Raw genomic sequence first — 56,219 nt, forward strand, 5'->3', positions numbered from 1 at the left:
TGGGTACTAAATACCCACAATCCCCCCCGCGCCCGGCCGGTTGGGGCGGCCCCAACCCCGGCCCGGAACGGGGCCCCGGCGGTCGCCGGGGGGCCTCGTCGTCCGTGCTGTTTAGCGGTACGACCCGAAGTCGAAGTCGTCCAGCGGAACCGCCTGGCCGCTGGCCGGCCCGAAGCCGTAGTCGGTCTCGGGGTAGCCGGTCATCGAGTAGACCTTGGCCTTCGCCTCCTCGGTCGGCTCGACCCGGACGTTGCGGTACTTGCTGATGCCCGTACCGGCCGGGATGAGCTTACCGATGATCACGTTCTCCTTGAGGCCGACGAGCGAGTCGCTGCGCGAGTTGATCGCCGCGTCGGTCAGCACCCGGGTGGTCTCCTGGAAGGAGGCCGCCGAGAGCCAGGAGTCGGTGGCCAGCGAGGCCTTGGTGATACCCATCAGCACCGGGCGCCCGGCGGCGGGCTCGCCGCCCTCGGAGACGAGTCGGCGGTTCTCCGACTCGAACAGCGCCCGGTCGACCAGCACGCCCGGCAGGAACTCGGTCGAGCCGGAGTCGATGACCGTCACCCGCTTGAGCATCTGGCGGATGATGATCTCGATGTGCTTGTCGTGGATGAGCACACCCTGCGAGCGGTAGACCTCCTGGACCTCCTGGGTCAGGTGGACCTGGACCGCGCGCGGGCCGAGGATGCGCAGCAGCTCGTGCGGGTCGATGGTGCCCTCGGTGAGCTTCTCGCCGACCTCGACGTGGTCGCCGTCGTGGGTCCGCAGCCGGACCCGCTTGGAGATCTTGTCGTAGACGATCTCGTCGCTGCCGTCGTCCGGCACCACGATGATCTTCCGCGACCGCTCGCCGTCCTCGATCCGGATCCGACCCGGGGTGTCGGCGATGGGCGCCTTGCCCTTCGGGACCCGGGCCTCGAAGATCTCCTGGACACGGGGCAGACCCTGGGTGATGTCCTCACCCGCGACACCACCGGTGTGGAAGGTACGCATCGTCAGCTGCGTACCCGGCTCACCGATCGACTGGGCGGCGATGATGCCGACCGCCTCGCCGACGTCCACGGTCTTGCCGGTCGGCAGCGAGCGGCCGTAGCACGCGCCGCAGACGCCCAGCTTCGACTCGCAGGTGAGCACGCTGCGAACCCGGACCGTCTCCACCCCGGCGGCGACGATCTTGTCGACCAGGATCGAGTTGATGTCCTGGCCCCGCTCGGCGACGACGGTGCCGTCCGGCCCCTTGATGTCGTCGGCCAGCGTCCGGGCGTGCACGCTGGTCTCGGCGTGCTCGTGCACGACCAGCTTGCCGTCGATCCGCTCGCCGATCTGCATCGGGATGGCGCGGTCGGTGCCGCAGTCCTCCTCGCGGATGATCACGTCCTGCGAGACGTCCACCAGACGACGGGTCAGGTAACCCGAGTCGGCGGTACGCAGGGCGGTGTCCGCGAGACCCTTCCGGGCACCGTGCGTGGAGATGAAGTACTCCAGCACGGAGAGACCCTCCCGGTAGCTGGCCTTGATGGGCCGCGGGATGATCTCACCCTTCGGGTTGGCCACCAGACCACGGATCGCCGCGATCTGCCGGAGCTGGAGGAGGTTACCGCGGGCACCCGAGTTGATCATCTTCCACAGCGGGTTCTCCTGCGGCAGCGCGGTGTCCATCTCCTTGGCGACCTCGTTGGTCGCCTTGGTCCAGATCTCGATGAGCTCGCCGCGGCGCTCCTCGGCGGTCATCAGACCACGCTGGTACTGCTTGTCGATCCGGTCGGCTTCCTTCTCGTACCGCTCCAGGATCTCCCGCTTGCGCGGCGGAGCGATGACGTCCTCCATGCCGATCGTCACGCCGGACCAGGTGGCCCAGTGGAAACCGGCCTCCTTGAGCCCGTCCAGGGTGGCGGCCAGCGCCACCTTGGGGAAGCGCTCGGCGAGGTCGTTGACGATCGCGGAGAGCTGACCCTTGCGGATCTCGTAGTTCACGAAGCGGTAGCCCTGCGGCAGCGTCTCGTTGAACAGCACCCGGCCGAGGGTGGTCTCCACGGTCAGCGGGTCTCCCTCGACCCAGCCCTCCGGGGCGGTCCACGGCTCGGCGCCGGCGCCGTTGTCGACCCCGACCACGCCGCGCAGCCGGATCTTCACCGGAGCCTGCAGGTGCAGCTCGCCGTTGTCGAAGGCCATCCGGGCCTCGGCGTCCGAGCTGAACGCCCGGCCCTCGCCCCGCTCACCGGCGGTGAGGTGGGTGAGATGGTAGAGGCCGATGACCATGTCCTGGGTGGGCATGGTGACCGGCTTGCCGTCGGCCGGCTTGAGGATGTTGTTCGACGACAGCATCAGGATCCGCGCCTCGGCCTGGGCCTCGGCGGACAGCGGCACGTGCACCGCCATCTGGTCACCGTCGAAGTCGGCGTTGAACGCGGTGCAGACCAGCGGGTGGATCTGGATGGCCTTGCCCTCGACCAGCTGCGGCTCGAAGGCCTGGATACCCAGCCGGTGCAGGGTCGGCGCCCGGTTCAGCAGGACGGGGTGCTCGCCGATGACCTCTTCCAGCACGTCCCACACGACCGGCCGCTGCCGCTCGACCATCCGCTTGGCGGACTTGATGTTCTGCGCGTGGTTGAGGTCCACCAGCCGCTTCATCACGAACGGCTTGAACAGCTCCAGCGCCATCTGCTTGGGCAGGCCGCACTGGTGCAGCTTGAGCTTCGGGCCGACCACGATGACCGAACGGCCGGAGTAGTCGACGCGCTTGCCCAGCAGGTTCTGGCGGAACCGGCCCTGCTTGCCCTTGAGCATGTCGGACAGCGACTTGAGCGGGCGGTTACCCGGGCCGGTGACCGGCCGGCCGCGACGGCCGTTGTCGAACAGCGCGTCGACGGCCTCCTGGAGCATCCGCTTCTCGTTGTTGACGATGATCTCGGGCGCGCCGAGGTCGATCAGCCGCTTGAGGCGGTTGTTCCGGTTGATCACGCGGCGGTACAGGTCGTTCAGGTCGGAGGTCGCGAAGCGGCCACCGTCGAGCTGCACCATCGGGCGCAGGTCCGGCGGGATGACCGGGACGCAGTCCAGCACCATGCCGAGCGGCGAGTTGCGGGTGTTCAGGAACGCCGCGACGACCTTGAGCCGCTTGAGCGCCCGGATCTTCCGCTGCCCCTTGCCGGAGCGGATGGTCTCGCGCAGGCTCTCGGCCTCGGCGTCGAGGTCCATGTTCTGGACCAGCGCCTTGATGGCCTCGGCGCCCATGCCGCCGGTGAAGTACTCGCCGAACCGGTCCCGCAGCTCGCGGTAGAGCAGCTCGTCGGTGACCAGCTGCTTCGGCTCCAGCTTGCGGAAGGTGTCGAGCACCTCGTCCAGGCGGTCGATCTCGCGCTGGGCCCGGTCGCGGATCTGGCGCATCTCGCGCTCTCCGCCCTCCTTGACCTTGCGCCGGACGTCCGCCTTGGCACCCTCGGCCTCCAGCTCGGCCAGGTCGGCCTCGAGCTTGGCGGCCCGCTTCTCGATCTCCGAGTCGCGGCTGTTCTCGGCCTGCCGCTTCTCGGCCAGGATCTCGTTCTCGATCGTCGAGAGGTCGCGGTGACGCGCCTCGGCGTCCACGCTCGTCACGACGTACGAGGCGAAGTAGATGATCTTCTCGAGGTCCTTGGGGGCGAGGTCCAGCAGGTAGCCCAGCCGGCTCGGCACGCCCTTGAAGTACCAGATATGGGTCACCGGAGCGGCGAGCTCGATGTGGCCCATGCGCTCACGGCGGACCTTCGACCGGGTCACCTCGACGCCGCAGCGCTCGCAGATGATGCCCTTGAAGCGGACCCGCTTGTACTTACCGCAGTAGCACTCCCAATCCCGCTGCGGACCGAAGATCTTCTCGCAGAAGAGCCCGTCCTTTTCCGGCTTCAGGGTGCGGTAGTTGATCGTTTCAGGCTTCTTGACCTCGCCGTGCGACCACTGACGGATGTCGTCGGCGGTGGCGAGGCCAATGCGCAGCTCGTCGAAGAAGTTGACGTCGAGCACTATGTCCCCTATGTCGTCGTCTGTACTGCTAGCTAGTGGGTGGGGTCGGGCGCCGGCGAGCCGGCCCCCGACCGCTCACCTCAGACCTCTTCGACCGAGCTCGGCTCGCGCCGGGACAGGTCGATGCCCAGCTCCTCCGCGGCCCGGAACACCTCGTCGTCGGTCTCGCGCATCTCGAGGGCCACACCGTCGCTGGAGAGCACCTCGACGTTGAGGCACAGCGACTGCAGCTCCTTGAGCAGCACCTTGAACGACTCGGGGATGCCCGGCTCGGGGATGTTCTCGCCCTTGACGATCGCCTCGTAGACCTTGACCCGGCCGAGGACGTCGTCGGACTTGATCGTCAGCAGTTCCTGCAGGGCGTACGCGGCGCCGTACGCCTGCATCGCCCAGCACTCCATCTCGCCGAAGCGCTGGCCACCGAACTGCGCCTTACCACCCAGCGGCTGCTGCGTGATCATCGAGTACGGGCCGGTCGACCGGGCGTGGATCTTGTCGTCGACCAGGTGGTTGAGCTTCAGGATGTAGATGTAGCCGACCGCGATCGGGTCCGGCAGCGGCTCGCCGGAGCGGCCGTCGAACAACTGCGCCTTGCCGGTGGATCCGATCAGCTGCTTGCCGTCCCGGTTGGGCAGGGTCGACGCGAGCAGACCGGAGATCTCCTCCTCGCGGGCACCGTCGAAGACCGGGGTGGCCACGTTCGTGTCCGGCTCGGACTCGTGCGCCTCGATCGAGCGGAGCTGGCGCTTCCACTCAACGTCGTCGCCCTCGACCTTCCAACCGGTCTTGGCCACCCAGCCGAGGTGGGTCTCCAGCACCTGGCCGATGTTCATCCGGCTCGGCACACCCAGCGGGTTGAGCACGATGTCGACCGGCGTGCCGTCCTCCAGGAACGGCATGTCCTCGATCGGCAGGATCTTGGAGATGACGCCCTTGTTGCCGTGGCGGCCCGCGAGCTTGTCACCGTCCTGGATCTTCCGCTTCTGGGCGACGTAGACCCGGACCAGCTCGTTGACGCCCGGCGGCAGCTCGTCGCCGTCCTCGCGGGAGAAGGTACGCACGCCGATGACCGTGCCGGTCTCGCCGTGCGGCACCTTCAGCGAGGTGTCGCGGACCTCGCGCGCCTTCTCGCCGAAGATCGCGCGGAGCAGCCGCTCCTCCGGGGTCAGCTCGGTCTCGCCCTTGGGCGTGACCTTGCCGACCAGGATGTCACCGGGGACGACCTCGGCGCCGATCCGGATGATGCCGCGCTCGTCGAGGTCGGCGAGCATCTCCTCGCTGACATTCGGGATGTCGCGGGTGATCTCCTCCGGGCCCAGCTTGGTGTCCCGGGCGTCGACCTCGTGCTCCTCGATGTGGATCGAGGTGAGCACGTCCTGCTGCACGAGGCGCTGCGACAGGATGATCGCGTCCTCGTAGTTGTGGCCCTCCCAGCACATGAACGCCACGAGCAGGTTGCGCCCGAGCGCCATCTCGCCCTCGTCGGTGCAGGGACCGTCGGCGATGACCTGGCCGGCCTCGACGCGGTCGCCCTCGAAGACGACCGGCTTCTGGTTGACGCAGGAGCCGGCGTTGGAGCGGCGGAACTTGTGCAGCAGGTACGTGCGGCGGTGGCCGTCGTCCTGGTGGATGGTGATGTAGTCGGCGCAGAGGTCCTCGATGACGCCGCCGACCTCGGCGACGACCACGTCACCGGCGTCGACCGCGGCACGGTATTCCATGCCGGTGCCGACCAGCGGCGACTCGGCCTTGACCAGCGGCACCGCCTGGCGCTGCATGTTCGCGCCCATGAGCGCCCGGTTGGCGTCGTCGTGCTCGAGGAACGGAATCATCGCGGTCGCGACCGAGGTCATCTGCCGCGGCGACACGTCCATGTAATCCACGGCCGCCGGCGGGACGTCCTCGGTCTCGCCGCCCTTACGGCGGACCAGGACGCGGTCCTCGGCGAACGCCCCGTCGGCCGTCAGCGGCGCGTTGGCCTGCGCCTTGACGAACCGGTCCTCCTCGTCCGCGGTCAGGTAGTCGATCTGGTCGGTGACCCGACCGTCGACGACCTTCCGGTACGGCGTCTCGATGAAGCCGAACGGGTTGACCCGGGCGAAGGTGGACAGCGCGCCGATGAGGCCGATGTTCGGGCCTTCCGGCGTCTCGATCGGGCACATCCGGCCGTAGTGGGACGGGTGCACGTCGCGGACCTCGAAGCCGGCCCGCTCCCGGGACAGACCACCCGGGCCGAGCGCGCTCAGCCGGCGCCGGTGGGTCAGGCCCGCCAGCGGGTTCGTCTGGTCCATGAACTGGGACAGCTGCGAGGTGCCGAAGAACTCCTTGATCGCCGCCACGACCGGGCGGATGTTGATCAGGGTCTGCGGCGTGATCGCCTCGACGTCCTGGGTGGTCATCCGCTCGCGGACGACCCGCTCCATCCGGGACAGCCCGACCCGGACCTGGTTCTGGATCAGCTCGCCCACCGTACGCAGGCGCCGGTTGCCGAAGTGGTCGATGTCGTCGGCCTCGTAGCCCTCCTCACCGGCGTGCAGCCGGCAGAGGTACTCCACGGTGGCGACGATGTCGTCCTCGGTCAGCGTGCCGGTGGTGATCGGCACGTCCAGCTCGAGCTTCTTGTTGAACTTGTAACGACCGACCTTGGCGACGTCGTACCGCTTCGGGTTGAAGAAGAGGTTGTCGAGCAGGGTCTGGGCGTTCTCGCGGGTCGGCGGCTCGCCAGGGCGGAGCTTCCGGTAGATGTCGAGGAGCGCCTCGTCCTGGCCGGCGATGTGGTCCTTCTCGAGCGTGGTCATCATCAGCTCGGACCAGCCGAACCGCTCGCGGATCCGCTCGGCCGACCACCCGATGGCCTTGAGCAGCACCGTGACGGCCTGCCGGCGCTTGCGGTCGATGCGAACGCCGACCGTCTCGCGCTTGTCGATGTCGAACTCCAGCCAGGCACCCCGGCTGGGGATGACCTTGACGCTGGAGAGGTCGCGGTCGGAGGTCTTGTCCGGCTGCTTGTCGAAGTAGACGCCCGGGGACCGGACGAGCTGGCTGACCACGACGCGCTCGGTGCCGTTGATGATGAAGGTGCCCTTCGGCGTCATCATCGGGAAGTCACCCATGAACACCGTCTGGCTCTTGATCTCGCCGGTGGTGTTGTTGGTGAACTCCGCGGTCACGAACAGCGGGGCGCAGTAGGTCAGGTCCTTCTCCTTGCACTCCTCGATCGAGGCCTTGACCTCGTCGAAGCGCGGAGCCGAGAAGGAGAGCGACATGGTGCCGGAGAAGTCCTCAATGGGACTGATCTCGTCGAGGATCTCCGCGAGACCCGAGCGTGCGTGCGGGTCGTCCGCCGACCGGCCCTGCCAAGCCTCGTTGCCGACGAGCCAGTCGAAGGACTCGTTCTGGATGGCGAGGAGGTTGGGGACCTCGAGGTGTTCGGTGATCCTGCCGAATGAGACTCGGCGGGGAGCGAATGCGCTCGACGTACGACTGGTCTTCGCAGGGCGGGAAGCTGCCAAGATGCGTCCTTCCGAGGACCGGTGCTGCAGAACGGCTGGTACGCGTGCACTCCAATGACCCCGCCAGAATTATCCGTAAACGGACATTTCCGAGCAGGGGTCAAGTCGGAAGGCAGCGCAAACTAGCAGTGTAGCCGAGAGGCTAACCGCTGTCCAGCCCACCCCGCAGGTCGTCGCGGAACGCGCCTCGGGACCCCTGGAACCGGGTCTCACCGGGCCGCTCGGAACGCGACGTTCCTGCCGGGCCGCTCGGGTGTCGCGGCCGATGGTGCTGCCGCTGCCATTACCCAAGTGGTGGCCGTTGCAAGCGCGGAAGGTCTTGCTGGTGTCAGCGTGCCTGTCAGCCCGGGGCCGCGTCAAGGGCCGGCATCCGGGTCGCCCCGTCTTTCCCACCCAGGGGCTACCGCCACACACCGCGTACGCGGCGACGCCAGGCGTGGACGCCCTGCTCACCGCGCTGCGACCCGGCCACCAAGACGGCGGGCGGCGATCCACTGTCGGATCACCGCCCGCCGTGACGCGGTGTGCCCCGGCTCACGTGAGCCGGACGCGCGCCTGGTCGACCTCAGGTCACTTGAGGGTGACCTTGGCGCCCTCGCCCTCGAGCTTGGCCTTGGCCTTGTCGGCGGTCTCCTTGTTGGCCTTCTCCAGGACGGCCTTCGGAGCGGCCTCGACCAGGTCCTTGGCCTCCTTGAGGCCCAGGCCGGTCAGCTCGCGCACGACCTTGATGACCTGGATCTTCTTGCCGCCGTCAGCCTCGAGGATGACGTCGAACTCGTCCTTCTCCTCCTCGACCGGGGCGGCCGGGCCGGCCGGGCCGGCCACGCCGGCGACGGCGACCGGAGCCGCGGCGGTGACCTCGAAGGTCTCCTCGAACTGCTTCACGAACTCGGAGAGCTCGATCAGCGTCATCTCCTTGAACGCGTCGAGCAGCTCTTCGGTGCTGAGCTTCGCCATGTCTGGCGTCCTTTCCTGAATCTGTTAGGTAAGAACTGGGTGCGCCGCGGGGCCTCAGGCCGCCTCGGCGCCCTCCTTCTCGCGCTTGTCCGCCAGGGCGGCCGCCGCACGGGCGGCCTTGGAGAGCGGGGCCTGGAACAGGGCCGCGGCCTTGCTCAGGTTGCCCTTCATCGCGCCGGCCAGCTTGGCCAGCAGCACCTCACGGGACTCCAGGTCGGCGAGCTTCGTGACCTCGGCCGCGGAAATGGCCTTGCCCTCGAAGACACCGCCCTTGATGACGAGCTTCGGGTTGGCCTTCGCGAAGTCGCGAAGGCCCTTCGCCGCCTCGACGACGTCGCCCGAAACGAAAGTCAGCGCGGTAGGACCGGTGAACAGCTCGTCGAGGCCGGAGATGCCAGCGTCGGACGCGGCACGCTTCGCGAGCGTGTTCTTCGCGACCGTGTAGCTGGTCTCCTTGCCGAGCGAGCGCCGCAGCTGGGTGAGCTGGGAAACCGTCAGACCGCGGTACTCGGTCAGCACCGTGGCACCTGCGTTACGGAAGCTCTCGGTCAGCTCAGCGACGGCCGTGGCCTTGTCGGCCCGGATCGGCTTGTCCGCCATGTCCCTCCTCTCTCGTTGCTCGAGGCTGGTCACCGTCGTCGGCCGGAGCGTTCGACGGGAGCGGAGGCATCACGAGAACGAGAAAGCCCCGGCGCAGGGCGCACGGGGCGAGGGCCGGGCCACGGGCACAGTCGGCGGACCGTGCTCAGCACCGATTTTCGCTTACCGCCCTGCGCGGGTCGCCCGTCGTCGCGGGACCTTCGACCGTGCCGGGGCACGGTGACCAGCGGTCTCTGGGTGGAACTTCGCGCCAAGGTTACGCGAAGAGTGCCCGGACCACCAAATCGCCCCCGGGTGCACCGCGTCACCCCTCCGGTGGGCCCCGGGAGCGGGCCGCCGGTCAGGGCCGGGTGCGACGCCGCCACAGGTAGGCCGCCCCGGCGGCCGCGCTCCACGCCACGGCCCAGCCGGTCAGCAGCGCCACGGTCGACGCGGCCAGGTCGCCGGCGGCAGCCCGCGCGGTCGCCATCACCGGCGGCGCCAGCCACGGCGCCACCGAGCCGCTCAGGCCGAGGGCCACCGCGCCGACCCCGCCGAGCGCCAGCACCGCGACGCCGTAGCCGGCGCTGCCCGCGCAGGCGCGGCTGGCCAGCGCCCCGAGCGCCACCGCCGCGGGTACGGCCAGCAGGTGCGCCCACAGGCCGACGGCGAGGCCGAGGGGCACCGAGCGGTCGTCCGGCCCCACGGGGCCGGCGACTCCGCCGACCAGCCAGGGGAAGACCAGCGCGACGACCACCGTGCCGAGCCCGGCCACGCCGGCGGCGAGCAGGCCGGCCAGCCGCTCCCGGCGCACCCCGACCAGCGCCTGGGCCAACCGGCGCTGCACGTCGGGCTCCACGTCCAGCAGCACCTTGGTCTGCCAGGCCAGCACCGGGAAGAGCACCACCGCCGAGACGCCGTACGCCTCTCCCGGCTGGGCCCGGCCGCCGCCGTAGAGGACGCCGAGGGCCACCAGGCCCGCGAGCAGCGGCGCCAGGGCCCGCCCCGTCCGCAGGAAGCCGGCCAGCCGCAGCCGGAGCAGGGCGGTCACCCCGCTCCCCCGGTGGCCGGACCGGTCGGCTCCGCCACACCGGCCTCCGCCGCCCCCTCGGCGACCGCGACCCCGTCCGGCGTGCCGGACGGGATCGGCGCCCCGGGGCGTACGCGCAGGACGTGATGGCCCTCGGCGCGCAACCGGGCGACGGTGCCGGCGACCCGCGCGGCCGGCACCGCGACCTCGACCACCGCCATCGCCGCGTCGGCCGGCGGCGCGCCCTCGGTGACCGTGCCGTCGGCCACCGTCCAGCGGCGGGCGCCGGGCAGTCGGGCGATCTCGCCGCGGTGGTCGCTGACCAGCACCGACCCGCCCGTTGCCAACACCTCGGCGATCACCGCGGGCACCAGTTCCCGGGTGGCGGCGTCGAGGCCCTCCCACGGCTCGTCGAGCACCAGCAGGCCGGGGGTACGCAGCATCGCCTGGGCCAGGCCGACCTTCTGGGCGGTGCCCTTGGACAGCTCCGGCAGCCGGATTCGGCGGAACCGGGCCAGGCCCAGCCGGTCGGTCCAGTGGTCGACCGCCCGGCCCGTCGCCGCCGGATCGAGGCCGGCGACCCGACCCATGGCGGTCAGGTAGCGCTCGACGGTGAAGGGCTGGTCGGCCGGGAAACGCTCCGGGACCCACCCGACGTGTCGGGGCCGGTCGACCACGCGCCCCCGGCTCGGCCGCAGCACCCCGGCCGCCACCTGGAGCAGGGTCGACTTGCCCACGCCGTTGCGGCCGAGCACGACCACGACCTCACCGGAACCGACCCGCACATCCGTCTCCCGCAGCACCCACGGCCCGCGCCGCCGGTACCGCAGCCAGACGTTCTCCAGTCGCACCCGGCCGAGCATGCCACAGCGGAAAGGAAACGGGGCGCCGCCACGATGTGGCGACGCCCCGTCACGGGTGCTGCGGGTGCTCAGCCCTCGGCCGGGGCCTCCTGCAGGTTCTTCACCAGGTTCGGGTCGACCGGGACGCCCGGGCCCATGGTGGTGGTGAGGGTGACCTTCTTGAGGTACTTGCCCTTCGCGGCGGACGGCTTGGCCCGCAGGACCTCGTCGAGGACCGCCGCGTAGTTGTCGATCAGCTGGGTCTCGGAGAACGAGGCCTTGCCGATGATCAGGTGCAGGTTGGAGTGCTTGTCCACCCGGAAGGTGATCTTGCCGCCCTTGATGTCCGAGACGGCCTTGGTGACGTCCATGGTCACCGTGCCGGTCTTCGGGTTCGGCATGAGACCGCGCGGGCCCAGGATCCGCGCGATCCGGCCGATCTTGGCCATCTGGTCCGGCGTGGCGATCGCCGCGTCGAAGTCGAGCCAACCACCCTGGATCCGGGCGACCAGCTCGTCGGTGCCCACCTCGTCCGCACCGGCGGCGGCGGCCTCCTCGGCCTTCGCGCCGGCGGCGAAGACGATCACGCGGGCGGTCTTACCGGTGCCGTGCGGCAGGTTGACCGTGCCACGGACCATCTGGTCCGCCTTGCGGGGGTCGACGCCGAGGCGCATCGCGACCTCGACCGTGGCGTCGAACTTGACGTTGGTGGTCTCCTTGGCCAGCTTCACGGCCTCGGCGGGGGTGTAGAGCTTGGACCGGTCGACGACCTCGGCGGCCTTGCGGTAGCTCTTGCTGCGCTGCATGTTCTGGTAACTCCTGTGGTCTATGGCGGGCCGCGGCGTCCGCGCGCCCTCCCACGAACTGGATCTGGCGGTGACCGGGGTCAGTCGGTGACGTTGAGGCCCATCGACCGGGCGGTGCCGGCGATGATCTTCTCAGCCTGGTCGACGTCGTTGGCGTTGAGGTCGGCCATCTTCTTCTCGGCGATCTCGCGTACCTGGGCGCGGGTGACCGAGCCGACCTTCTCCTTGTGCGGGACGCCCGAGCCCTTCTGCACGCCGGCGGCCTTGATCAGCAGCCGGGCGGCGGGCGGGGTCTTCAGCACGAACGTGAAGCTGCGGTCCTCGTAGACGCTGATCTCGGCGGGGACGATGTCGCCCCGCTGGGACTCGGTCTGCGCGTTGTAGGACTTGCAGAACTCCATGATGTTCACGCCGTGCTGGCCGAGCGCGGGGCCGACCGGCGGCGCCGGGGTGGCCTGGCCCGCCGGCAGCTGAAGCGTGAAAGTCTTGACGAGCTTCTTCTTCGGAGGCATGTCTCTTCCTGGGGCTTGAAACTGGGAAAGGTGCCGGCCGCGGGCGCGCACGGTCAGCGCGATGCGACAGCGGCGACGTTCTAGGGTAGCGCAGCGTCCCGCCGCCCCTCCCGCCGAGGTCGCACGGGCGGGTGGAACGAGTACGCCGACGGCGGGCTGCTGCCCACCGCCGGCGACCGGGACCTCAGATCTTGGCGACCTGGTTGAAGTTGAGCTCCACCGGCGTCTCGCGGCCGAAGATCGACACGAGCACCTTGAGCTTCTGCTGGTCGGCGTTGATCTCGCTGATCGTCGCCGGCAGCGAGGCGAAGGCACCGTCGGTGACGGTGACCGAGTCGCCGACCTCGAAGTCGAGGACCTTGATCTCGGGCTTGGCCTTCTTCTGCTCGGTCTCGACGGCCGGCGCCAGCCACTTCAGCACCTCGTCGAGGGAGAGCGGGGCCGGGCGGTCGGCCCGGTCCGTCGCGCCCACGAAGCCGGTCACGCCCGGCGTGTTGCGCACGCAGGAGTAGGACTCCGCGGTCAGCTCCATCCGGACCAGGATGTAGCCCGGGAAGACCTTGGCCTGCACCTGCGACCGCTTCCCGTTCTTGACCTCGACCTCTTCCCGGGTCGGCACCTCGACCTGGTAGATGTAGTCCTCCATGTCGAGGCTCGTGATCCGGGTCTCGAGGTTGGTCTTGACCTTGTTCTCGTAGCCGGCGTACGAGTGCACCACGTACCAGTCGCCCGGCGCGTAACGCAGCTTCTGCCGCAGCTCGGCGACCGGGTCGTAGTCCTCGTCCGGGGCGGGCTCGGTGGTGGGGAACTCCGGCTCGCTGGCGGCCTCGACCGACTCGTCACCAGCCGCCGTCGCCACCGTGGACTGCTCGTCCGTGGTCTCGGCGGTCTCGTCGTACTCAGGCACGCTCGCTCACTTCCGTCACTATCGGCTCAGTCGGCCGGTCAGCTGGGGTTGCCGAAGACCCACAGCACGCCCTTCGCGAAGGCGAAGTCCAGGCCGGCCACGATCGTCAGCATCACCGTGACGAAGGCGACCACCACGGCCGTGTAGGTCAGCAGCTCCTTGCGGGTCGGCCAGATGACCTTACGCAGCTCGGCCACGACCTCGCGGATGAATCGGGCGATGCGACCGAACAGACCGACGCGATCGGTGTCCGTCTTGGTCTTGGGCCGGCTGTCGGCCGACTCGGCCTTCGCCCGCGACCGCGTCGCGGTGCCGCCCCGGGAGACCGGCTCCTCGGCGTCGGTGGCGTCGTCGTCGGCCACGTCGTCGACGACCTCGTCGTGCAGACGGTCGTCGCCGGCGTCCTCGCCGCGCCGCTTCTTGTCGGCCACTTCGCCCTCCGTCGCGGGATGTCGGGTCGCACGCGGTGGGCGTGCGCAGCGCTTGGTCACGCCGGCCGGACCAACCGTCCCGCGACGGGCCGCGGCCGGTGGACCGGCCGGACGGACCCGAATGCCTCGGAACCACCCCGCCGATGCCACCACCACGGGCCGGACGCCGCCCTACGGCGGCGCGACCCACGGGAACGGTCAGGCCTGAGGCGCAGGGGTGACAGGACTTGAACCTGCAGCCTGCGGTTTTGGAGACCGCTGCTCTGCCAATTGAGCTACACCCCTGTGCGGCAACGCTCACCCCGCCCGGTCAAAGGACCGTGCAGGGGTCACTTGCCCCACGGCGGACCAGTGTACGGGTAGTCGCACGACTTTCCCAACCGGTCTGCCCATCGCGCGTCGCGCGCCTGGTCAGCGGGCCGTCCGGACGGTCGCCCGGGCCTGCGAGAGCACCTTCTCCCCCCGGCAGGTCGCGGTCACGTCGAGCCTGGTCAGGCCCTCCTCGGTGACCTCACGAACGACCGCCGTGACCTCGATCTCGGTGCCCTCGTCGTCGTCGGGGACGACCACCGGCCGGGTGAAGCGGACGTTGTAGTCGACCACCGCGTCCGGCCTGCCGGCCCACTCCGTCAGCGCGCGGCCGACCAGCGCCATGGTGAACATGCCGTGGGCGATCACGCCGGGCAGACCCACCTTGGTGGCGAACCGGTCGCTCCAGTGGATCGGGTTGAAGTCCCCCGAGGCGCCGGCGTAGCGGACCAGGTCCGCGCGCGTCACCCGGAACGTCTTGGCTGGCAGCTCCATCTCAGCCCTCCCCGCGTACGACGAGCTTCGACCAGACGGTCACCACCGGCTCCCCGGCCGACGTGCCGACCTCGGTGCGGGTGGTCAGGAAGTCGTGCCCGCCGCGGCTGCTGACGTCCTCGACGACGCAGACGCAGACCAGCTCGTCCCCCGCCACCACCGGACGGGTGTAGGCGAAGCGCTGGTCGCCGTGGACGACCCGGCTGTAGTCCACACCGAGGGCCGGGTCGTCGATGATCTGCTGGCTGGCGGCCATGCTGACCACCACGGGGAAGGTCGGCGGGGCGACCACGTCCGGGTGGCCGAGCGCGCGGGCGGCCTCCGGGTCGTGGTGGGCCGGGTCGGCGGCGCCGATCGCCGTCGCGAACTCACGGATCTTTTCTCGGCCCACCTGGTAGGGGGCGGTCGGCGGGTACGTCCGGCCGACGAAGGACGGGTCCAGGGACATGCCGCGAACCTACACGCAAAACAAGATCGCCGATCCGTACGGGGCGACGGCGGCCGGAGCCGCGCCGTCCTGACGGACCGGCGATCGGGAAGTGCGGGGACCGGGCCGGCGGAGCCGGCCGCGGGTCAGCGGGTCTCGCGGTGGACCGTGTGCTTGCCGTCCCGCGGGCAGAACTTCTTCAGCTCGATGCGGTCCGGGTCGTTACGACGGTTCTTGCGCGTGATGTAGTTGCGCTCCTTGCACTCCACACACGCCAAAGTGATCTTCGGCCGGACATCGGTCGCCTTCGCCACGGCGGAGTGCCTTCCTCGCTACGGGTAACAACTACGGCGCATCAGCCTACGCGCTGACCACGCGGACATGCAAAGTGGGCGCCTGTGGCGCCCATCCCACCGGCCACCGGGAGTGAGCCCGGTGAACGAGAGTAGCGGTGGCCGGACTTGAACCGGCGACACAGCGATTATGAGCCGCTTGCTCTGCCATCTGAGCTACACCGCCGTGGCGGGTCCAGCCGGACCCTCTGAGCCCCCTTACGGAATCGAACCGTAGACCTTCTCCTTACCATGGAGACGCTCTGCCGACTGAGCTAAGGGGGCCTGCGCGATCTCCCCGGGGGGTGACGCGCAGGGGATACATTACACGGCCGTGCGGCGGAGATGAAATCGGATCCCCCAGAGCCGCGTTTCCACAGCTCAGGGCACGACGCGCAGCCGGGGCAGCTCCCCGGCGGAGATCGTCTCCGGATCCACCTGGGCGCCGAACCAGGCCTCCAGCCGCTCGTACGGCAGCGGCCGGCTGAACAGGAAGCCCTGGCCGATCTCGCAGCCGATGTCCTGGAGCAGCTCCAGGGTCAGCTCGCTCTCCACACCCTCGGCGACCACGGCCAGGCCGAACTGCTGGGAGAGGGTGACCACGGCGTTCACGATCGCCAGGTCGCCCGGATCCGTCGCCATGCCCTGCACGAAGGAGCGGTCGACCTTCACCTCGTGCACGGGCAGCCGGCGCAGGTGCGCCAGGGACGAATCCCCCGTGCCGAAGTCGTCCACCGACAGCCGTACGCCGAGGTCCCGCAGCCGCCGCAGGGTCGGGATGGGCCGGTCGGTGCCGTCCAGCACCCCGGCCTCCTTGATCTCCAGCGTGAGCCGTTGCGGCGGTACGTCGTACTCGTCGAGCAACTCCTGCACGCGGGCCGGGAAGTGCTGGTCGGTGAGCGTACGGGCGGAGAGGTTGACCGCGACGGAGAGCGGCTGGCCGGCGTGCGACCAGTCCCGGCTGCGCCGCAACCCCTCGCGGAGCACGAACTCGGTGAACCGGCCGAGCTGGCCGGTGTGCTCGGCCACCGCGACGAAGTCCTCCGGGGCGACCGACCCGTGGGCCGGATGCTCCCACCGCGCCAGGCACTCCACGCCGACCAGCCGGCGGTCCCGCAGCGTCACCTTCGGCTGGAAGTAGACCTTCAGCTCGCCGTCGTCCAGCGCCCGCCGCAGGTCGCCGGCGAGCCCCAGCCGCCGCAGCGACCGGGACTCCAGCGCCGGACTGAACAGCTGCACGCTGCCCGGCACGGACTTGGCCGCCGTCGCCGCCAGGTCCACCCGTTGCAGCAGGGAGGCGGCGTCGCTGCCGTGGTCCGGGTGTACGGCGACGCCGACCGCCGTGTCCACGTCCAGGGTGAGCGCGTCGAAGACCATCTCGTCGCGGATCTGCTCGCGCAACTGCGCGGCCAGCTCCACCGCCGCCTCGGCGCTCTCCAGCCGCAGCGTGACCAGGAACTCGTCCCCGCCGGCCCGGCCGACCAGGGCCGACGACGGGGCGCAGGCGCGCAGCCGGTCGGCGACTTCGGCGAGGATCTTGTCGCCGGCCGCGTGCCCCAGGGACTCGTTGACCTGTCGCAGCCGGTCGACGTCGAACAGCAGCAGCGCCACCACCTCACCGGGCGCCCGGATCTTGACCGCCTCGTCCAGGGCGCCGGTGATCCGCCGCCGGTTGGGCAGCTTGGTCAACGCGTCGTGGTAAGCGTCGTGCCGCAGCCGGTCGACCAGCCGGGAATTCTCCAACGCCACCGCCGCGTGCGCCGCCACCGTCTCGAACAGGGGCACGTCGGTGCGGACGAAGTGATTGCTGTCACCGAGGCGGTTGGCGACCTCCAGCGTCCCGATGACCGCCTGGCCGGACCGCAACGGGATGACGATCACGTCCTTGACGCGCTCCGCCGACAGCGCCGGGCGCAGGTCGGCGTCGGTCATCAGGCCCCGCCCGACGGCCACCGTACGGCCCTCGTCGCGGGCGCGTTCGCGCAGCGCGGCCGGCGTCTTGGCGAAGTCGAGCAGGCCCGGGTCGTCGTTGCGCGCGGTGAGCAGCACCTCCGGGTGCCGCCCCTGGGCGGGCAACCAGAGGGTGGCGTACTCGGCCTGCATCAGGGCCCGCACCCGACCGAGGAGGGCGTCGGGCAGGGTGCCGTACTGACCGCTCTCGCTCACCGCGCGGCTCAGTTCGTACATGTCGGCGAGCGTGCGGTGCTGCCGGAAGAACTGGGCGTACGCCCGGTAGACGAGCGCCAGCGCGGCGACCAGGACCGCCAGCAGCAGCAACGACCACCAGGTGGCGGCGATGAGGATCAGGACGATCATCCCGCAGGCGATGTTGATCGCCGCGGCCAGCAGTCCCGGCGGGGACTTCCGGAAGACCTCGCGCCCGGCCTGCCAGCCCTGGAGCAGCGTGTGCACCCCGGCGATCGCGGTGAGGCTCACCAGGTTCACCATGCTCGCCGCGACGAACAGGGTCAGCCAGGTGGCCGGACCCACGCCCTGCACCGGTGGGAACGCCTGGAGCACCAGGACGGCCAGCGAGGAGCCGGCGGCGGCCCGGGCCACGTTGAACCAGAACTTCGTTGCGGTGGAGGGGTGCCGCAGGTGGGTGATGATCGCCGAGAGTGTGTAGATCGCGACGACCGTGAGCGGCCGGACGAGGAAGAACGCCAGGACGAGCGGGATCTCGTTGAGCGTCATCCCGATGGACTGCCGCCGGACCGTGAAGTTCAGCACCGGCATGCCGGCAGCCACCATGGCCACCAGCAGCAGCACTGCCAGTGGCCATTCGCCGAACGGCTCCGGGGCGACCAGGCCGACGACCGTGGCGCAGACGACGGCGAGCATCGCCAACGGCCCGGTGATCAGCCAGGCGTACTCCGTCGAGCGGGGACCGGTGCGGCCTCGACCCGCCATGCCGCTCCCCTCACCGGCCGCGCCGGCTCACATCATCGACGTCGTGTTTCGTCAGAGCTTGGGCATGTTCCAGACGAAATCCAACAACTGGGCGTCGCCGACGTTCGAGGCGTCACCGACGAAGACGCCACCAGCCACAGCGGCGAGTACGAAAAACGAGCCAAGCAGCCGGCCCAGCCTTCGACCAGACATGTTTGCTCCTGTCAGGGAAGTGTCACGGGGATGGTGGAGGTTCCACGATCGTGCCACAAGGCAGGTACCCAGAAAAGCCGTGCGCCTGCTGGCGGCCCGTGCGTCGGTGACGTTCCGCCGTTCGGACCACCACCCTCGTCGCAGCAGACCAGATCACGAGCCTGCGACGGCCACCACCCACTTCGTACAGTGCCGAATACGACCTTCGGCGCATTCCGCTCGGTGACCGGGCGGACAGGGGCCGGCCGATCGTACGGCTACCACCCATCAGTCGCCCGGGAAGCCGCACCACCCATCCGGACACGCGCCCGGGCATCGACCACCATACCCGGTCTGCGCCATCGCACCAGTGTCGAGACACCATGCGTCCGATCGGTGGAGGGCAATGCGACCGGAGCGGCGGATCCGGACAATCCAGTCACGAAACGAGGCTGCGGGAGCGGGTGCCTCCCGGCCGGCGCCGCACGGGGCCTCACCGGTTGTCCGGTTGTGCATCGTCTCCCCGCCGACGCGGTTGGCGTAGACCCGAAGCGGCACGGCGACGCCGTGGCCCGGACGCCGGGCAACCTCCGTCGGCGGGACGCCGGCATCCGGCCAGAGCGAGGCCGCCGCATGACGTAGGTCGGCCTAGTGCGCCGGAGAGGGCGCCTCGGGGGGACGGCCGGCGGCGTGGCGGGCGTCGGCGAGGGCGACGGCGAGCAGCACGAGCGCGGCCACGACCGCAGCGACCAGTGGTGGGGCGAAATACAGGGGGACGGCGACGACCGCCAGGGCGGCGATGGCGACGACGCGGCGGAGGGAAAGTCGGTCGAACACGATGCGTTCCAGACGGATACGGCCGTAGAGGAACAGTGCCGGGCCGCCGAGGATCGCGACGAGCCACACCGGCTCGGGCCGGCCGTCCGGGTGTTTCAGCACGATCTCGAAGCCGACGGCCGCGGTGACGATGCCGAGCACCATGACGACGTGGGCGGTGCCGGTGGCGCGGCCGGCGGCGTACCGGTCCCCCGCCGCGGCGACGGCTTCGGCGAGGATCTGGCCGGAGCGGTAGAAGTAGATCCGCCACAGCAGCACCGTCGACAGGAACGCCACCACGAGCCCCGCGGCGGCCATCACGGTGACCGGCTCGTTGGTCAGCGTGATGCCGACGGCGAGCACGGTCTCCCCGAGGGCGATCATCAGGAACTGCTGGTAGCGCTCGGGCAGGTGATGACGGCTGTCCATGGCCCACGCACTGACCTGCGCCGGCCGGGCCATCCCCGGCACCGGCCAGCGCAGCTGCCCGGCGACGATGTCAATGGTGACGGCGACCCCCCACAGGGTGGCCCGGCTGCCGCCAGTGACGACCGCGCCGGCGAGCCAGATCACCGCCGTGGCCGCGTACCACAGCACTGACCGGAGGTAGAGCTGCCGAAGGGGGTGCCCGCGCAGCGCGGGCATCAGGAGGAGCGGCCGGCCGCACTGCAGGATCACGTACGGCAGCGCGAACGCCCACCCGCGGCCCACGAACGCGTACGGCAACGAGGTCGACATGACCAGCAGCCCGAAGGCACTGGCCAGCACAATCCACTGGATCTTGCGGCGGCGGGGGTCGAACCAGCTGGTGATGTGCGCGGTCGTGATCCACAACCAGATCAGCGGCAGCGACAGCACCAGCAGGAAGGCCATCGACCGCCACCGGACGACAGCGTCTTCGCTGAAGATGTCCCGGGCGACGCGGCTGACCACCCCGGCCAGGGCGAACACCAACACCAGGTCGACGAACAGTTCCAGGAAGTTGGCCTGCCGCACGTTCTCGCGACGTTGCAACAGGTCCTGACCCTGTCCACCGCCTTCCGGATGTCCCATACCGCCCATACTCACCGCCGCCCGCCCGGCTCACCGGGGGTTGGACGTCGTACACCCGGAGGGAAGCCGCACACCGGTGACCGGCAACGGCTCCTGGCCCGGGCCGGATGTCGTACGAAATCTTGGGCCCACTCCCCGACGCCAGGTCCGGTCCCACCAGATGCAGTAGTCCAAGGGCCTCAGCAACTCGATGCAGGGCGCGACGACCCCAGGTCCGCGACGCCGACCACGATGCACCCGAAGCCTCTGACCAGCATGAACGCCGACAAACAGGGGTACGGCGGCACAGGGGCCGCCAATTAGGATCCGGTAACCACACCGGAGGGGGCCAGATGGAGACATGGCGTGTCCTGGCGGCTGTCATCATCGGCCCGGCTGTGAGCCTCGTAGGCGTCGCCCTGGCCACCAACTTTCGCGGCGTGACGGAGTGGCACGTGCGGCGGTCGATGTCCACCGCGGGGGTGCTGCGGCGAGTTCCGCCATGGCGCTGGCTACCAGACGTCCCGCACGAGGAGCGCCTGGCGCGCTTCATCCTGTTGGAACGGGTGATCGGCGTAGTTTTCGCAGTCGGCGGCGCCATGATCTTGATTACTGTCGGCTACAGCATCTTGACCGGCCAGCCGATGCGTACGGTGAAGTAGACGAGCTGATCGCAATCGCCGGCTGATGCAGGTCCGAGATCTTGATCCTCCGCGCGGGAGCGCCTCAGGCTTCCGACTGCCGCGCCAGCCCAACCCCTGGTTGGAGGCATCGCAACGCGCTCATCCGCTGTAGCGCGTGGTCCACGTCCGCTGCTGGAGGTGCCACCCGCGTGACGCCTCGTGCTTGGTTAGGACGCAGGCGATGGGGAAGTCCAGGCCCCCTGCCTCGGCGAAGCGGTCGGTGAACCACTCGTACAGGTGCCGTGTGGCGAACCGCCCGGCCTGCTGCAGCCGTCCGATCTCGTCGACCTCGATGCCGCAGTTCGCGAAGGCGGACCAGCCGAACCCGAAGCGGTTGAACCTGGTTGCGTAGAGCGATTCACCGAGGCTGTTGACACGGATATAGCCGCCGTCGCGGTCGGCGGCAACGAGATTGATGCCGAAGGCTCCACGGTCGACCTCCAGCCTGAAGATCAGCGCGCCGGTATCGGCGTGATACGGGTAGCTGAAAATCTCCCGCAGTTCCTCGATGGTGTCCTCACGCTCGGTATCGATATTCCTAACAATCTGCGCCCGGATGATGTCGCTAATCATGTCGATGGTCCTGACGTAGCCGGTGGTACGGATCATGCTGCCGCTTGCAAGATCCGCGAGACGAAGCCTAGGGCCGGGCCGAACCGGAGCAGACACACCCGGTTCACGAGGCCGAGGGCGTTGATCCCGGTGCCACGTAGGTGACACAGCCAGCAAGATCAAGCGGGCTAGAGCAGGATCAGCGAGACTCACGAAAGAGGCCTTTGGCCGGCGTTCACGCTGGTCAAGGGCCTCTACACCTGGTGGCGGGTAGAGATTCGAACCTATGTAGCTTTCGCGACGAGTTGCAGGGCGGCGATCTTGCCGCTGGCGCGCATCCTGAGCTGCTGCTTCTCCTTCACGAGTTGGCCGCTGATGCTCGACCGCCCACCCATGTGCCCACGTCCACTGGGGCCGTGGTTCCTCAGTCGTCCCGAGGCATCGGCCACACGTCCCGGGAGTCGTTGAAGGCGCCTCCTGACGACGGCTCGACCGTCAGTGACTTCAGCGCCGCCGGCAGGGAGGCAACACTCCGTCTTATCGCCCGCCAGAACCGAGTCGCCAGGCGTACCACTGCGAGCGCGGCCGCCAGGCCCAGCGCCGACACCGCCACAGTGGCCCGCCTTGCTGACCGCAGTTGCTCCGACTGCGTGTCCTCCCGGGCGCAGGCCGATCGCCGCCCCCACCTTCCGGGTGATCCGCCCCTTGGCGAACGGATGGCAGACCAAGCCAGCAAAACCGCTACTGCGATCACGGCGGCAATGATCGACAACGGAAGCCATAGGTAGAGGAAGACGGCGGCCAGGACCGTGAAGATGTTCACAAGGGCCAGAATGCGCCGATCGGACGTCAGACGGAAGCGAGACGAGCGTCATCCGAGCGCGGAGCCATCCTGTCGTTCATGGTGTCGTCTCCCCCGTCGATACGGTTGGCGTAGACCGGAGCAGGACGGCGACACCGTGGCCCAGGCGCCGGGCGACCTCGGTCGGCGGAACACCGGCATTCAGCCAGAGCGAGGCCGCCGCGTGACGCAGGTCGTAGGGGACGGCGTACGAGAGGTGAGGCTGCCTGCGCCTCAGTGAGTGCCCTCTCGGGCGAGCTTCCACCACCGGTTTTAGACCGACTCGGAGAGCGGCCCGCCGTGCAGGCCCCGGAAGAACCGATTGTCCGGGCCGACGCAACTCTACGGCGGCTCATGGCAAGCCAAGCTCCACAAAAGCCGACGTCTACTTAGCCCGTGACCGGACCTCATCGATAATTCGCCGAACAAAATCATCGATCTGTGTTCCCAAAAGCTCAGGACAAGCCAGCCCTCATCCTGCAGGCCTTTTGTCGTCCGCGATTCACGTTCCATGGTACGAGCGCGTGTCGTCCCGACGCGCCGCACCGTGATGCGTGGCATACCGGTGCCTGCGGTTGCCGCATCACGCACGGGGAACGAGGGAATCCAGGCCTGCCCTCAGAGTCCGTGCAAGTGTGCCTCGTCCTCAGGCGCACTCTCGGCATACCGTTGAAGAGCCCTCGAACATTCCTATCCCATGCACGAGGAAACAGCGCCCGCATAGTCTCTCGCTAGCACGCTGTTCACAAGCGCACATGCCACATCGGGGGCACCTTGGTTCGTCGCATGCGCCGCAATTGGAAGGTCGAGTGTTGTAAATCGCTTCACAGACGTGGCAGTCCCAACTCGTGTCCACAAGGACTGGCCGCCGCTGGGTGTAGGAGGGAAGCCAAGGAGGCACTTCGTCCGTAAGTACCGTGTAGACGTACCGAAACGATGGATCCCGCACCGAATCGGCATACAAACTGCGCCACTGATTTCCGCTAGGGAATGTGACCCAGGAGTCTTCCTGCCTTGAAGTGCCAACCCGGCCAGCAACCTGGGAGACGTGATCAGGGCCTTGGAACGTGCCGCGACGAGGCGGGATCCTGTTTCCCGATACCGCGGCAAACTGCACGGTACCCTCAAGATCTGTAAGTAGAACCCACCCCTCGCAAGGCAAAAGCTGCGCCACCTTCACGCAACATGCCGAGCGAGACGCCTGACTAGCCTCAAATAGATGGCTGACTGAGGAGGCGCTTATTGGAGCATCACCAAGGATGCGGTTGGGGTGGTCACTTCCAAGTAGAACCTCGGCCGCGAATGCGTCGCACACCTGCTCTTCTAGGCGACGGCCGAAGTCTTTCTGCTTGGACAGCGCCCCGTCGGCCCACAGATCGTCGTTCTGCTGAAGAAAGTGTGCAATCTCATGCAAAAGAGTGAACGCTCGACGGCCATAACTGGCATTCCGGACAACTGTTATCTCGGCGGGCGCCACGAGTAGGTTGCAGTGTCCCGCAACTGAGCAGTCACCTGCAATGTCTGCGTATACCTCACGCACAACCACCTCTGACCAATTCGATGCTTCCTGCCATGCGTCCGCCTGCAGGCGGCTTACCGCTCCTGGCTTGAGTTGATCGAGGTTGTCGCACAATCGCTGGGCTGCCGCTTGGACTTGGAAGGTCAAATACCGACCATCATTGAGGCGCTGAAGATCGAAAGACTCCGCCACGGACACCCCTACGGGATCAACTGGAAAGTCAGCCTATGATGGCAAGTGCTGACGTAGATAGAGGTCTACCCTCGTCCCCCAATCGGGCACCTCAACGTTCCCCGTTTGTCTGGCGGCCACTGGCCTTACGTCGCGTGCGATATGGAGCCGCGCGACCCGTTCGTCCTCGCCTCGCGCCTCTGCCAAGGCTCTGATTTGCCGCTTTCGACCAGGGTCGCTGAGAACACGCACCAACGCTTGCAGACGTTCAGTGAGGCGCCCAGCGGATACCTGGACGTTCATTCGTGCCCCATCACCGAGAGCAATAATCTCTGCGGAGGTAAGCGCTCGGTCCCCTCTTAGGACTGCGAGGGCATCAGGAGTGGTGGTGTTAAGCAGCCCAGCCAAAGCGCTCGGCGTAAGGTTGGCACTTTGGAGGATCACAGAAAGGTTCGGAGCCTCAGCAAGCTCCGCGTCCTCCGACCATTCTTCGTCACTAAGGCGTGCGAATGCCTCGGCAATAATGGCCGCACGGTCAACGCCGTCATCCGTGCCGATCGACTCGTCCACGACCCCTTGGATGAAGCTCTCACGGAGTTGCTCACAGTATTTACTGTCGAGCGCATCGCCCAGGTAGCTATCTAATGTTTGGTACCCTAATCCTGTTTCAGTCCCCCACCATATAGTTAGACTGACATCCAGATCGGCGAGCTTGGCGTTGACGGTCTGCCCGTCTGACATCAGGTCCGTGACGGTGGCTGGAAAAGCAAGAATGAAATCATCGGAAACAGCGCTGATGACTGCGATAACCCTCGCGTCGTCCCAGCGAATCGACCAGCATTGCCCTGGCGCCGGGAGCGCGTTCCGTGGCGAGTTTATCCGCCTGAACAAGATCCGCTCTTGCAGGCTCCCGCGCTCCAACTCATCGAGTTCGCGGGACAGGAGAGTGACGGCATCGTTCATTGGGCTCTCCTTCCTAACTCGACCTATTGAATCTCAGATTTTTCAGCTTTTGCTCAAGGGCGGCGTCCGCAAGCACGGTTCCCATCTGGGTGCGGTAAGGCTCGGGAAGCGTGCCGACGAAAGGAAGATCCTTGGCACCAAAGCGCCTCACAGGAATCACCCGCTGAAAGCGAAGCGCGAACACGCCAGGTTCATCGAGATCTGGCAGGACCCCGGCTGGCGTCTGAACGCCATCCTTGCTGGTGTCAGTAGTACGCCCAAGCACAACAACCTTCCCAGCGGCGCTCTCTCGGACTACACCCACAGCCCGGTTCGGGCGAGGATCATCAGAATGTAGTACCCGATTGTTCGACATATACACGTCGGCAACACGGGGAGACTGGCTAGGCACCCCGGCAATGTAACGGCCGACTCGCGAGGTCGACACCGTCTGTCGGCAATCCGTCTGAACGTTTCGAACGCATGTTCTAGTGTACCGGTTCTCTGCCTTGATCGCCATGCCCGATGCCAACCCAGCGAGTACTACCTGGTGGCAGGCGGTAGCCGGCTGAGATCCGGCGGACGGAACACTAAAGGGGCCAACCGAAGACATCTGGGCAAGCCCTTCAGTTGGATCAGTGCGTCCGTCCCGGGGGAGCCTGTGCTGATGTCGGCACAGCTCAGCAGCTCCTCGCGAGTGGTTCCCCGCCCGGATCCTGCCCCTGGAGATGTCCTGTCCCTCAGATTCGCTCACCATGGTCACCGTGACGTCGCACTCCGGGCACGTTTTGCCCTGAGCGCCTTCGTCACACCGTTCCCCTCCAAGTGCTGGCGGACTTGATGGAGTATGAGCCGGAGGTACGACAGCCAGCTTGCCGTCAACGAACGGTTCCGGGCGTTGGTGCACACCGAACGCCGTGCGCAGCGGCAGTACTGCCGAGTTGCTCTTCTGGATCAAGGCGCCGCGCTCCGCGCGACGCGGGGGCGGTGAGCCGGCCGGCGGCAAGCCGCCCTGGCCGCCTTCGGCGCCGGGGCGGAAAGCCACCGACTGCCGCCGGACCGCCGCCCCCCAAACTCAGCTGATGCACAAGAGCGGCACGAGCACGGCCAGGCGGTACGGAAGCCGGAGGGGTCGCCCTGATCGAGGGGTCGGGGCTTCCGGCTGCCACGCCAGTCCAACCCCGGGACTGGCTTGCCCCCCGGCCTACCTTCTGTAGCCAACGACACGCCAGCGCGGAGCCCTCAGCCCGTCCCTACGCGCACGGCCCACGCCAGCCCAGCAAGCGCCGCCAACACCAACAGGCGCAGCCCCAGAGGAGCGCTCAGAGGCAATATCGACCTGCCCACGATCTGCCCACAACCAGTCGTCAACGGCTGGACGCAGCCGGACTCGGCCGGACAAACGACAACGGCCCCCGATCAGCATTCCTGCTGGTCAGGGGCCGTTGGTGCTCCTGGTGGCGGGTAGAGGATTCGAACCTCTGTACCTTTCCCGACGGATTTACAGAGCGCCAATTACAGAGCCCTGACCAGCGCGTTTACTCCTCGCATGCCGCTCGGCGACCCATATCCGACACGTCTGAGCTCTGGCCGAAGATCAGCCCCTTCGGCGGCCGACCATCTGCCTCGGGGGTAAATTTGGGCGGGACTGCGAGGTCGGCTCCCGTGAGGACCACCAAACCACCATCAGTGAATCTCACTCTTTCGAACGACAACTCTCCACTACTGAGCTTCGCCCCAAGAAATGAAACCTGCGACCCAAGGCGGAACTCCGCAGCGTCGAATGCCAGTCGGGCACCGCCGATCTCAGCGAGCTCGAATTGCACCGGCCCCTTGGTAAACTTCGCCTCTTTGAAGGACACTGTACCCGCAGTGAACTTGGCCATGATGAAGGACACATAATCCCAAGTATCGAAGACGGCCTCATCAAAGTTTACCTCCCCGCCGAGAAATTTCGCCGCAAAAAAGGACACATGCCCAGCAGTGAGGGACAACCTCTCAAAGCTCACGCGCGCACCGCTAAATGTTGCCCTCGTGAAGGATACCAACGCTCCACTGAACTCGGCATCGCGAAAGTCTACCCACCCCGTTGCGAAATTCGCGCCGTAAAAGGACACCCTGCCGCCACTGAATCTCGCTCGACTAAAATCACCCCCGTCGAATACCGCACCGGTGAAGTCGAAGTCGTGACCGCACCAAGAGAACGGATCTTCCTCTGGAAGGCGTAGATGCGCCCCAATCACACGAACCACGGTGTGACGCACTTCGCGCTCTTCGCGCGCGGCTAGCGTCGGCTGCCCAACCTCTTCGCGTGTTTCGGCAGTCGCAGGCCGGGCCTGTTCATCGCCGATTTCGGGTGGCGGAACGTACGGCATGCGGAGGTACGCGCAGAGCACGTCGATGCATGTCTGACGGCCCTGTGGCCAGTCGTCAGCAAGTCCAGCCATGGCATACACTCCAGCGAGGCGAACCGCCGCCTTGTCCGATCCAAGCTGCTCCGAAGCCTTGGCGAAGCGTTCGTTAAATAGTCGGACCCCATTGCGGTCGGTCTCGATCTTCGCCCGTTCGTCGGCCGCCTCAGCAAGTGCTCTAGCTGCTTCGGCGCGCAGGTCAGCAGCATGTGCTAATTGGTGAGCGAATTCAGCCAATGCGCTCGTATGCTCTGCGACTCGTTGCCGACGATAGGCGACCACCAAAGCCGCGACGCCTCCAATGCCCGCCACGACGGCGAAGACGAGCTTCAAGAGGTCGAACAACGTACCTGGTGTGACGGTCGCGTCCCGCTTGATGCTAGGCCAACCCGCGTACCAAAGGGCGGCGGCAACCATGGCTCCGACCAGCAGCAGCGCGGCTACAACAGCCAGAATGATCGACCGGCGGATACCCCACAACCGCAGCGCCGGCACTGGACCGTCCATGGCCGGGAGGGAGCCGACCGGGATACCTACATCGGGCCGGGGCGAGGGTTGTACTACTGGCAACTCCACCCCCTACCTTCTAGCGCATGCCGTCCACCTCAGCCCCGAGTAAAGCGCACGCAAGATCGCCCATGCTCGTGATCACTACGTCAGCCCCGGCGACCCGAAACGCCTCAATTTTCCGGGGCCGGTTCGCGTAGCCGATCACCCGAACCCCAGCGGCGCGCGCTCCCTCGATGTCGGACAGCGAGTCAGCAACAAGGACACAGCGGCTCGGCGACCCGCCGATGGCGTGGACGGCTTGCAGGAGCGGTTCCGGGTTGGGCTTCATACGGGCCGGCTCGGCATATGCCCGACCGACCACCGGCGATACGTGCCCGGCGAGCCGGTGCGCCGCCAGGTAGGCAGTCACCGCCCCGGCAGAGTTGTTGCTAACCACCGCCACGGGAAGCCCGGCCTGCCGGGCCGCCACGATAACCTCCCGACCGTACGGCGTTGTTCGGGCAGTATCGACGGCCCGGCGCTCGGCGGCACAGAGCGCCTCCTCTACCACTCGCGTGGCGCCCTGATCGCCGGCCGCACCGGTGCGGCGTAGCACCTCAAGCGGGGTCCGACTCGGTGGCGAGGTCCGGCGGCACGTCGAAGCCATGCCGCCGCAGCACGTCGACCAACTCGGCGGCAATCCGCGCCGTAGAGCTGCGGCTACTCGACGCGCACCCGATGTCCCTGGTGAGCTGGACCGCCCCGAAGACTGCCGATGAGGTCGACCGGCGGGCCGTGGTCAACCCCGATCAGGCGCGGGCTCTGCTCGCCGAGGTGGGGCGTACGGTGCCCGAGCTAGAGGCGTTCTTCGGTTGCATGTACTACGCCGCGCTGCGGCCCGAGGAAGTGCTCCACCTACGCGAGGACGAGTACGAGCGGCCCGCCCAGCGTGGGGGGGGTGGGGCGTGCTGCACCTGACCGGCTCGACGGTGGCCGTGGGCCGAGATTGGAGCGACGGGAACGACACCGCCGAGGATCGTGGGCTGAAACACCGGGCAAAGGCGGCCACGCGAGATGTGCCGGTGCCGCCGCCGCTGGTGCGGCTGCTCGACCACCACGTCAAGGAGTACCCGCCCGGATCGAACGGCAAGCTGTTCGTCACCCGGCGCGGCCCCGGCGGTCGGTACGTGCCCACCGCCGGGCAGCCGATCCCGAACAACACCTACGGGAAAGCATGGCGGGACGCGCGGGCAAAGGTGCTCACGCCGGCACAGCAGCGCTCACCGCTGGCCCGCCGGCCGTACGACCTGCGGCACGCCGCCGTGTCGCTCTGGCTCAACGCCGGCGTGCCGGCTACCCAGGTCGCCGAGTGGGCCGGGCACAGCGTGCACGTTTTGATGCGGGTGTACGCGAAGTGCATCTACGGGCAAGAGGAAGCGGCACGCACTCGGATTGAACACGCACTCGGCAATAGCAGAGTTTAGTTCATATATTGACTGCTTCAGATTATGTGTCGCGCGTCACCGACACGCGGGAATGTCTCACCCCCGATTTAGCCTTCGGGTTTGAAACGACGCAAGGAGGACCGAATTGCCGACCCATGATCAAATTCGTGAGGATGAGAGGCGTCGCCTCGCGTTTCTGAGCGCGCTCTATGACCGGGAACGGGAGGGTCAGTCGCCGAACCTCGGCCAGATCGCCGAGGACCTCGGGTTCGATCGGCAGGACCAGAGCGTTGCCCGGCTCAGCAACGAGCTGCGCGATGCGGGCTACATCTCGGGCACCGGCAGTTGGGGTGGAGGGATTCCTCGGCCTCGCCTGACGGAGGCCGGCAGGCAAGCGGTCATCCGTAGCCTCTCGGACTGAGCCGGCGGCGAGCCAGGCTCGTTCGCCCACTTCAGCTAGCGCCCGGAGCGGCATACGGCGACACGTATGCGACACAACCAGTGAGATCGAACGGTCTCGGGTGAGACACAGTGGGACCAACGACAACGGCCCCCGATCAGCATTCCTGCTGGTCAGGGGCCGTTGGTGCTCCTGGTGGCGGGTAGAGGATTCGAACCTCTGTAGCTTTCGCGACGGATTTACAGTCCGCTCCCATTGGCCGCTCGGGCAACCCGCCAGGGCACCCCACCGCGTCGTAACGCGGCAGCGGTAGCAAGGATAGCGGCTCCCCCCGGCAGGAGCGCAACCGGGTACCGTCAGGGGGTCGTACCGCTGGTCAGCGGGGGACACAGGACCACAAACCGCCGGACAGCAGGAGCATGAGCATGGCAGCGAACCCGTCGTTCGACATCGTGAGCAAGGTCGACCGCCAGGAGGTCGACAACGCCCTCCGCCAGGCGGAGAAGGAGCTCGCGACGCGGTTCGACTTCCGGGGCACCGGCGCCGAGATCTCCTGGTCGGGCGAGGAGGCGATCAGCCTCCAGGCGGAGACCGAGGAGCGGGTACGGGCCGCGCTGGAGGTCTTCAAGGAGAAGCTGGTCAAGCGGAACATCTCGCTGAAGTCGCTGGACGCCGGCGACCCGCGCTCGTCGGGCAAGACCTTCAAGATCGACTGCAAGGTCATCCAGGGCATCGACTCGGACAAGGCCAAGGCGATCAGCAAGAAGATCCGCGACGAGGGCCCGAAGGGCGTCCAGGCGCAGATCCAGGGCGACCAGCTCCGGGTCACCGGCAAGAAGAAGGATGACCTCCAGGCCGTCATCGCGCTGCTCAAGGGCGAGGACTTCGGCGTCGCCCTCCAGTTCACGAACTACAGGTAAGGCGTGCCTGGCCGGCCTGGTTATCGCGCCGACCACGCCTTGTCACCTGGGCAGACGTCGTCACCAGTGGTCGTCGTTGGTCGCCAGCACTCGGCCTGCGACGGCCTGGTGACGGCCTGACCGCGTCTCCCTCTGGGCCTTGCGCGTTGGTCGATCTAAGCAGGGGCAACTGCGCGTTCGTTGCTCGCTCGGCAAGAAAGATCGCCTCCGCGCCTTTCAATCCGTACGCACGTTCGACAGAATCGTTCCAACCGGCCGGGGAGTGGTGATGGCAGACAAGAGCTCTATCGAGTGGACCGAAGCCACGTGGAACCCGACTACTGGCTGCGACCGCATCTCGCGCGGCTGCGATCACTGCTACGCGTTGACCTTGGCGAAGCGGCTGAAGGCTATGGGGTCCGCCAAGTACCAGACGGACGGCGACCCGCGTACGTCGGGACCGGGCTTCGGAGTCGCGGTGCATCCCACTGAGCTGACTCTGCCGCTGAGGTGGCGAGAGCCTCGGGTGGTGTTCGTCAACTCGATGAGCGACCTGTTCCACGCGAGGGTGCCCTTCGACTTCGTCGAGCAGGTATTTGAGGTTATGGCGGCGACCCCGCAGCACACCTACCAGGTACTCACGAAGCGAGCAGCGAGACTTGCCAAACTCGCTCCCCGGCTGACCTGGCCGGCCAATGTTTGGATGGGCGTCTCCGTCGAGGACGATGAACAGACAGAGCGCATCGACCACCTCCGCCAGGTGCCCGCCGTCGTTCGGTTCGTCTCGGCCGAGCCGCTGCTCGGCCCGCTGGATGACCTCAACCTTGAGGGTATTGACTGGCTGATTGCCGGTGGCGAGTCTGGTTCCGGCTGCCGCCCCGTCGATCCCGATTGGGTGCGATCCCTGCGCGATCAGTGCACCGCCGAGGGAACAGCGTTCTTCTTCAAGCAGTGGGGCGGCAGAACACCAAAGGCCGGTGGTCGGGAACTGGACGGCCGGACATGGGACGAGATGCCGACGGCGCGGGAACTGACCTCAATCGGGTAGAGGCACTCGACGAAGGGCTCCGGCCGCCCTACGGGCGCCGCAGCTGCTCCTTCCAGAAGTCGCCCTTGCCGGTGTTCGCCACAGACGTTCCGCTCAGGAGTTTTACGGCGGCCCGCACATGAGGGGTGCCAGCCTGGCCTAACGTCGTGCCGTAGACCTCCGGGACGTGGTCGGCAGGGCAGAAGGACCCCCGCTCGTCGAGCAGCCGCTCAAGGTTCGCTTTGATGATCTTCGTCCATTCCGGGCTATGCGTCTTGCTGTAACCCTCGATCGTTGGCAACTCGTCGTCGCCAAACAGCGAGCCCTGCCCGTACTTCTCCCCCTTACGGAGCTGCTCCGTCTTCCACGCCACGGACCACTCCACGCCCGCCTTACCCAGGGAGTCCGCGAAGTGCCATGCGCCTTCGTTGCTCGTCGTGAACAGCGCTAACACGTACTTCGGCAACAGGTCCGGCCTAGGTCGTACTGGCATCTTGATCGCCTGGTATTCCGTACCGGCCGTTAGGAGCTTTTCGTATCTTTCGCATACTTCCAGGGCAATCTCTGTCGCCCGCTGGTCATCGCCTTCGTCGCGGACCCTGGCGAAGTGATCTTGCCACCAGTCGTCGCCGAGGAAGCGGTTCAACCGATCGGCGGTCTTTTGATCAGCAGGCGAGAGATCGCCGCGCTTCGAGCGGGCTACCTGGACCGCCCGGCCCATCCTGGCAACGGCCGACACGCTGAAGTGCAACAGGACCTCAGTAGGCGGCCACGATGGCCGTCCCAGCAGGGCGGCCTTGAGAACGTCGTAGTCCAACGCAGGGCCGAACGGATCGAGAAAGGCGAACAGCGATGCGCCCTGGGCTCGCGTTAGGACCTCAGGAAGGTGTTCGTCAACCGAGCCGCACCGGACGATCCGCTCAGCGTCGCCACCCTTCTCGTCGAGTACGCGCTTCAAGTTGGCGAAGTTATCCGGGTTCTGCTCGACGAAGAACCCCAGCACGTTGCGGTAACCCTTCACGAACTCAGCACACCGCGACAGCAGCAGCGGCGAACCTGGCTGGCCGTCGCCATACTCTCCACGGCCAGCGTATCCATCGAGGAAGACAACTCGGTTTCCCTCGACACTCTTGCCAGTCTTCGATGCGAAGACGACCGGGTACCTGCTCAGGATGCCGTGCTTGAAGACGGCGGCCGCCTTTTTTGACGCGAAGAAGTCAGTGCTGGCCATGAGCCCCTCCCCGGGCGGCTACTGCATGTAGCGACACGCTAGCGGAAGGTCGCGCAGGGCGGAAGATGCGATCTCAGAGGAGGGTTTTGGGCAATTTAATCGGAATTGCCTGGTTCAGCAAAGCCCCTCGCGTCCGTCACGCCTACGACAGATGACTTCGCCTGGCGTCAGGCGGGGCGCGAGTCCTAAGTGGCATGTAGCGTCGAGGCATTGAGCCAGAAAGGGGCACGAATGCTGCACTTGATTAGGCCGGACCGCAGTATGGCCCGGGTAAAGTCGTCAGCGAGAGCGATCGAGTTAGCGGTAGCGCATGGGGCAGACCTCAGTAAGCTCGACTGGCAGCCCGCCGAGAAGCCCGCAGACGACCTAATCGTCTCACTTGCGCTGCGTTACGGAGTAAAATGCTCGGCCGGAATTGTTCTAGATGCCGCTTATGTCGTGTTGCGACGATACCCGCTTGAGATCACGGAAACACATCAAAAGGCTGCCGAGAGCCACGCTGCGCTCCTTCAAGAACAGGGCGCGCTGATGGACAAGGTGCTCCCGGGCTGGTCTGACCGTAAGCGTGAGCTCGATGCTCGTGTCGATGAAAGCCACCGCCAGGTCGTTGAGGATGCGGAGAAGCAATTAGAGCAGGCGTTGACCGCAAAAGAACGCGATACCGACCTCGTCACCCACTGGATTAATCTGGGAGGGCTTGAGCCTCCCAGATGAGCGCCAGGGTGGGCAGTGGAGCCTTTGGGCGAGCCACCCCCAACGGCCGACCCTGATGCCATCCCGTCTGCCGTCGACCCGCCCTCCTGGGGAGCGGGCCGCCGCCCGGCCCGCCACGTCAAGCGGACCTTGACGCAAGTTCGGACGCTGGCGGGCCGGGCGGTGGTCTGCTCGGCTTGCCCGGGTCGATGGCAGACGGGATGGCCTACCGCAACCACCCACGGCCCGGCACCCGCCGACGGAGCCCCGACCATCCTGGAGCCGGAGCGCCCCCGCCGGAGGCGCAGTAGCCGCCCCCCGCGACCGCCGCCAGCTCGCCGACGCGGCCGGCGTGCGCTCCCCCACGCCGCGCGGGCTCGTGGCCGCGCGGCCCGGCCGGCTGCCGGCCTACCACCACCCGGTTAACGCTGCTGTCGTCATGCGGCGGCCCCTCCGGGCTTTCCGCTCTCCGCGCCAGCCGCCGGGCGTGTTGCGTGGCCGGAGTCGGAGCGCCAGCGGAGCGACGGACGCGCGCCCAGGCGGCGGCGCGTGCGGCCCGTTCAGGGCCGCCTTGAAGACGTACAGAAACTTTGAACCACATCGCCGGCAGCCGGGCCGGCCTCACCTCGGGGGCTGTGTGGCTGCGTCGCCGGTTTGCTCCCGCCATTGGCCGCTGTCGGCCTGGACGAGACGCCTCACCATCTGTCGGGCCTCGTCCTCGGTGTCGAACTCCCACCGGAGCACCTTGCCCGTCTCCGAGTCGCCGGCCCTGGCAACAACGTGCCACCGGACCTCCCGGGCGAGCCACACGTCACGCCGGGTCAGCCGCCCCCATGTCCCGTTCCACCAGCGCGCGACCAACTCCTTTGCCACGGCTGGATCGTACAGGCGTTCGAACATTGTGGTTTGTGGCGGTAGAAGGCAGGCAGGGTTGCTGGGAGGCTTCTAGCGGTCCTCGTGATGCGAGAATGGAGCTGTGGGAACTGGCCCGGACACGACCGCGGAGTGGTGGACAACCTCCGACGTAGCTGCGTACCTCGGCGTCAAGGTTGCGACCGTGACGAACTACCGGAAGCGGGGCCAGATGCCGGAGCCGGACGCGACCGTTGGACGTACGCACATGTGGCGCCCGAGCCGGGTGGTGTCTTGGCACGAGAGCCGGCCTCGCCCTGGCGTCGGTGGTCGTCCCAGTCGCGCTGTCGCTGACGAGAACGCCGACGAAGTCAACTCGCGCTGAGGGCTCGCACCTCGTCCAGGTACGAGACAGCTTCCGGCTCCTTCGGGTACCGCGCCCGCAGCAGGGTCGCCAGTTCCTTGGAGCACATCAGCAGGGACGGGAGTGACTGGCGTTCCCCCTCCAGTGCCCGTCGGCCGTAGGACACGGCTTGATCGAGGTCTCCAGCACGGGCCGCTACGACCCCGAGCGTGATCCGAGCTTCTGCGTTACGCATCGGCTTGCGCTCGGTGCCGTCCGGCTCCGTCGACGAACGGATCACTTCGCGGGCGTACATCTCGGCGAGGCGGTCTTCGCCGACAATCCGGTAGCAGTCCATCGCGTAGAAGTCGAACTTTGCGGGGTCCACCACGAAGTGATGGTCGGTGTCCTCGGGATACGGCAACGACTCCAGCAACGTGCGGCCCTTGTCCAGTGCTGTCTCGACCTGCCGCCGGTCGCCAAGCCGCGCCCAAGCCTTGGCCCGCTGCGCGGCCAACTGCACGGCTGCGCCGTCGTGGGCCGCCACTGCCTCGCCTGCTTCTGCGGCCGCGATGACGCCTCGGTAGTCGCCCTGCGTCAGCGCGTACCAGGCTCGCATTTCGTAGGCCCAGCCTGAGATGGCGGCATTGCCTGCTTCCTCGCCGAGTGTCAATGCGGCCTTGCGCGTGCCCTCCGCGATGTAACGCTGCCCCATGTCGTACTCCACGCAGCCGACGAGCAGCGCAACCCAGCCCGCCAGGGTTAGCACCTCCTGGTGCTGCGCGAGGGTTAGCCGGCGGTCCATCAGAGCGGTGATCCGGCGCAGCCATGCGCGCCCCTCTACGTGTAGCTGCTCTGACGCCATGTATGGGTACTCGCAGCACAACCTGTCGGCCGTTATCCGCAACGCTTCGAGCGTGGCGGTTGAGACGTCAGAGCTGCGTAAGCGGGCGAGGATCTCGACGGTCTCCATGCCGGTGGCCGCGATGAGTTCCGCGTCAGCCTCGTGGGATGTCGCGGGCGGGAAGAATGCGGCGGTGACTGTGCCGAACGTCTTCGCGATGAGGGACTTGTAGAAGCCGTCGGGCTCTGTACCTCCCGCCTCCCACCGCTTCCAGTTCCGAAGCAACGTGCTGTCGGCCGGCAGCCGCTCAGCGGCGTGCGCCCGCATCGCACGGACCGCCTCCCCCTGCGACCACCCCCGCGCGGTGCGCTCAGCCCTCAGCCTGGTTGCCCAGGCAGGTCGATCGAGGTCAGCAGCCATGTCAGCCATACCGCCAGTATCGCCCCGATCAAGGGGGCACGGCGAGGGGACTTTGGCCTGTCACCGCAGTGACACCTGTCGTTTGACCACAGTGGAGGCGATCGTTGTGGGTGCCAGCGAAACGCCCGGAAGAACTCCGGCGACAGCCTGGCGTAATACCAACTCAGTTGGTACTTTGATGGTGAGGCAGTCATCCAACAAGGGATGCGCCTAGACACAGGAGGTCTGTTGTGAAGCTGTACGTGGACACCCAGAGCAAGCAGGTCCAGGTGACGAAGGACCCGGAGCCGAAGAACGACCAGAACGGCAACCAGCGGTCGGAGAAGAACACTGGCCGGCCCATGTGGTCCACCCAGGTCTTCGTTCTCGACGAGACCGGCGGCGAGATCATCACCATCACCACGGCGGGTGAGAAGCCGGGCGTGACGGTGGGTCAGCTCGTCGCTGTCGAGCAGTTGGAGGCCATTCCGTGGGCGACCAACGGGCGTAACGGCGTCGCGTTCCGCGCCATCTCGCTGAAGCCGAAGGCTGGTAACTCGGCGGCTAAGTAGGTCCTCGGTCACCGTGCTGTGTCTGCCACTGGTGTCCGTGGCAACTCCAAGCGGCTGAGGTCCGCTGATCCATCCAACTGAACAGGCAGTCCGGGGACGGCTCTGGCGTCCAACGTTCCCGGCCTGGTGACCACGACCGGTGGTCACACCCCGTAAGAGCTGGCGCGGGGTCGGTACTGGCGTCCAAACCTGCCGACCCCGTGCCCTCCAACTCATCCACCCTCGTGCAAGGGAGGACTCGTCGTGTCCAAGTCTAGCTCTCGTCGCTCCTTCGGCGGCAAGACCACGGGAACGGTGACGGTCATTGAGGCCAAGGTTCACCGTTCCTCGGCCAGGAAGGCTCGCCTGGCGTTCATCCTGACGGCGGTCATCGTCGGCCTGCTTGCGGCCGTGGTGGCCGCTTCCTACATGCACCCCATCGTCGCCCTCGTCGTGGGTGCGCTGATCGGCGTGCCGACCGGCGGTCTCGCGTGGGTGCTGGTCCGTGTGTGGCCGGTGCTGCGGCTGCTGTGGTGGTGGCTTCCCGAGATCGTGCTCACCACCGCCGCCATCACCTTCTGGACCCAGCTCGTCAACCACACCACCGGCCCGGTCACCCTGCTGGTGGTCGCCCTAGTCGTCGGCGTCCCCGCCACCATCCCCGTCACCCGCCGCGCGGTGGTCGCCTGGACCTGGTGCTTCGTGGTCCGCCACCGGCTGCGCATGTGCTTCGCGCAGTTCATCATCGCCAACCAGTCCGGCAGCCTGCCGCTGATCCTGTGGGCTCGCCCGACGCCCGTCGGCGAGCGGGTCTGGATCTACCTCCGCCCCGGCCTGTCCCTGGCCGACCTGGAAGGGCGTCTCGATCGCATCGCGGTCGCCTGCCACGCCTCCACCGCCCTGGTCGAGCGGGCCTCCGACGGCAACTCCGCCTACCTGCGGTTCGACATCAAACGCCGCGAAGTCCTCACCGCGAACGTGGGCTCCCCGCTGGTCGACGTCATCAACCCGGACACCCCGGCCGCCGACCGGCCTACGCCGGTCGTGCCGACGGCTCTGGACCTGCCCGACGTCGACGCCCCCACCATCACCCTGCCCAGCCAGGGCAAGCCGGCCGCGAAGAAGCCGGCCACGACGGCCAACGGCAGCAAGCCCGCGGCTACGTCCTCGACGCCCGAGGACGACGTCTCCGACTGGATCTAACCCACCACCACACCTGGGACGCGGGGAGCCATCTCGGCTCGTTCGTGTGGCTCCTCGCGCCCACCAAGCCCAAGGAGGGCATCTCATGACCACCACTACCGCCCCAACGTCTGGGGTTCCGGTGGGGCCTGGCCTGTCGATGTTCGACCCCATCTTCGTCGGCATCGACGAGTTCGGTCAGCCCGTCTACATCACCCTCGCCTACCGCAACCTCCTCGCCGGCGGCGAACCCGGCGGAGGCAAAAGCGGCCTCTTGAACTGCATCGCCGCCCACGCCGCCCTCTCCGTCGACTCCCGCCTCGTGCTGCTCGACGGCAAGCTCGTCGAGCTGGGCCAGTGGGAAGACTGCGCCGACGCGTTCATCGGCCCCGACATCACCGAAGCCCTCGCCGTCCTGCGGCGGCTCCAGGTCGTGATGAACAACCGCTACGCCTGGCTCCGCGCTCACGGGCGCCGCAAGCTCACCGCCCTCGACGGCCTGACCGTCATCACCGTCCTCGTCGACGAAATCGCCTTCTACAGCGCGACCGTCGGATCGAAGCAGGAACAGGAAGAGTTCGTCGCCCTCCTGCGTGACCTCGTCGCCCGGGGCCGCGCCGCCGGCATCCCCGTCGTCGCCGCCACCCAGCGGCCGTCGTTCGACATCATCCCCACGTCGCTGCGGGACCTGTTCGGCTACCGGGCCGCGTTCCGCTGCACCACACCCAACAGCTCCAACATCGTCCTCGGGCACGGCTGGGCCGAGCAGGGCTACTCCGCCACCGACATCCAGCCCACCAACCAGGGCGCGGCCTACCTCATCGCCGAAGGCGGCGTTCCCCGCCGCATCAAGGTCGCCTACCTCACCGACGGCCAGATCGCCGGCATCGCCGACTACGCCGCCTGGATCCGCCGACCCAACCGCTTATCCGCCCCCGACAGCCACCGCCCGGACCTGGGGCTTGCGGCATGACCACCCGCGAACGCGCCTACGCCCGCGCCAGCAACCAGCGGGCCGCTCAGTACACCGAAATGTGGATCGTCGGCAGTCCCGAGGACCTGGCCGTGATGCTCCACGCCGCCGCCCAGACGGGCCGGCTCGTCTTCGTCTCCGCACCCCACCAGATGGGGCCGGACGACACCCGTCACCGCCGCTACCTGCGGCTCCGCACCCACTAATCGGCCGACAGGACCAGTCCATCCGCCTGCCAGCAGAGCTGGTCCTGCCGACCTCCCGCCAACAGCCCCGAAAGGACGTGGCTGCCATGAAGGCTACCCACAACCCACCCACCGCAGTAGCGGTCAGCCCGGCTGACCTGCTGCGGATGGCTGCCCTCTACCTGCGCCGGCACGGCTGGCACCAGGGCACCTACTACGCCAAGAACACCGACACCCTCACCCCGCCGGCCTGCGCCGTCGGGGCCATCGGCATTGCTTGCGCCGGCCGCCGCGTCGACCACTTCTACAGCCTTGACTTCGACACCCAGGTCACCTTCCGCACCGCCGTCGGTGTCTTCACCGCTTTCCTCGACGACCACGAGCCCATCTGCGCCATCGACGAGGACGGCTTCCTTATCGACGAGCACACCTCCCCGTACTCGTGGAACGACGACCCCGGCCGCACCGCCGAGCAGGTCATTACGGCCCTTGAGACGGCCGCTGACGAGTGGGACCGCCTCCAGCAGCAGGGAGGCGAGAACCGATGAGCACCGTCAAGAAGACCTTGACGCCTGTCCCCCCGATACAGCGGCGTCGGGAGGTCGTCGAGAACGACGAGTTCGCTGCCTTCGCACGCCGCATCATCCGCGCCCACGGCCGCCGCGTCGCTACCGGCGACGTGGAAGCCCTCCGCGACCTCACCAACCTGTCGGCGGTCATCGATCAGGCCATCACTGAGGCCGTGGTCGGGCTGCGGGCCTTCGGCTACTCCTGGGCCGAAATCGGCTCCCGCCTCGGCATCTCCCGGCAGGCCGCCCAGCAGCGCTGGGGAGGCCAGCAATGACCACCCTCGCCGAGGCTCCTACCGGTCTGGCCGTCGAGTTCTACGACCCGACCGGCACCCGCTACGGGTTCCCCACCTTCCCCTACCAAACCGCACCCGCCGGCCTGGCCACCCGCCGGCAACTACGTGCCGCCGGCCTCCGACCCGGAGGACACGACCCGGTCGCGCAGATCCTCTGGCGGCGCGGCAAGCGCGTCGCCTACCTCTACCGCCTCGACCTCGCCCAACCGAAACGGGTCGCCACCGCCGCGCAGCGGGAGGCCATCGCCAAGGCCCTACGCGCCCGCCGGACCTGCCGGGTGTGCGGGCTGGTGCAGCCCTACTACATCCCCCGCCGCTACGGCTGCTGCCTCGACTGCCACGGAGGCCACTGATGCCCGCGAACACCACGACCAACCGGGGCACCCGCGTCGAAGGTGTCGTCCTGGTCCTCATCCTTCTCACCGTCGCTGGCTTCGCCGGAGCCGCGTCCTTCACCCACGTCAAGGACTGGACCCTCGCCAACTCACCGGACGGGACCGGGGAGTGGTTCGGCTGGGCCAACGCCGTCATCTCCGAACTCGTCCCCATCGCGGCCCTGCTGACCATCCGGCGACGCCGCCGCGCGGGCGCGCCGATCGGCTATCCGCTGTTCCTGCTCATCGCCGCCGCTGGCCTCTCCCTCGCCGCACAACTCGCTGTCGCCAAGCCCGGCCCGTCCGGGTGGCTCCTGTCCGCCGTCCCCGCTCTCGCCTTCATGGCGCTCGTAAAGCTCGTCCTCGCTCCGACGCCGGCCCGGTCGGAGGACACCACGCCGGCCGTCGAGCCGGTCGAGCCGATCCGCGTCCAGGTGGCCGAGCAGGTCACCACCGAGCCGACACCGCCGGCCGCCATCACCCCCGCACCCGAAACGGCCCCGACCCCGGCCGCCGAGCCGGCCCCGGCGGCTGAGCCGACCGTCACGCCGGCCGTCGTCGACACAAAACCCGTCACCGCCCCGGCCGCCGAGCCGGTCGACGTCCCTGCCCACCTGCTGCCCATGGCCCGCTTCGCCGCCGTGCAGCACGAACAGGCCACCGGAGCACCCATCACCCCCGCCGAGCTGGCCGACCGGCTCGACGTCGCCCCGGCCGTCGCCGGGCAACTCCTCGCCCTCGCCCGAGGTGCCCGATGACCATCCACCTCGTCGACATCGAACACATCACCCACACCTGCCCCGCCCACCCTGACGGGCACCCCTACGACGTCCGCCGCACGCTCGTCGACGTCATCCCCGGCGGGCCCTGCCGCGCACCGGTCACCATCCGCTGCGGCAACACCACCGTTCAGATCCCGTGTCACCGGCACGAGCCGGCCAAGCGCCAGTGCGGCGCCTGCCGGGTCATCGTCACCGAACGCACCATCACCACCCGCACCCCCGAGGTGGCGGCTTGATGGCGTCGACGCTGGACCTCACACCCCGGACCGCCTTGGCCCGGGGTGTGGGCTCGAACGCCGACGTCCCGCCCGTCTACGGCTACACCGCCGCCGGGTCCGCCTTCGAACGCGCCACCCGGCCGGACTACTTCGGCTGGCTGGAACACGTCCGGGCCGCCGCCGGCTGCACCCGCCCTATCCGCCTCGCCGGCCAACTCCTCACCGTCGAGCAGAACACCGGCCGGGTCCTGGACCAGCGGCACACCGACGGCATGCCCGACGCCGCCATCTACACCGCCTGCGGCAACCGCCGCGCCACCGTCTGCCCCTCCTGCGCCCACACCTACCAACGCGACGCATTCCAACTCCTGCGCGCCGGCCTCGTCGGCGGCAAGGGCGTCCCCGAGACGGTCGCCTCGCACCCGGCCGTGTTCGCCACGTTCACCGCACCGTCCTTCGGGCCGGTCCACGTCCGGATCGTCAAGCGGCACACCTGCGGCAACCGGAAGCGCTGCGACTGCCGCGCCGAACCGTGCCACGCCCGCCGCGACGCCGGCCTGTGCCCCCACGGCCGCCCCGCTGTCTGCTGGGCCAGGCACGAAGCCGGAGACGCGGTCCTCGGCAGGCCGTTGTGCCTGGACTGCTACGACCACGAGCACCAGGTTGTGTGGAACCTGTTCTCCGGGGAGCTGTGGCACCGCACCAAGCAAGCCGCGCAGCGCCACCTTGCCAAGCTCGCCCGCCGCCGCGGCATCCCCCGCGTCGAAGTCGTCACCGCCTCCGGCAACGTCCGCAAGGTTCCGCCGGTTCGGCTCTCGCCCGGGAAGGTCGCCGAACTCCAGTCGCGGGGAGCGGTCCACTTCCACGCCATCGCCCGCCTCGACGGCGTCAACCCCGACGACCCCGACGCGATCGTTCCCCCGCCAGCCGGGTTCACCGTCGCCGACCTCGTCGACGCGCTCCGCCACGCCGCCGCACAGATCACCTTCCACACCCCGGCACACCCTGACCGGCCCGACGGCTGGCCGATTGCCTGGGGCGAGCAGGTCGACCTGCGGCCGATCAGCACCACCGGCGAAGGTGAGGTCACCGATGGCCTGGTCGCCGGCTACCTTGCCAAGTACGCCACCAAGAGCACCGAGGCCACCGGGCACACCTCCACCCGCCTTACCGCCGACTCGATCGGGGACTACGCCGACCCCGACGGCGACCACACCGCCCGCCTCATCGACGCCTGCTGGCGCATCGGCCGACCCACCGGCACGCCGGTCCCCCTGTCCCAGCGGCCCCGCGACCCTCGGCCCCGGCCCGGCTTCGTCGACCGCTGGGAGTGCCCCGACTGCGGCACCCACACCCGCTACGCCGCCTGCCCCGTCTGCATCGCCGACCGTCAAGCCGCCCTTGACACCGAACCGACGAAACCGGCCAGCACCAACCCGTACGCCCGGCTGCGCCGGTGGGCGCACATGCTCGGCTTCGGCGGCCACTTCCTGACCAAGGGCCGCCGCTACTCCGTGACGTTCCAAGTACTACGGGATACCCGGGTCAGTTTCCGCCGGCACGAGGGCCAGGTCCACGAGCACCCTGCCGCCGGCGGCCCTCCCGTCGGCCACCACGACGACGACACCACCCTCATCGTCGGCACCCTCACCTTCGCCGGCGTCGGCTGGCACACCACGGGTGACGCCCTCCTCGCCAACACCGCCGCCGCCATGGCCAGAGAGCGACGAACCGCCGGCCGCGAAGAACTCGCCCATGAACTCGCCACCACCCCGGCCGGCACCGCGCCGGCTGCCGCCTGACCCCTCGACCACGGGAGACGACATGACCACCGCACAGCCGTCCAAGCTCTGGACCGTCGACGACGTTTCGGCCTATCTCGGTGTCCCGGTCCAGACCCTCTACACCTGGCGCAAGCGCCGCCTGGGTCCACCCGCTGGCCGCGTCGGCCGGCATCTGCGCTACGACCCGGACGCTGTCCGGGCCTGGTTCGAGCAGCAAGCCGCAGCCTAGGGGGAGGAGCACCGTTGGCCCACGTCGAAGACCGCTGGTTCAAGACCGTTGCTCGCCCGGACGGCAAGCCGGAACGGGTCAAGACGCCACTTCATGGGAAGGGGCTCCGTTACCGGGTCCGGTACATCGCGCCGGATGGTCGGGAGCGGTCGAAGTCGTTTCCGGACAAGGAGAAGCGGGCCGCTGAGGCGTTCCTGGTCTCGGTGGAGTCGGACAAGCTGCGGGGCACCTACATCGACCCGGCGGCCGGCAAGCTGACCTTCCGTCAGTACGCCGAGCAGTGGTTGGCCGCGCAGACCTTCGACGAGTCAACCCGGGAGGTAACGGAGCGGCGGCTACGCCGGCACATCTTCCCCTATCTCGGTGGTCGGGCGCTGGCGGCGATCCTGCCGGCCCACCTGCGGGAGCTGGACCGCTCGCTGCAACAGCTCGGCTTGGCGACCACCTACCGGGTCGTCGCCTACAGCAACGTCGCCACGATCCTCAACGCGGCGGTCGACGACGGCCGCATCCCCCGCAACCCGTGCCACGCGAAGACGGTCCGGCCGCCAAAGGTGCCGCCCCGCAAGGTGGTGCCCTGGTCCCGGGAGCAGGTGCTCGCCATCCGCGCCGGCCTGCCGGCGCGCTACCGGGTCGCCGTCGACCTGGGCGCGGGCTGCGGGCTCCGTCAGGGTGAGGTTCTGGCCCTGGCTGTGGACGACGTCGACTTCCTCAAGGGCACCCTGCACGTGGTCCGGCAGTTGAAGATCGTGGGTAGCCGGCTCGTCTACGCGCTGCCCAAGGGCCGTAAGACGCGCGACATCCCGTTGCCCTGGTCGGTGGGCGCTGCCCTCACCCGCCACCTGGAGGAGTTCCCCCCGGTGCCGGTAACGCTGCCATGGGAGATGCCGGGCGGCTCTCCGGTGACCGTCAACCTGGTCGTTCACGGTCGAACGAACGTCGCCATGGATCGCCACACGCTCAACCGGGATTATTGGCACCCTGCCCTGACGGCCGCCGGCATCCAGCCGTCCCGAGCCACCGGCATGCACGCCCTGCGGCACTTCTACGCCTCAGTCCTGCTCGACTCCGGGGAAAGCGTCAAAGCGCTGTCGGAATACCTCGGCCACGCCGATCCGGGCTTCACCCTGCGCACCTACACCCACCTCATGCCGACCAGCGAGGACCGCACGCGCCGAGCCGTAGACAAGGTGCTCGGGTCGCCCTCGGACGGCCTGGCGACGGCCTAGCGGCGATCATGGCGGTGTATCGGCTGCTCACGGGCGGTGTCTCATCAGTTCACGAACTACCGGTAAGCCTCAGCCGCCTTGGCTGATCATCAGGTCGTCGACCTGCTGCAGCCTGGGCAGACGTCGTTGCCGTCGGTCGTCGTTCGGCTTTTCCGTCTGACGGCCGGCGGCCCGGCGACGGCCTGTACCCCTGCGTCCGGGCTCCGTGGTGCGCGCCGGGTCGGAGGCAGCGGCCCGGACGAGTGTCGCTGCCCAGCTGGCAAGGACCGGGGCAATCCGGTCACCGACGACGAGTACGCGTCCGCTGACCGCTTCAGCCGTGGCGACGGCTGCGTCGGGCGGCGCCGCGATCCGGGACTTCAACTTCTGAGGCCGCCACCTGCCATCGACGGGAACCGGCCCCGCCATGCTCACAGTCTGCCCTCGGCGGAGGTCGCCGTGGTGGACCGGCGCGGGCGGGCCAGGGTGAGGACGACGGCGAGGGAGGCGATCGCCGCACCGGTGATCACCACGGCCATCGGGACGGCGGTGCCCTCCCCACCCAGCCCGACCAGCGGCGCAGCTGCCGCTCCCACCACCGACTGGATGGCGCCCAGCAGTGCGGCGGCGGTGCCGGCGTGGGCGGCGTGCCGGTCCAGGGCGAGCGCGGTGCCGTTCGGCGTCACCATGCCGAGTGATCCGACGAAGACGAACAGGGCCACCGCCACCAGCGGCAGGGCGTCGAGCAGCGCGCCCGCGAGCACCGCGGCGGCGGCCAGCGCCCCCACCCCGAGCGGCCCGATCAGCAGCCTGCGGGGCTCGAAGCGGTCCAGCAGGCGGGCGTTGGCCTGACCGACGGCGACCAGGGCGAGCGCGTTGACGCCGAAGATCAGGCTGAACGTGCCGGCCGAGACGCCGAAGACGTCCTGGAAGACGAAGGACGATCCGGAGATGTAGGCGAACAGTCCCGCGAAGGCGAGGCCCTGCGCCAGCGCGTACCCCAGGAAGATCCGGTCGGTGAAGAGCGAGCGGCCGGCGGCGGCCGTGGCGGCGAGGCCGCCGGTGCTGCATCGGGATGCGGGCAGCGTCTCCGGCAGCCGCCACGCGACGGCGGCGGCGAGCAGCGCGCCGATCACCGCGAGGGCGACGAAGACGGTACGCCACGAGCCGAAGCGCAGCACCAGGCTGCCGAACGCCGGCGCGGCCATCGGGGCGATGCCGAAGACCAGGGTGAGCCGGGAGAAGTACTTCGCAGCGTCCCGGCCGGCGTAGAGGTCGCGGACGACGGCGCGCGCGACGACCACGCCCATGCCGCCGGCGAAGCCCTGCGCGAACCGCGCCGCGGCCAGGGCCTCGGCCGACGGCACGGCCGCGCAGAGCAGCGACAGCAGGGTGTACGCGCCGACGCCCACGAGCACCGGCCGGCGCCGGCCCCAGCGGTCGCTGAGCGGGCCGGTGACGAGTTGGCCGACCGCCATGCCGATCAGGCAGGTGGTCAGGGAGAGCTGGATCTGCGCCTGGCTGGCGGCCAGGTCGCGGGTCATCTCCGGGAACGCCGGGAGGTAGGTGTCCAGGGAGAGCGGCCCGAACGCGGTGATCGTGCCGAGCAGCACCAGCAGCACCGCGGCGGCCCGTCCCGTCGGCACGGCGACGCGCTCGTCCGGGCGTACGGGCGGCGCGGTGGCGTGCGGCATGGCGGTCCCTCCGTGGCGGCGGCCCGCATACGATAGCTCTGCCTACAGAGTTGTTGCAGCGGGGAGAGTATGCCTGTGACGGACGAGACGGTCGACCAGCTCAGCGGAGCCCTCGGCGACCTGCACCGGGTGCTGCGCCGGGCGGCCAGCCAGCGGGCCGGCCGCGTCGCCCTGCCGGACGCGCAGGTGGAGGTGCTGCGGCTGGTGCAGCGGCAGCCGGGCGTCGGCGTCCGCGAGGCCGCGGAGCGGCTGGGCACCGCGCCCAACACGGTCAGCACGCTGGTCGGCGAGCTGACCTCCGCCGGGCTGCTGCACCGGGACCGGGACCCGGTCAACCGGCGGACCGTCCGCCTGGAACTGACCGACGCGGCGCGGGAGCGGATCGCCGCGTACGGCCGGCACCGGCGGGACCTGCTCGGCGCCGCGCTGGCGGGCCTGGACGACGCCGACCGGCAGGCGCTGCTCACCGCCGCGCCGGCGCTGCGTCGCCTCGCCGACCGGATGACGCAGCAGCGCTGACCCCGCCGGCGACCGGGACAGCCGGTGCCGCGACAACCAGCGACCGGAACAACTGGCGGCCGGGACAGGCGGTGCCGGGACAACCGGCGACCGGAACAGCCGGCGGCCAGCGGTGCGGGTCAGGCGGGCACGAGGTCCTCGGCGCGTACCGCGGTGGCCTCCGCGCGGGCGATGGGGCCGGCGGGCAGGGCCGCGATCCCGGCCCCGACGGCGACCGCCGCCCCGGCGAAGAGGAACGCCCACGGCACCCCGCCGGCGTGGTCGACGATCAGGCCGGCCACCGCGCCGCCGGCGGCGCTGGCGCCCACCGACATGGTCACGACCCAGGTGTACGCCTCGTTGAGCATGCTGGTCGGCGAGATCCGGCCGACCAGGGTGTTCTCCAGGGTGAGCGCGGGCGCGATCGTGGCGCCGCCGATCACCAGGGCGGTGCCCAGCGCCGCCGGGGTGGGCATCACCGCGAAGACGGCGAAGCTGCCGGCCACCGCGGCGAGCAGCAGCGCGAACTGCCGGGTCATGTTCCGGGCCGGCTTGCGGACGCCGAACCAGAACCCGCCCACCGCGCTGCCGACACCCCAGACGGCCAGCAGCACGCCGGCGAGGCTGTCCGGGTCGTCGGAGGTGTAGTCGGTCGCGAACGCGGGCACGGTCACGCCGGCCGCGCCGAAGGCGATGCCGAGGCTCGCCACACAGAGCAGCAGCGCCGGGAAACCGGGGACGCGCAACGGCCCGAGCCCCCTGGTGTGGTGCTCGCGCGGGTGCGGCTGCCAGCCCCGCATCACCCGGCCGAGCGCCACCGCGGTGGTGCCGACGAGGGTCACCACGGCCGAACCGACCAGGGCGGCCCCGGCGTCGGCGACCAGGATGAAGCCGGCGACCAGCAGCGGGCCGAGCACGAAGACGATCTCGAAGAGGGTGGTCTCGGCGGCGAGCGCGGTGTTGCGCAGCTGTCGCCGGCCCGACGCGGGCGAGGTCAGGTCGTTCCAGGCGCCCCGGATCGCGGCGGTCAGCGGCGGGTACGTCGCCCCGGCCACGCCAGCGGCCACGAAGACCAGCGCCAGGCTGCCGGCGTCGGCGCGGGCGGACCAGAGCAGGCCGATCAGGGCGAGCGGGTGGGCGACCGCCGTGCCGAGCAGTACGGGGCTGGGGCCGATCCGGTCGGCGATCCGGCCGGCCACGGGGCTGAGCGCGGCACCGGCCAGGGCGTAGATGCCCCCGGCGACGGCGGCCAGCGAGTACCGCCCGGTGACCTGCTCGACGACCAGCAGCAGCGCCAGCGGCGTCATCCCGATCCCGAGCCGCCCGATGATGCCGGTGATCAGCAGCATCGGTGCCCCGGGGATCCGCCAGACGCCCAGGTACTGGCGCAGTGCGGCCACGGTCGACCTCCAAGGGGGTGTAATGAGCGGAATGCCCTTCCGACCCTAACGCCGGCCGGCCTTGGGATGAAACGGTTAACACGCTCACACAGCGGTCCGCCCGTGCCCGGCGGGGCCGGGCACGGGCGGAGAGGTGATCAACGCCTCAGCGCTGGAACTGCACCGGGCCGCTGCTCGCGGCCATCTGCTCCAGGCGCGCGACCCGCTCCTCCATCCGTGGGTGGGTGGAGAAGAGCGCGGCCACGCCGCCGCCCCGGAACGGGTTGTCGATCATCAGGTGGGCGGTGCTGGTGAGCTGCCCCTGGGCCGGCAGCGGCCGGCGCTGGGTGCCCATGTGGATCTTCCGCAGGGCGCTGGCCAGGGCCAGCGGGTCCCGGGTCAGCCGGGCGCCGGAGGCGTCCGCCTGGAACTCCCGGCTACGGCTGATCGCGAGCTGGATGACGGTGGCCGCGATCGGGCCCAGGACGATGGTGAGCAGCAGCACGATCGGGTTCGGGGAGTCCTCGTCGTCGCCACCGCCGAGCGGGATGAACCAGGCGATGTTCGCCAGCATGGTGATGATGCCGGCCAGACCGGCCGCCACGCTGGAGATGAGGATGTCCCGGTTGTAGACGTGCGACAGCTCGTGCCCGATCACCCCGCGCAGCTCCCGGTAGTCGAGGATCTCGGTGATCCCCTGGGTCACACAGACGGCCGCGTGCTGCGGGTTCCGCCCGGTGGCGAACGCGTTGGGCTGGGACGTCGGGCTCACGTAGAGGCGCGGCATCGGCTGCCCGGCCTCGGTGGCCAGCTCGCGGACCATCCGGTACAGCTCGGGGAACTGTGCCTCGCTGACCGGTTGCGCCCGCATCGAGCGCAGCGCGAGCTTGTCGGAGTAGAAGTAGGTGACGCCGTTCATCAGCAGCGAGACGACGACGGCGATGACCAGTCCGCCACTGCCGCCGAACCAGTAGCCCACCGCCAGGATCAGCGAGGTGAGCAGGCCGAGCAACGCGGCGGTCTTCAGACGGTTGTGGTGCACGATCACTCCTTCGGTGCGCGGATCACGCGGGACCCGCCGACCGGTTCAACAACCCGGTACCCGTCAACCATCCGCCTCATGGCTGTGAGTTGCCTGGGATGTCCGGAGTGCCCGCCCGCGATTACCGCCGCGATCAGCGGGAATCCGGGCGCGGGAGCCGCCGCCTGAAGGGTTCGGTCAGCGGGCGGCGAGGTCGAGCACGAGTTGCGGAGCGAAACCGATCACCACGGCCACCACGGTCGCCACGACCAGCGCCGCGCCCACCGTCCCGGCCCGCACGGCGGCGGGGGCCGGGGCGCCGACCGGCGTGGCGGCCCCAACGGCGGGGACGGTGGGCCCGGCGACCGGGGCCGTCGGAGCCACGGGCGGGGCGGCCCAGAGGGCGGCGGTGAACCGCAGGTAGTAGGCGAGGCCGAGCACCGCGTTCACGGCCACCACCAGGGCCAGCCAGCCCGCGCCGCCGTCCAGCAGCGAACGGACCACGGTCACCTTCGCGAAGAGACCGGCCAGGCCCGGCGGCAGACCGGCGAGCCCGATCAGCGCCAGCCCGAGCGCCGCCGCCCGCCACGGGTGCCGCCGGCCCGCGCCGCGCAGGTCGTCGACGGTGCCGCCGTCCGCGCCGGCCGGGCGCAACGCCACCACGGCCGCGAAGGCCGCCAGCTCCAGCACCACGAAGAAGACGGCGTACGCGACGGCGGCCGCGTACGCGGCGGTGCGGGCGTCGGCGGTGCGTCCGGCGGACAGCGCCAACGCGCCGAGCGGGGCAAGGATGTAGCCGGCCTGGGCCACCGAGGACCAGGCGAGCAGCCGGACCGTACGCCGCTGGCGCAGCGCCACCAGGTTGCCGACGGTCATCGTCAGGACCGCGAGCAGGGCGAGCACCGGGCCGGTAACGTCGGCCGGCAGCGCGTGCTGCACGACAGCCAGCAGGGCGACCACGCCGCCCAGCTTCGAGGCGGTGGAGAGGTATGCCGCCACCGGCAGCGGCGCGCCGTCGTAGGTGGCCGGCGCCCAGGCGTGGAACGGCACCGCCGCCACCTTGAACGCCAGCCCCAGCACGATCAGCGCCACGGCGGCGGTGGTCAACGGCAGGTCGAGCAGGTCCGGCCGGTCGGTCAGGATCGCGCCGAGCCGGCCCAGGTGCAGCCCGCCCGTGGCCGCGTAGAGCAGCGCCGCCCCCAGCAGGGTCAGCGTGGTGGCGACCACGCTGACCACGAAGAAGGTGACGGCCGCCTCGGCGCTGGCCAGGCTGCCCCGGCGCAGCCCGACGAGCACGTAGAGCGGCAGGGTGAGCGTCTCCAGCGCCACGACCAGGGTGATCAGGTCGCCGGCCGCGCCGAGCACCACGCCGCCCGTCATCGAGCAGGCGAGCAGGAAGCAGTACTCCCCCGTCGGCGACTGCCCCGCCCGCAGCAGCGGCCCCGACAGTGCGAGCACCCCGAGCGTGAGCAGGGCGACGACCGCGGCGACCAGGGCGGCCCGGCCGCCGAAGACGTACGAGCAGTCGGGGCCGACGCAGAACGTCCGCCGCTCGTCCCCGGCGCCGACCAGGGCCGCGCCGAGCGCCGTGGCGACCGCGCCGACGGCGGCCGTCGCCAGCGTGACCCGGGAGCGGGCGACCAGGAGGTCGGCGAGCAGCACCAGCACGGCCGTCCCGGCGGCCAGGTACGCCGGGAGCAGCGCCACGTTGTCGACGCTCTGCACCACGCTCATGCCGGCACTCCGCTTCGCTGCGCGCCGCCATGAGGCACCAAACCGCTGAGCCTGATGATTCGCTCGCTCCGCGCGCTCATGCCGGCACTCCGCTTCGCTGCGTGCCGTCATGAGGCACCAGAGCGCTGAGCCTGATGATTCGCTCGCTCCGCTCACTCATGCCGGCACTCCGCTTCGCTGCGTGCCGTCATGAGGCACCAAAGCACTGAGCCTGATGATTCGCTCGCTCCGCTCACTCATGCCGACACCTCGCCGCGTCCGTTCCGCCGGCCCGGCTCGCTCATCGCAGCACCTCCACCAGGGCGTCCACGGGGGCCTCGGCGACGCCGAGCACCAGGGTCGGGGCCAGACCGACCGCGAGAGCCAGCAGCACCAGCGGCGCCCACGCGGCCAGTTCCGCGCCGGCCAGGCCGGGGGTCAGCCGCCCGACCGCCGGGCTGGGCCGCCCGTGCGTCACCCGCCGCAGCAGCCGCAGGAAGTACGCCGCGGTGAGCGCCCCGCCGAGCGCGGCCAGCACGCCCAGCGTGGTCCAGAGCGGCCCACCGACCTCGACGGCGGCCACCACCGCGAACGCCTCGCCCCAGAAGCCGGCGAGCCCGGGCAGGCCGAGCGAGGCGACGGCGGCGAAGCCGAGCAGCCCGGCGAGCCGGGGCGCGGTCTCCCGCAGCCCGGAGAGGTCGTCGAGCGCCCCGGTGTGCGTACGGTCCTTGACCGCGCCGGCGAGGAAGAACAGCAGGCCGGTGATCACCCCGTGCGCGACGTTGCCGATCAGGGCCGCCTGGATGCCGGTGGTGGTGAGCGTGGCGACCCCGAGCAGCACGAAGCCCATGTGCCCCACGCTGGAGTACGCGATCAGCCGCTTCAGCTCGCGCTGCGCGAGGCAGACCAGCGACCCGACCAGGATCGCCGCGACCGCGAGCACGCCGAGCACCGGGGCGGCCCAGCGGGCGCCCTCCGGCGCCACTCCGACCGCGATCCGGATCAGCCCGTACGTGCCCATCTTGAGCAGCACCCCGGCGAGGACGACGCTGCCGACGGTGGGCGCCTGGGTGTGCGCGTCGGGCAGCCAGGAGTGCAGCGGCCAGAGCGGGCTCTTCACCGCGAACGCCAGCGCGAGCAGGGTGAACGCGGCGAGCTGGGTGCCCCGGGACAGCCCGGCCCCGCCGGTGAGCGCCACGATGTCGGCGGTCCCCGCGGCGGCCACCACCGTGTAGACGCCGACCAGCAGCAGCACCGAGCCGAACAGCGTGTAGAGGGCGAACTTGCGGGCCGCCCGCCGCCGGTCCGCGCCGCCCCAGCCGGCGATGATCGCGTACATCGGCAGGAGGACGACCTCGAAGAACACGAAGAACAGCACGAGGTCGAGGGCGAGGAAGGTGCCGAGGATGCCGACCTCGACGACCAGCAGCAGCGCCACCAGCGCCCGCCCGCTGCCGCCCTCGGGCACCCGCCACAGGGTGTAGGCGCAGCAGAGCAGGGTGAGCAGGGCCGTCAGCACGACCAGCGGCCAGGAGATGCCGTCCACCCCGAGGTGGAAGCGCAGGTCCAGACCGGGCACCCAGGGCAGGTCGACCTGGTGCCAGGGGCGTACCGCCGGTGCGGACCAGGCGTCCCACAGTCGGACGCTGGCAGCCAGCGGCAGCGTGGCGAGCAGGGTGAGGCCGGCGGCCACCGTGCCCACCAGCCGGGCCGCCCGGTCGGCGGGCGTCGCGGCCACCGCGAGCGCGCCCAGCGCCGGCAGCGCCAGCACCGCGGCCAGCAGGAACTCCCCGAACCTCATGCGGCCACTCCGATCAGGGCGGCGGCCAGCCCGATCAGCAGCGCGCCGGCGAGCACCCCGGCTGCCGCGCGTGGCAGCGCGGCCCGGTGCAGGGCCGCCAGCCCGCCGCCGAGGCCGAGCGCGGCCCGGCCGCTGCCCTCGACCGCGCCGTCCACCACCACCTCGTCGGCCGTACGTGTCGCCCGGGCCAACGCCGTCGTCGGGCGTACGACCAGGGCCCGCTGGACGTCGTCGAGCCGGAACGCGGCGGCGAAGACCGGCCGCAGCGGGCCCAGCGCGGTCGCCGGGTCGGCGGCCGGGTCCCGCCGCCAGCGGAGCCAGGCCAGCCCCGCCCCGACGGCCAGCAGCGCCAGCGGCAGCAGCAGTTCCGGGCCGACATGGACCAGGAGGTGCTCGCCCGGCTCGCCCGCGGTGGGCGCGAGCAGCAGCCGGCGGGCGAAGGCCCAGTCGAAGCCGGCGAGGCCGAGCAGGGCGGCCGGCACGGCGAGCAGCAGCACCGGCCAGCGCATCACGGCGGGCGGGTCGTGCGGGTGGGCCAACGGGATCCGCGTCTCGCCGAAGAAGGTGCGCAGCAGCAGGCGGGTGGCGTACCAGGCGGTGACTGCGACGCCGACGAGCCCGGCCAGCCACACCAGCCAGCCCACCCAGGTCGGGGTGGGGCCGGCGCCGTGCAGGGCGGCCTCCTGGGCGACGGCGAGCACGCCGTCCTTGCTCCAGAAGCCCGACAGCGGGGGCAGCCCCGCAAGGGCACCGAGACCGACGACCGTGCACCAGAAGGTGACCGGCATGGCGCGGCGCAGCCCGCCCATCCGGGACATCAGCGTGGTGCCGACGGCGTGGATCACCGCGCCGGCGGCGAGGAAGAGCAGCGCCTTGAAGGCGGCGTGGGTGAGCAGGTGGAACAGCGCGGCCGGCGGCGAGCCGACCGCGAGCGCGCCGGTCATGTAGCCGATCTGGGAGACCGTCGACCAGGCCAGCACCCGCTTGAGGTCGTCCTGGGCGGTGGCGGCGAACGCGCCGAGCAGCAGGGTGACCGAGGCCATGACCCCCAGCACGGCCAGCGCGCCCGGGGCGGCCTCGAACAGCGGATAGAGGCGGGTCACCGCGTACACGCCGGCGGCGACCATGGTGGCGGCGTGGATCAGCGCCGAGATCGGCGTCGGGCCGGCCATCGCGTCCGGCAGCCAGGTGTGCAGCGGGAACTGGGCGCTCTTGCCGGCCACCCCGGCGAGCAGCAGCAGGCAGGCGGCGGTCAGCGTGCCGGTGCCGTGGTCGTGCGCGAGCACGTCGGCGATCCGGAAGCTGCCGGCCGAGACGCCCAGCAGCGCGATGCCGAGCAGGAAGCCGACGTCGCCGACGCGAGTCACCAGGAACGCCTTCATCGCGGCGGCCGGCGCCTCGGGCAGCCGACGGTCGTGGGCGATGAGCAGGTAGGAGCAGATGCCCATCACCTCCCAGCCGACCAGCAGCAGGATCAGGTCACCGGCGACCACCACCAGCAGCATGGCGGCGGTGAAGAGGCTGATCTGCGCCGCGTACGGCGGGTAGCGGTGGTCGGCGTCGACGTCGTCGTGCGGCCCCCGGCGCAGGTAGCCGATCGAGTAGACCTGCACGGCCAGGGCCACCGCGGCGACCGCGACGGCCACCAGCGCGGCCGCCGAGTCGAGCCGGACCCCGAGGGTCACGGTCAGCCCGCCCAGGTCGACCCAGGTGGTGGACGCCTCGGCCGGCCGGTCGAGGGTGACCAGCAGGGCGACGGCGAGCGTCAGCGCGCCGGCCGCCCCGGCCACGCCGAGCGCGATCGCCATCCGGCGGGCCCGGTCCCCGCCCGTCCCGGCGCCGCGCGGCGAGGGCGGCAGCAGCAGGCCGATCAGGCCCGCGACCAGCGGTACGGCCGGCAGCAGCGCGCCGAGCGTCGTGGTCGTGCTCACCGCTCCCCCTCCGGACGGTCGGCGGATCCGGACCGGCCGTCGGTCCCGGTGGCGGACCCGGGCCGGCTGTCGGTCCCGGGCCGGGCGTCGGTCCCGGCGGCGACCCCGGCCACGGCCGGCCCGGCCGGACGTGCGGTCGGCGGGCGCTCGGTCAGCGGGACCTCGTCGACGGCGACGCTGGCCCGGAGCCGGTAGAGCTGGAGCACGATCGCCAGGCCGACCCCGATCTCGGCGGCGGCCAGGACGATCACGAAGAGCGCGAAGACCTGCCCGCCGTGCGGCAACTGCGCCCGCACGGTGGTGTCGGCGGTGACCAGGATCAGGTTGACCGCGTTGAGCATCAGCTCGACGGCCATCAGCACCAGCACCGCGTTGCGCCGGCGCAGCACGCCGTAGACGCCGAGGCCGAACAGCAGCGCGGCGGTGACGTACGGGATGACCGGCCTCACCGCGACCGCCCGCCGTCGCCGCCCGGACCGCTCCCGGTGGTCGCCGTGCCCGGCCGCCCTGCGGGCCGGTCGGTGCCCGGCCCGTCGGCCTTCGGTCGGCCGATGTCGGGGCGGGAGAGCACGATCGCGCCGACCAGGGCGGCCAGCAGCAGCACCGAGAGCACCTCGAACGGGAGCACCCAGCTCCGGAAGATCTGGTCGCCCAGGCGTTCCGCGGTGCCCGCGTCGGGCAGGTCCACGGCCGTCCAGCGGTAGGCGTCGACCAGCAGGGCCGCCAGGCCCAGCCCGGTGCCGCCGCCGATCAGCGCCGCGGGCCAGCCGGGCCGGTCCAGGTCGTCGGAGGCCCCGATCGGGGCGCGGGTGAGCATCACCGCGAACAGCAGCAGCACCACCACCGCGCCGACGTAGATGAGCACCTGCACCCAGGCCACCAGCTCGGCGGTGAGCACCAGGTACATCCCGGCCAGCGCGCCGAGGCAGACCACGAGGTAGAGACCGGCCCGCACCAGGTGCCGGGTGGCCACCACCAGCACCCCCGAACCGACCGCCACCGCGCCGAGGGCGAGCAGCAGCACGTCCGCACCGGTCATGCGCCGGCCTCGGGCTCGGGGCGTACGGGTGGGGCGGCGGGACGGGCGGCGGGGGCCGCCGGGACCGCGGCCTTGCGCGCGGCGGTGGTCTCCTCCTTGGCCGGCTCGCCGTTCGGGTCGTGCGCGGGCGGCGGCGGCACGGTGCCCATCCACTGCCCCAGGTGGTCCTTGTCGTGCAGCAGGTCCTTGATGTCGTACTCGGCGTACTCGAACTCGGGGGACCAGTAGAGCGCGTCGAAGGGGCAGACCTCCACGCAGATGCCGCAGTACATGCAGAGCGAGAAGTCGATGTCGAACCGGTCGAGCACGTTGCGCTGGCGGGGGCGGGCGGCGCCGGGCACCGCCACCTCCTCCTTGTGCGAGTCGATGTAGATGCACCAGTCCGGGCACTCCCGCGCGCAGAGCATGCAGACCGTGCAGTTCTCCTCCAGCAGCGCGATCACCCCGCGCGAGCGGGGCGGCAGCTCGGGGGCGACGTCCGGGTACTGCTGGGTGGTCGAGCGGCGGGTCATCGTCTTCAGCGTGACCGCGAGCCCCTTGACCAGGCCCGCGCCCGGCAGGCCACGTTCTGGGCCGGCGCCGCCCGGCTCGCTGCGCTCGCTGCGGTCGGTCATGCCGACCATCCTGCCCTGTGGCCCCCGCGCGCGCGACCACCACCCGGGGGTCGGTGAGAGTAGCGTGACCCTGGGGAGAACGACGCATCGGAAAGGGCTCGCCATGACCGCCGCGCTGCACGACGACAATCCGCCGCCGGGCGAGTGGACGGCCGACGATCTCGACCGCCTGCCTGACGACGGCCGCCGTCACGAACTCCTGGACGGAAACCTCATCATGTCGCCCTCCCCCACGCGACTCCACCAGTCGATCGCCCTGATGCTCGGGGCTGCTCTCCAGGAGAGCTGCCCCGCCGACCTCGATGTCACCCAGGCCGTCGAGGTGCGACTGTCCCGGACCCGCGCGTTCATCCCCGACGTGCTGGTCACC

General features: G+C 69.5%; 53 protein-coding genes, 4 tRNA genes and 2 pseudogenes (1 of these 59 running past the window's edge). 22 read left to right on the plus strand and 37 right to left on the minus strand.

The genetic code is table 11. The annotated features are described in order from the left end of the window. Window positions 1-111 precede the first annotated feature (111 nt). The 19 genes from AB0L34_RS09495 to AB0L34_RS09585 all read right to left on the minus strand — a co-directional run bounded on the left by AB0L34_RS09495 (window position 112) and on the right by AB0L34_RS09585 (window position 20,088). The gene (locus AB0L34_RS09495) at window positions 112-3,999 is read right to left on the minus strand and encodes a DNA-directed RNA polymerase subunit beta' (RefSeq protein WP_350682017.1); all 3,888 of its coding nucleotides are present in this window, start codon (window positions 3,997-3,999) and stop codon (window positions 112-114) included. Window positions 4,000-4,079: 80 nt separating this feature from the next. Next, window positions 4,080-7,511 carry a DNA-directed RNA polymerase subunit beta gene (locus AB0L34_RS09500; protein WP_363703397.1) on the minus strand — a complete coding sequence of 1,144 codons (3,432 nt, stop codon included), beginning with the start codon at window positions 7,509-7,511 and terminating at the stop codon, window positions 4,080-4,082. Between the two features lie 570 nt (window positions 7,512-8,081). Continuing rightward, on the minus strand, window positions 8,082-8,468 hold the full coding sequence (gene rplL / locus AB0L34_RS09505) for a 50S ribosomal protein L7/L12 (RefSeq protein WP_363703399.1): 387 nt from the start codon (window positions 8,466-8,468) through the stop codon (window positions 8,082-8,084). Window positions 8,469-8,522: 54 nt separating this feature from the next. Continuing rightward, window positions 8,523-9,068: a 50S ribosomal protein L10 gene (gene rplJ, locus AB0L34_RS09510; protein ID WP_350682013.1), complete on the minus strand. Its 546-nt coding sequence runs from the start codon at window positions 9,066-9,068 to the stop codon at window positions 8,523-8,525. Window positions 9,069-9,408: 340 nt separating this feature from the next. Next, window positions 9,409-10,098, minus strand: a complete 690-nt coding sequence (locus AB0L34_RS09515; protein ID WP_363703402.1) for a hypothetical protein — start codon at window positions 10,096-10,098, stop codon at window positions 9,409-9,411. Continuing rightward, window positions 10,095-10,928, minus strand: a complete 834-nt coding sequence (locus AB0L34_RS09520) for an ATP-binding cassette domain-containing protein (RefSeq protein ID WP_363703404.1) — start codon at window positions 10,926-10,928, stop codon at window positions 10,095-10,097. Before AB0L34_RS09520 ends, AB0L34_RS09515 begins: the two co-directional genes overlap by 4 nt. Window positions 10,929-11,008: 80 nt before the next feature. After that, window positions 11,009-11,725 (minus strand): 50S ribosomal protein L1, encoded by a 717-nt coding sequence (rplA, locus tag AB0L34_RS09525; RefSeq protein WP_363703406.1) that lies wholly within the window; start codon window positions 11,723-11,725, stop codon window positions 11,009-11,011. 80 nt (window positions 11,726-11,805) lie between these two features. Then, the gene (gene rplK, locus AB0L34_RS09530) at window positions 11,806-12,237 is read right to left on the minus strand and encodes a 50S ribosomal protein L11 (protein ID WP_350711556.1); all 432 of its coding nucleotides are present in this window, start codon (window positions 12,235-12,237) and stop codon (window positions 11,806-11,808) included. A 184-nt stretch (window positions 12,238-12,421) separates the two neighbouring features. Next, window positions 12,422-13,144, minus strand: a complete 723-nt coding sequence (nusG, locus tag AB0L34_RS09535) for a transcription termination/antitermination protein NusG (protein WP_357460220.1) — start codon at window positions 13,142-13,144, stop codon at window positions 12,422-12,424. A gap of 38 nt (window positions 13,145-13,182) precedes the next feature. Then, complete coding sequence (secE, locus tag AB0L34_RS09540) at window positions 13,183-13,575, minus strand: preprotein translocase subunit SecE (RefSeq protein ID WP_350681616.1); 393 nt, start codon at window positions 13,573-13,575, stop codon at window positions 13,183-13,185. A 212-nt stretch (window positions 13,576-13,787) separates the two neighbouring features. Next, a tRNA-Trp gene (locus tag AB0L34_RS09545) sits at window positions 13,788-13,860 on the minus strand. Between the two features lie 126 nt (window positions 13,861-13,986). Beyond that, window positions 13,987-14,379 (minus strand): MaoC family dehydratase, encoded by a 393-nt coding sequence (locus AB0L34_RS09550; protein ID WP_350681617.1) that lies wholly within the window; start codon window positions 14,377-14,379, stop codon window positions 13,987-13,989. Between the two features lies 1 nt (window position 14,380). After that, the gene (locus AB0L34_RS09555) at window positions 14,381-14,827 is read right to left on the minus strand and encodes a MaoC family dehydratase N-terminal domain-containing protein (protein WP_357692569.1); all 447 of its coding nucleotides are present in this window, start codon (window positions 14,825-14,827) and stop codon (window positions 14,381-14,383) included. A 125-nt stretch (window positions 14,828-14,952) separates the two neighbouring features. Continuing rightward, a complete protein-coding gene (gene rpmG / locus AB0L34_RS09560; protein WP_013288652.1) occupies window positions 14,953-15,120 on the minus strand; it encodes a 50S ribosomal protein L33 in 168 nt (55 codons plus the stop codon). Between the two features lie 132 nt (window positions 15,121-15,252). Beyond that, a tRNA-Met gene (locus AB0L34_RS09565) sits at window positions 15,253-15,325 on the minus strand. A gap of 25 nt (window positions 15,326-15,350) precedes the next feature. Then, window positions 15,351-15,423, minus strand: a tRNA-Thr gene (locus tag AB0L34_RS09570). A 96-nt stretch (window positions 15,424-15,519) separates the two neighbouring features. Further along, complete coding sequence (locus tag AB0L34_RS09575; protein ID WP_363703409.1) at window positions 15,520-18,048, minus strand: bifunctional diguanylate cyclase/phosphodiesterase; 2,529 nt, start codon at window positions 18,046-18,048, stop codon at window positions 15,520-15,522. Window positions 18,049-18,099: 51 nt separating this feature from the next. Beyond that, window positions 18,100-18,240, minus strand: coding sequence for a hypothetical protein (locus tag AB0L34_RS09580; protein ID WP_350711563.1), 141 nt, complete (start codon window positions 18,238-18,240; stop codon window positions 18,100-18,102). 627 nt (window positions 18,241-18,867) lie between these two features. Continuing rightward, window positions 18,868-20,088, minus strand: coding sequence for a low temperature requirement protein A (locus AB0L34_RS09585; RefSeq protein WP_363703411.1), 1,221 nt, complete (start codon window positions 20,086-20,088; stop codon window positions 18,868-18,870). 332 nt (window positions 20,089-20,420) lie between these two features. Between AB0L34_RS09585 and AB0L34_RS09590 the strand changes: the two genes are divergently transcribed. Then, window positions 20,421-20,729, plus strand: a complete 309-nt coding sequence (locus AB0L34_RS09590) for a hypothetical protein (RefSeq protein WP_357460209.1) — start codon at window positions 20,421-20,423, stop codon at window positions 20,727-20,729. A gap of 120 nt (window positions 20,730-20,849) precedes the next feature. On the opposite strand, the gene AB0L34_RS09595 is transcribed toward AB0L34_RS09590, so the two are convergent. From AB0L34_RS09595 to AB0L34_RS09605, 3 genes are all read right to left on the minus strand, one after another. Next, window positions 20,850-21,359, minus strand: a complete 510-nt coding sequence (locus AB0L34_RS09595) for a hypothetical protein (protein ID WP_363703413.1) — start codon at window positions 21,357-21,359, stop codon at window positions 20,850-20,852. A 1,430-nt stretch (window positions 21,360-22,789) separates the two neighbouring features. After that, window positions 22,790-23,860 carry an ImmA/IrrE family metallo-endopeptidase gene (locus AB0L34_RS09600; RefSeq protein ID WP_363703415.1) on the minus strand — a complete coding sequence of 357 codons (1,071 nt, stop codon included), beginning with the start codon at window positions 23,858-23,860 and terminating at the stop codon, window positions 22,790-22,792. Between the two features lie 27 nt (window positions 23,861-23,887). Beyond that, the gene (locus AB0L34_RS09605) at window positions 23,888-24,796 is read right to left on the minus strand and encodes a hypothetical protein (RefSeq protein ID WP_363703417.1); all 909 of its coding nucleotides are present in this window, start codon (window positions 24,794-24,796) and stop codon (window positions 23,888-23,890) included. On the opposite strand from AB0L34_RS09605, the gene AB0L34_RS09610 reads away from it, so the two are divergent. Beyond that, entirely contained in the window at window positions 24,780-25,133 is a 354-nt protein-coding gene (locus AB0L34_RS09610; protein WP_363703419.1) for a hypothetical protein, read from the plus strand. The genes AB0L34_RS09605 and AB0L34_RS09610 overlap by 17 nt on opposite strands. Window positions 25,134-26,313: 1,180 nt before the next feature. Here the strand turns inward: AB0L34_RS09610 and AB0L34_RS09615 are convergent. Both AB0L34_RS09615 and AB0L34_RS09620 read right to left on the minus strand, forming a co-directional pair. Next, window positions 26,314-27,693 carry a hypothetical protein gene (locus AB0L34_RS09615; RefSeq protein WP_363703421.1) on the minus strand — a complete coding sequence of 460 codons (1,380 nt, stop codon included), beginning with the start codon at window positions 27,691-27,693 and terminating at the stop codon, window positions 26,314-26,316. A 79-nt stretch (window positions 27,694-27,772) separates the two neighbouring features. After that, a pseudogene (locus AB0L34_RS09620) lies at window positions 27,773-28,379 on the minus strand (HAD family phosphatase); the annotation flags it as partial. On the opposite strand from AB0L34_RS09620, the pseudogene AB0L34_RS09625 reads away from it, so the two are divergent. Together AB0L34_RS09625 and AB0L34_RS09630 are read left to right on the plus strand one after the other, a co-directional pair. After that, a pseudogene (locus tag AB0L34_RS09625) lies at window positions 28,372-29,159 on the plus strand (integrase); the annotation flags it as partial. The pseudogenes AB0L34_RS09620 and AB0L34_RS09625 sit on opposite strands and share 8 nt — an antisense overlap. A 106-nt stretch (window positions 29,160-29,265) precedes the next feature. Continuing rightward, on the plus strand, window positions 29,266-29,541 hold the full coding sequence (locus tag AB0L34_RS09630) for a hypothetical protein (RefSeq protein WP_363703423.1): 276 nt from the start codon (window positions 29,266-29,268) through the stop codon (window positions 29,539-29,541). 172 nt (window positions 29,542-29,713) lie between these two features. Here the strand turns inward: AB0L34_RS09630 and AB0L34_RS09635 are convergent. Then, window positions 29,714-29,797 (minus strand) — tRNA-Tyr (locus tag AB0L34_RS09635). Window positions 29,798-29,945: 148 nt separating this feature from the next. Here AB0L34_RS09635 and AB0L34_RS09640 point away from each other — a divergent pair. Next, window positions 29,946-30,440 carry a YajQ family cyclic di-GMP-binding protein gene (locus AB0L34_RS09640; RefSeq protein WP_350681660.1) on the plus strand — a complete coding sequence of 165 codons (495 nt, stop codon included), beginning with the start codon at window positions 29,946-29,948 and terminating at the stop codon, window positions 30,438-30,440. Window positions 30,441-30,708: 268 nt separating this feature from the next. Continuing rightward, window positions 30,709-31,467, plus strand: a complete 759-nt coding sequence (locus AB0L34_RS09645) for a phage Gp37/Gp68 family protein (RefSeq protein WP_363703425.1) — start codon at window positions 30,709-30,711, stop codon at window positions 31,465-31,467. A 28-nt stretch (window positions 31,468-31,495) separates the two neighbouring features. Here AB0L34_RS09645 and tcmP read toward each other — a convergent pair whose 3' ends face one another. Next, window positions 31,496-32,677: a three-Cys-motif partner protein TcmP gene (gene tcmP / locus AB0L34_RS09650; protein WP_363703427.1), complete on the minus strand. Its 1,182-nt coding sequence runs from the start codon at window positions 32,675-32,677 to the stop codon at window positions 31,496-31,498. Window positions 32,678-32,908: 231 nt separating this feature from the next. Here tcmP and AB0L34_RS09655 point away from each other — a divergent pair, with 231 nt between their 5' ends. Next, the gene (locus tag AB0L34_RS09655) at window positions 32,909-33,391 is read left to right on the plus strand and encodes a hypothetical protein (RefSeq protein ID WP_363703429.1); all 483 of its coding nucleotides are present in this window, start codon (window positions 32,909-32,911) and stop codon (window positions 33,389-33,391) included. A gap of 600 nt (window positions 33,392-33,991) precedes the next feature. Here the strand turns inward: AB0L34_RS09655 and AB0L34_RS09660 are convergent. Further along, a complete protein-coding gene (locus AB0L34_RS09660; RefSeq protein WP_363703431.1) occupies window positions 33,992-34,243 on the minus strand; it encodes a hypothetical protein in 252 nt (83 codons plus the stop codon). A 103-nt stretch (window positions 34,244-34,346) separates the two neighbouring features. Here AB0L34_RS09660 and AB0L34_RS09665 point away from each other — a divergent pair, with 103 nt between their 5' ends. Continuing rightward, the gene (locus AB0L34_RS09665) at window positions 34,347-34,607 is read left to right on the plus strand and encodes a helix-turn-helix domain-containing protein (protein WP_363703433.1); all 261 of its coding nucleotides are present in this window, start codon (window positions 34,347-34,349) and stop codon (window positions 34,605-34,607) included. On the opposite strand, the gene AB0L34_RS09670 is transcribed toward AB0L34_RS09665, so the two are convergent. After that, entirely contained in the window at window positions 34,594-35,838 is a 1,245-nt protein-coding gene (locus tag AB0L34_RS09670; protein ID WP_363703435.1) for an XRE family transcriptional regulator, read from the minus strand. The genes AB0L34_RS09665 and AB0L34_RS09670 overlap by 14 nt on opposite strands. 221 nt (window positions 35,839-36,059) lie before the next feature. Between AB0L34_RS09670 and AB0L34_RS09675 the strand changes: the two genes are divergently transcribed. From AB0L34_RS09675 to AB0L34_RS09730, 12 genes are all read left to right on the plus strand, one after another. Beyond that, the gene (locus AB0L34_RS09675) at window positions 36,060-36,380 is read left to right on the plus strand and encodes a hypothetical protein (RefSeq protein WP_363703437.1); all 321 of its coding nucleotides are present in this window, start codon (window positions 36,060-36,062) and stop codon (window positions 36,378-36,380) included. A 294-nt stretch (window positions 36,381-36,674) separates the two neighbouring features. Then, entirely contained in the window at window positions 36,675-37,562 is an 888-nt protein-coding gene (locus AB0L34_RS09680) for a hypothetical protein (protein WP_363703439.1), read from the plus strand. Window positions 37,563-37,647: 85 nt separating this feature from the next. Next, on the plus strand, window positions 37,648-38,514 hold the full coding sequence (locus tag AB0L34_RS09685; RefSeq protein WP_363703441.1) for an FtsK/SpoIIIE domain-containing protein: 867 nt from the start codon (window positions 37,648-37,650) through the stop codon (window positions 38,512-38,514). Then, a complete protein-coding gene (locus tag AB0L34_RS09690) occupies window positions 38,511-38,720 on the plus strand; it encodes a hypothetical protein (protein ID WP_363703443.1) in 210 nt (69 codons plus the stop codon). Before AB0L34_RS09685 ends, AB0L34_RS09690 begins: the two co-directional genes overlap by 4 nt. Before the next feature lie 86 nt (window positions 38,721-38,806). Next, window positions 38,807-39,247: a hypothetical protein gene (locus AB0L34_RS09695; RefSeq protein WP_363703445.1), complete on the plus strand. Its 441-nt coding sequence runs from the start codon at window positions 38,807-38,809 to the stop codon at window positions 39,245-39,247. Further along, window positions 39,244-39,543, plus strand: coding sequence for a hypothetical protein (locus AB0L34_RS09700; RefSeq protein WP_363703446.1), 300 nt, complete (start codon window positions 39,244-39,246; stop codon window positions 39,541-39,543). The genes AB0L34_RS09695 and AB0L34_RS09700 overlap by 4 nt, the downstream gene beginning before the upstream one ends. After that, entirely contained in the window at window positions 39,540-39,917 is a 378-nt protein-coding gene (locus tag AB0L34_RS09705) for an RRQRL motif-containing zinc-binding protein (RefSeq protein ID WP_363703448.1), read from the plus strand. The genes AB0L34_RS09700 and AB0L34_RS09705 overlap by 4 nt, the downstream gene beginning before the upstream one ends. Then, on the plus strand, window positions 39,917-40,696 hold the full coding sequence (locus AB0L34_RS09710) for a hypothetical protein (protein WP_363703450.1): 780 nt from the start codon (window positions 39,917-39,919) through the stop codon (window positions 40,694-40,696). The genes AB0L34_RS09705 and AB0L34_RS09710 overlap by 1 nt, the downstream gene beginning before the upstream one ends. Next, the gene (locus tag AB0L34_RS09715; RefSeq protein ID WP_363703452.1) at window positions 40,693-40,956 is read left to right on the plus strand and encodes a hypothetical protein; all 264 of its coding nucleotides are present in this window, start codon (window positions 40,693-40,695) and stop codon (window positions 40,954-40,956) included. The genes AB0L34_RS09710 and AB0L34_RS09715 overlap by 4 nt, the downstream gene beginning before the upstream one ends. Continuing rightward, on the plus strand, window positions 40,956-42,740 hold the full coding sequence (locus AB0L34_RS09720) for a replication initiator (protein ID WP_363703454.1): 1,785 nt from the start codon (window positions 40,956-40,958) through the stop codon (window positions 42,738-42,740). The genes AB0L34_RS09715 and AB0L34_RS09720 overlap by 1 nt, the downstream gene beginning before the upstream one ends. Before the next feature lie 22 nt (window positions 42,741-42,762). Then, entirely contained in the window at window positions 42,763-42,951 is a 189-nt protein-coding gene (locus AB0L34_RS09725; protein WP_363703456.1) for a helix-turn-helix domain-containing protein, read from the plus strand. A 14-nt stretch (window positions 42,952-42,965) separates the two neighbouring features. Then, entirely contained in the window at window positions 42,966-44,180 is a 1,215-nt protein-coding gene (locus AB0L34_RS09730) for a site-specific integrase (protein ID WP_363703458.1), read from the plus strand. Between the two features lie 410 nt (window positions 44,181-44,590). Here the strand turns inward: AB0L34_RS09730 and AB0L34_RS09735 are convergent, their stop codons facing one another. Continuing rightward, the gene (locus AB0L34_RS09735) at window positions 44,591-45,853 is read right to left on the minus strand and encodes a multidrug effflux MFS transporter (protein WP_363703460.1); all 1,263 of its coding nucleotides are present in this window, start codon (window positions 45,851-45,853) and stop codon (window positions 44,591-44,593) included. A 69-nt stretch (window positions 45,854-45,922) separates the two neighbouring features. On the opposite strand from AB0L34_RS09735, the gene AB0L34_RS09740 reads away from it, so the two are divergent. Continuing rightward, window positions 45,923-46,372: a MarR family winged helix-turn-helix transcriptional regulator gene (locus tag AB0L34_RS09740; protein ID WP_363703462.1), complete on the plus strand. Its 450-nt coding sequence runs from the start codon at window positions 45,923-45,925 to the stop codon at window positions 46,370-46,372. Window positions 46,373-46,491: 119 nt separating this feature from the next. Here the strand turns inward: AB0L34_RS09740 and AB0L34_RS09745 are convergent, their stop codons facing one another. The 8 genes from AB0L34_RS09745 to AB0L34_RS09780 form a co-directional block, all read right to left on the minus strand. Next, the gene (locus AB0L34_RS09745; RefSeq protein ID WP_363703464.1) at window positions 46,492-47,751 is read right to left on the minus strand and encodes an MFS transporter; all 1,260 of its coding nucleotides are present in this window, start codon (window positions 47,749-47,751) and stop codon (window positions 46,492-46,494) included. Between the two features lie 145 nt (window positions 47,752-47,896). After that, window positions 47,897-48,772 (minus strand): zinc metalloprotease HtpX, encoded by an 876-nt coding sequence (htpX, locus tag AB0L34_RS09750; RefSeq protein ID WP_350711578.1) that lies wholly within the window; start codon window positions 48,770-48,772, stop codon window positions 47,897-47,899. 177 nt (window positions 48,773-48,949) lie between these two features. After that, on the minus strand, window positions 48,950-50,485 hold the full coding sequence (locus tag AB0L34_RS09755; RefSeq protein WP_363703466.1) for an NADH-quinone oxidoreductase subunit N: 1,536 nt from the start codon (window positions 50,483-50,485) through the stop codon (window positions 48,950-48,952). Window positions 50,486-50,765: 280 nt separating this feature from the next. After that, window positions 50,766-52,265: an NADH-quinone oxidoreductase subunit M gene (locus AB0L34_RS09760; RefSeq protein WP_363703468.1), complete on the minus strand. Its 1,500-nt coding sequence runs from the start codon at window positions 52,263-52,265 to the stop codon at window positions 50,766-50,768. Next, complete coding sequence (locus AB0L34_RS09765; protein WP_363703470.1) at window positions 52,262-54,196, minus strand: NADH-quinone oxidoreductase subunit L; 1,935 nt, start codon at window positions 54,194-54,196, stop codon at window positions 52,262-52,264. Before AB0L34_RS09765 ends, AB0L34_RS09760 begins: the two co-directional genes overlap by 4 nt. Continuing rightward, on the minus strand, window positions 54,193-54,645 hold the full coding sequence (nuoK, locus tag AB0L34_RS09770) for an NADH-quinone oxidoreductase subunit NuoK (protein WP_363703471.1): 453 nt from the start codon (window positions 54,643-54,645) through the stop codon (window positions 54,193-54,195). Before nuoK ends, AB0L34_RS09765 begins: the two co-directional genes overlap by 4 nt. After that, entirely contained in the window at window positions 54,642-55,235 is a 594-nt protein-coding gene (locus AB0L34_RS09775; RefSeq protein WP_363703472.1) for an NADH-quinone oxidoreductase subunit J, read from the minus strand. The genes nuoK and AB0L34_RS09775 overlap by 4 nt, the downstream gene beginning before the upstream one ends. After that, the gene (locus tag AB0L34_RS09780) at window positions 55,232-55,858 is read right to left on the minus strand and encodes an NADH-quinone oxidoreductase subunit I (RefSeq protein ID WP_357460145.1); all 627 of its coding nucleotides are present in this window, start codon (window positions 55,856-55,858) and stop codon (window positions 55,232-55,234) included. The genes AB0L34_RS09775 and AB0L34_RS09780 overlap by 4 nt, the downstream gene beginning before the upstream one ends. A 94-nt stretch (window positions 55,859-55,952) precedes the next feature. Between AB0L34_RS09780 and AB0L34_RS09785 the strand changes: the two genes are divergently transcribed. Next, a protein-coding gene (locus tag AB0L34_RS09785) for a Uma2 family endonuclease (RefSeq protein ID WP_363703474.1) crosses the window boundary here: on the plus strand, window positions 55,953-56,219 show its 5' portion. Its footprint extends 306 nt past the window's final position; only the first 267 of its 573 coding nucleotides appear in the window; it begins with the start codon at window positions 55,953-55,955; the stop codon falls past the right edge of the window.

Origin of the sequence: Micromonospora sp. NPDC052213, from assembly GCF_040679695.1 — a bacterium.
GTDB lineage: Bacteria > Actinomycetota > Actinomycetes > Mycobacteriales > Micromonosporaceae > Micromonospora.

What these genes read in the sequence shown, in the direction of transcription:
- AB0L34_RS09575 (WP_363703409.1), bottom strand. Translation starts at nt 18,048, where the DNA reads ATGGCGGGTCGAGGCCGCACCGGTCCCCGCTCGACGGAGTACGCCTGG.
- AB0L34_RS09595 (WP_363703413.1), bottom strand. Translation starts at nt 21,359, where the DNA reads ATGATCCGTACCACCGGCTACGTCAGGACCATCGACATGATTAGCGAC.
- AB0L34_RS09640 (WP_350681660.1), top strand. Translation starts at nt 29,946, where the DNA reads ATGGCAGCGAACCCGTCGTTCGACATCGTGAGCAAGGTCGACCGCCAG.
- rplA (WP_363703406.1), bottom strand. Translation starts at nt 11,725, where the DNA reads ATGCAGCGCAGCAAGAGCTACCGCAAGGCCGCCGAGGTCGTCGACCGG.
- AB0L34_RS09655 (WP_363703429.1), top strand. Translation starts at nt 32,909, where the DNA reads ATGCTGCACTTGATTAGGCCGGACCGCAGTATGGCCCGGGTAAAGTCG.
- AB0L34_RS09725 (WP_363703456.1), top strand. Translation starts at nt 42,763, where the DNA reads ATGACCACCGCACAGCCGTCCAAGCTCTGGACCGTCGACGACGTTTCG.
- AB0L34_RS09605 (WP_363703417.1), bottom strand. Translation starts at nt 24,796, where the DNA reads ATGAACGATGCCGTCACTCTCCTGTCCCGCGAACTCGATGAGTTGGAG.
- AB0L34_RS09740 (WP_363703462.1), top strand. Translation starts at nt 45,923, where the DNA reads ATGCCTGTGACGGACGAGACGGTCGACCAGCTCAGCGGAGCCCTCGGC.
- AB0L34_RS09775 (WP_363703472.1), bottom strand. Translation starts at nt 55,235, where the DNA reads ATGACCGGTGCGGACGTGCTGCTGCTCGCCCTCGGCGCGGTGGCGGTC.
- AB0L34_RS09590 (WP_357460209.1), top strand. Translation starts at nt 20,421, where the DNA reads ATGGAGACATGGCGTGTCCTGGCGGCTGTCATCATCGGCCCGGCTGTG.
- AB0L34_RS09670 (WP_363703435.1), bottom strand. Translation starts at nt 35,838, where the DNA reads ATGGCTGACATGGCTGCTGACCTCGATCGACCTGCCTGGGCAACCAGG.
- AB0L34_RS09780 (WP_357460145.1), bottom strand. Translation starts at nt 55,858, where the DNA reads ATGGTCGGCATGACCGACCGCAGCGAGCGCAGCGAGCCGGGCGGCGCC.
- AB0L34_RS09580 (WP_350711563.1), bottom strand. Translation starts at nt 18,240, where the DNA reads ATGTCTGGTCGAAGGCTGGGCCGGCTGCTTGGCTCGTTTTTCGTACTC.
- AB0L34_RS09720 (WP_363703454.1), top strand. Translation starts at nt 40,956, where the DNA reads ATGGCGTCGACGCTGGACCTCACACCCCGGACCGCCTTGGCCCGGGGT.
- AB0L34_RS09695 (WP_363703445.1), top strand. Translation starts at nt 38,807, where the DNA reads ATGAAGGCTACCCACAACCCACCCACCGCAGTAGCGGTCAGCCCGGCT.
- AB0L34_RS09555 (WP_357692569.1), bottom strand. Translation starts at nt 14,827, where the DNA reads ATGTCCCTGGACCCGTCCTTCGTCGGCCGGACGTACCCGCCGACCGCC.
- AB0L34_RS09715 (WP_363703452.1), top strand. Translation starts at nt 40,693, where the DNA reads ATGACCATCCACCTCGTCGACATCGAACACATCACCCACACCTGCCCC.
- rplK (WP_350711556.1), bottom strand. Translation starts at nt 12,237, where the DNA reads ATGCCTCCGAAGAAGAAGCTCGTCAAGACTTTCACGCTTCAGCTGCCG.
- AB0L34_RS09705 (WP_363703448.1), top strand. Translation starts at nt 39,540, where the DNA reads ATGACCACCCTCGCCGAGGCTCCTACCGGTCTGGCCGTCGAGTTCTAC.
- AB0L34_RS09585 (WP_363703411.1), bottom strand. Translation starts at nt 20,088, where the DNA reads ATGGGACATCCGGAAGGCGGTGGACAGGGTCAGGACCTGTTGCAACGT.
- rplL (WP_363703399.1), bottom strand. Translation starts at nt 8,468, where the DNA reads ATGGCGAAGCTCAGCACCGAAGAGCTGCTCGACGCGTTCAAGGAGATG.
- AB0L34_RS09760 (WP_363703468.1), bottom strand. Translation starts at nt 52,265, where the DNA reads ATGAGGTTCGGGGAGTTCCTGCTGGCCGCGGTGCTGGCGCTGCCGGCG.
- AB0L34_RS09735 (WP_363703460.1), bottom strand. Translation starts at nt 45,853, where the DNA reads ATGCCGCACGCCACCGCGCCGCCCGTACGCCCGGACGAGCGCGTCGCC.
- AB0L34_RS09615 (WP_363703421.1), bottom strand. Translation starts at nt 27,693, where the DNA reads ATGGACGGTCCAGTGCCGGCGCTGCGGTTGTGGGGTATCCGCCGGTCG.
- AB0L34_RS09700 (WP_363703446.1), top strand. Translation starts at nt 39,244, where the DNA reads ATGAGCACCGTCAAGAAGACCTTGACGCCTGTCCCCCCGATACAGCGG.
- AB0L34_RS09685 (WP_363703441.1), top strand. Translation starts at nt 37,648, where the DNA reads ATGACCACCACTACCGCCCCAACGTCTGGGGTTCCGGTGGGGCCTGGC.
- AB0L34_RS09690 (WP_363703443.1), top strand. Translation starts at nt 38,511, where the DNA reads ATGACCACCCGCGAACGCGCCTACGCCCGCGCCAGCAACCAGCGGGCC.
- tcmP (WP_363703427.1), bottom strand. Translation starts at nt 32,677, where the DNA reads ATGGCCAGCACTGACTTCTTCGCGTCAAAAAAGGCGGCCGCCGTCTTC.
- AB0L34_RS09710 (WP_363703450.1), top strand. Translation starts at nt 39,917, where the DNA reads ATGCCCGCGAACACCACGACCAACCGGGGCACCCGCGTCGAAGGTGTC.
- rplJ (WP_350682013.1), bottom strand. Translation starts at nt 9,068, where the DNA reads ATGGCGGACAAGCCGATCCGGGCCGACAAGGCCACGGCCGTCGCTGAG.
- AB0L34_RS09645 (WP_363703425.1), top strand. Translation starts at nt 30,709, where the DNA reads ATGGCAGACAAGAGCTCTATCGAGTGGACCGAAGCCACGTGGAACCCG.
- AB0L34_RS09550 (WP_350681617.1), bottom strand. Translation starts at nt 14,379, where the DNA reads ATGGAGCTGCCAGCCAAGACGTTCCGGGTGACGCGCGCGGACCTGGTC.
- AB0L34_RS09755 (WP_363703466.1), bottom strand. Translation starts at nt 50,485, where the DNA reads ATGAGCGTGGTGCAGAGCGTCGACAACGTGGCGCTGCTCCCGGCGTAC.